Source organism: Luteimonas fraxinea (assembly GCF_021233355.1).
Classification (GTDB): Bacteria; Pseudomonadota; Gammaproteobacteria; order Xanthomonadales; family Xanthomonadaceae; genus Luteimonas; species Luteimonas fraxinea.
Genome location: NZ_CP089507.1, coordinates 629,089 through 686,759, shown reverse-complemented (window position 1 = coordinate 686,759; position 57,671 = coordinate 629,089). Strand labels below are relative to the sequence as shown.

At 66.8% G+C, this 57,671-nt stretch carries 43 protein-coding genes and 2 tRNA genes (2 of these 45 only partly in view); 24 read left to right on the top strand and 21 right to left on the bottom strand.

Features of this window, described 5'->3' with window-relative positions:
- Both LU699_RS02970 and LU699_RS02965 read left to right on the top strand, forming a co-directional pair.
- Positions 1 to 793, top strand: partial view of a glycoside hydrolase family 94 protein gene (locus LU699_RS02970; RefSeq protein ID WP_425491190.1) — the end only. Its footprint begins 7,943 nt before the window's first position; only the last 793 of its 8,736 coding nucleotides appear in the window; its start codon lies off the left edge, out of view; the stop codon is at positions 791 to 793.
- Positions 793 to 1,017 carry a hypothetical protein gene (locus tag LU699_RS02965; protein WP_232134593.1) on the top strand — a complete coding sequence of 75 codons (225 nt, stop codon included), beginning with the start codon at positions 793 to 795 and terminating at the stop codon, positions 1,015 to 1,017. Before LU699_RS02970 ends, LU699_RS02965 begins: the two co-directional genes overlap by 1 nt.
- 53 nt (positions 1,018 to 1,070) lie before the next feature.
- Here LU699_RS02965 and LU699_RS02960 read toward each other — a convergent pair whose 3' ends face one another.
- Positions 1,071 to 3,818, bottom strand: coding sequence for a TonB-dependent receptor (locus tag LU699_RS02960; RefSeq protein WP_232134594.1), 2,748 nt, complete (start codon positions 3,816 to 3,818; stop codon positions 1,071 to 1,073).
- A 307-nt stretch (positions 3,819 to 4,125) separates the two neighbouring features.
- Here LU699_RS02960 and LU699_RS02955 point away from each other — a divergent pair, with 307 nt between their 5' ends.
- A complete protein-coding gene (locus LU699_RS02955; RefSeq protein ID WP_232134595.1) occupies positions 4,126 to 5,058 on the top strand; it encodes an oxygenase MpaB family protein in 933 nt (310 codons plus the stop codon).
- A 144-nt stretch (positions 5,059 to 5,202) separates the two neighbouring features.
- On the opposite strand, the gene LU699_RS02950 is transcribed toward LU699_RS02955, so the two are convergent.
- The gene (locus LU699_RS02950; protein ID WP_232134596.1) at positions 5,203 to 6,819 is read right to left on the bottom strand and encodes an alpha-glucosidase; all 1,617 of its coding nucleotides are present in this window, start codon (positions 6,817 to 6,819) and stop codon (positions 5,203 to 5,205) included.
- A gap of 198 nt (positions 6,820 to 7,017) precedes the next feature.
- Here LU699_RS02950 and LU699_RS02945 point away from each other — a divergent pair, with 198 nt between their 5' ends.
- Together LU699_RS02945 and LU699_RS02940 are read left to right on the top strand one after the other, a co-directional pair.
- Positions 7,018 to 8,505, top strand: a complete 1,488-nt coding sequence (locus LU699_RS02945; protein ID WP_232134597.1) for an MFS transporter — start codon at positions 7,018 to 7,020, stop codon at positions 8,503 to 8,505.
- Positions 8,506 to 8,528: 23 nt separating this feature from the next.
- Entirely contained in the window at positions 8,529 to 10,268 is a 1,740-nt protein-coding gene (locus LU699_RS02940; RefSeq protein ID WP_232134598.1) for an alpha-amylase family glycosyl hydrolase, read from the top strand.
- A 24-nt stretch (positions 10,269 to 10,292) separates the two neighbouring features.
- Here the strand turns inward: LU699_RS02940 and LU699_RS02935 are convergent, their stop codons facing one another.
- Both LU699_RS02935 and LU699_RS18300 read right to left on the bottom strand, forming a co-directional pair.
- Positions 10,293 to 11,324, bottom strand: coding sequence for a LacI family DNA-binding transcriptional regulator (locus LU699_RS02935; RefSeq protein ID WP_232134599.1), 1,032 nt, complete (start codon positions 11,322 to 11,324; stop codon positions 10,293 to 10,295).
- Between the two features lie 373 nt (positions 11,325 to 11,697).
- Complete coding sequence (locus LU699_RS18300; RefSeq protein WP_268738623.1) at positions 11,698 to 11,832, bottom strand: hypothetical protein; 135 nt, start codon at positions 11,830 to 11,832, stop codon at positions 11,698 to 11,700.
- Between LU699_RS18300 and LU699_RS02930 the strand changes: the two genes are divergently transcribed.
- From LU699_RS02930 to LU699_RS02915, 4 genes are all read left to right on the top strand, one after another.
- Positions 11,831 to 18,895: a BapA/Bap/LapF family large adhesin gene (locus LU699_RS02930; RefSeq protein ID WP_232134600.1), complete on the top strand. Its 7,065-nt coding sequence runs from the start codon at positions 11,831 to 11,833 to the stop codon at positions 18,893 to 18,895. The genes LU699_RS18300 and LU699_RS02930 overlap by 2 nt on opposite strands.
- Positions 18,896 to 19,016: 121 nt before the next feature.
- A complete protein-coding gene (locus LU699_RS02925; protein ID WP_232134601.1) occupies positions 19,017 to 20,465 on the top strand; it encodes a TolC family protein in 1,449 nt (482 codons plus the stop codon).
- A complete protein-coding gene (locus LU699_RS02920; protein WP_232134602.1) occupies positions 20,462 to 22,633 on the top strand; it encodes a type I secretion system permease/ATPase in 2,172 nt (723 codons plus the stop codon). Before LU699_RS02925 ends, LU699_RS02920 begins: the two co-directional genes overlap by 4 nt.
- A complete protein-coding gene (locus LU699_RS02915; RefSeq protein WP_232134603.1) occupies positions 22,630 to 23,805 on the top strand; it encodes an HlyD family type I secretion periplasmic adaptor subunit in 1,176 nt (391 codons plus the stop codon). Before LU699_RS02920 ends, LU699_RS02915 begins: the two co-directional genes overlap by 4 nt.
- A gap of 106 nt (positions 23,806 to 23,911) precedes the next feature.
- Here LU699_RS02915 and LU699_RS02910 read toward each other — a convergent pair whose 3' ends face one another.
- Together LU699_RS02910 and LU699_RS02905 are read right to left on the bottom strand one after the other, a co-directional pair.
- Positions 23,912 to 25,198, bottom strand: coding sequence for an MFS transporter (locus tag LU699_RS02910; protein ID WP_232134604.1), 1,287 nt, complete (start codon positions 25,196 to 25,198; stop codon positions 23,912 to 23,914).
- Positions 25,199 to 25,244: 46 nt separating this feature from the next.
- On the bottom strand, positions 25,245 to 27,368 hold the full coding sequence (locus LU699_RS02905) for a TonB-dependent siderophore receptor (protein WP_232580477.1): 2,124 nt from the start codon (positions 27,366 to 27,368) through the stop codon (positions 25,245 to 25,247).
- A gap of 379 nt (positions 27,369 to 27,747) precedes the next feature.
- On the opposite strand from LU699_RS02905, the gene thrS reads away from it, so the two are divergent.
- The 9 genes from thrS (at position 27,748) to LU699_RS02860 (ending at position 35,645) form a co-directional block, all read left to right on the top strand.
- Entirely contained in the window at positions 27,748 to 29,655 is a 1,908-nt protein-coding gene (gene thrS / locus LU699_RS02900; RefSeq protein ID WP_232134606.1) for a threonine--tRNA ligase, read from the top strand.
- Positions 29,656 to 29,720: 65 nt separating this feature from the next.
- The gene (gene infC, locus LU699_RS02895) at positions 29,721 to 30,269 is read left to right on the top strand and encodes a translation initiation factor IF-3 (RefSeq protein ID WP_232134607.1); all 549 of its coding nucleotides are present in this window, start codon (positions 29,721 to 29,723) and stop codon (positions 30,267 to 30,269) included.
- Between the two features lie 381 nt (positions 30,270 to 30,650).
- Positions 30,651 to 30,848 carry a 50S ribosomal protein L35 gene (gene rpmI / locus LU699_RS02890; RefSeq protein WP_232134608.1) on the top strand — a complete coding sequence of 66 codons (198 nt, stop codon included), beginning with the start codon at positions 30,651 to 30,653 and terminating at the stop codon, positions 30,846 to 30,848.
- A 13-nt stretch (positions 30,849 to 30,861) separates the two neighbouring features.
- Positions 30,862 to 31,221: a 50S ribosomal protein L20 gene (gene rplT, locus LU699_RS02885; RefSeq protein ID WP_159678264.1), complete on the top strand. Its 360-nt coding sequence runs from the start codon at positions 30,862 to 30,864 to the stop codon at positions 31,219 to 31,221.
- 146 nt (positions 31,222 to 31,367) lie between these two features.
- Positions 31,368 to 32,363: a phenylalanine--tRNA ligase subunit alpha gene (pheS, locus tag LU699_RS02880; protein WP_232134610.1), complete on the top strand. Its 996-nt coding sequence runs from the start codon at positions 31,368 to 31,370 to the stop codon at positions 32,361 to 32,363.
- 88 nt (positions 32,364 to 32,451) lie between these two features.
- Positions 32,452 to 34,827 carry a phenylalanine--tRNA ligase subunit beta gene (gene pheT / locus LU699_RS02875; protein WP_232134611.1) on the top strand — a complete coding sequence of 792 codons (2,376 nt, stop codon included), beginning with the start codon at positions 32,452 to 32,454 and terminating at the stop codon, positions 34,825 to 34,827.
- Between the two features lie 22 nt (positions 34,828 to 34,849).
- Positions 34,850 to 35,161 (top strand): integration host factor subunit alpha, encoded by a 312-nt coding sequence (locus LU699_RS02870; RefSeq protein WP_232114670.1) that lies wholly within the window; start codon positions 34,850 to 34,852, stop codon positions 35,159 to 35,161.
- A complete protein-coding gene (locus tag LU699_RS02865; protein WP_047136502.1) occupies positions 35,154 to 35,510 on the top strand; it encodes a MerR family transcriptional regulator in 357 nt (118 codons plus the stop codon). The genes LU699_RS02870 and LU699_RS02865 overlap by 8 nt, the downstream gene beginning before the upstream one ends.
- Before the next feature lie 58 nt (positions 35,511 to 35,568).
- Positions 35,569 to 35,645, top strand: a tRNA-Pro gene (locus LU699_RS02860).
- Between the two features lie 71 nt (positions 35,646 to 35,716).
- Here the strand turns inward: LU699_RS02860 and LU699_RS02855 are convergent.
- Positions 35,717 to 35,884, bottom strand: coding sequence for a hypothetical protein (locus LU699_RS02855; protein ID WP_232134686.1), 168 nt, complete (start codon positions 35,882 to 35,884; stop codon positions 35,717 to 35,719).
- Positions 35,885 to 36,076: 192 nt separating this feature from the next.
- Between LU699_RS02855 and LU699_RS02850 the strand changes: the two genes are divergently transcribed.
- Both LU699_RS02850 and LU699_RS02845 read left to right on the top strand, forming a co-directional pair.
- Positions 36,077 to 36,295 (top strand): hypothetical protein, encoded by a 219-nt coding sequence (locus tag LU699_RS02850; protein ID WP_232580476.1) that lies wholly within the window; start codon positions 36,077 to 36,079, stop codon positions 36,293 to 36,295.
- On the top strand, positions 36,296 to 37,189 hold the full coding sequence (locus LU699_RS02845; RefSeq protein WP_269781358.1) for a TraB/GumN family protein: 894 nt from the start codon (positions 36,296 to 36,298) through the stop codon (positions 37,187 to 37,189). It begins immediately after the preceding gene.
- A 32-nt stretch (positions 37,190 to 37,221) separates the two neighbouring features.
- On the opposite strand, the gene dxs is transcribed toward LU699_RS02845, so the two are convergent.
- The 5 genes from dxs to LU699_RS02820 all read right to left on the bottom strand — a co-directional run bounded on the left by dxs (position 37,222) and on the right by LU699_RS02820 (position 43,515).
- The gene (gene dxs / locus LU699_RS02840; protein ID WP_232134688.1) at positions 37,222 to 39,135 is read right to left on the bottom strand and encodes a 1-deoxy-D-xylulose-5-phosphate synthase; all 1,914 of its coding nucleotides are present in this window, start codon (positions 39,133 to 39,135) and stop codon (positions 37,222 to 37,224) included.
- A 71-nt stretch (positions 39,136 to 39,206) separates the two neighbouring features.
- Positions 39,207 to 40,343: a hypothetical protein gene (locus tag LU699_RS02835; protein ID WP_232134689.1), complete on the bottom strand. Its 1,137-nt coding sequence runs from the start codon at positions 40,341 to 40,343 to the stop codon at positions 39,207 to 39,209.
- Positions 40,344 to 40,440: 97 nt separating this feature from the next.
- On the bottom strand, positions 40,441 to 41,103 hold the full coding sequence (locus tag LU699_RS02830; protein ID WP_232134690.1) for an HNH endonuclease: 663 nt from the start codon (positions 41,101 to 41,103) through the stop codon (positions 40,441 to 40,443).
- A 95-nt stretch (positions 41,104 to 41,198) separates the two neighbouring features.
- Positions 41,199 to 42,989, bottom strand: coding sequence for an acyl-CoA dehydrogenase C-terminal domain-containing protein (locus LU699_RS02825; RefSeq protein ID WP_232134691.1), 1,791 nt, complete (start codon positions 42,987 to 42,989; stop codon positions 41,199 to 41,201).
- 52 nt (positions 42,990 to 43,041) lie between these two features.
- On the bottom strand, positions 43,042 to 43,515 hold the full coding sequence (locus LU699_RS02820; protein ID WP_232134692.1) for an LEA/WHy family protein: 474 nt from the start codon (positions 43,513 to 43,515) through the stop codon (positions 43,042 to 43,044).
- A gap of 153 nt (positions 43,516 to 43,668) precedes the next feature.
- On the opposite strand from LU699_RS02820, the gene LU699_RS02815 reads away from it, so the two are divergent.
- Positions 43,669 to 43,744: transfer RNA gene (locus LU699_RS02815), tRNA-Phe, on the top strand.
- A gap of 126 nt (positions 43,745 to 43,870) precedes the next feature.
- Positions 43,871 to 45,136, top strand: a complete 1,266-nt coding sequence (locus tag LU699_RS02810) for a cation:proton antiporter (protein WP_232134693.1) — start codon at positions 43,871 to 43,873, stop codon at positions 45,134 to 45,136.
- A gap of 3 nt (positions 45,137 to 45,139) precedes the next feature.
- Here the strand turns inward: LU699_RS02810 and LU699_RS02805 are convergent, their stop codons facing one another.
- Both LU699_RS02805 and LU699_RS02800 read right to left on the bottom strand, forming a co-directional pair.
- Positions 45,140 to 46,141: a sulfate ABC transporter substrate-binding protein gene (locus LU699_RS02805; protein WP_232134694.1), complete on the bottom strand. Its 1,002-nt coding sequence runs from the start codon at positions 46,139 to 46,141 to the stop codon at positions 45,140 to 45,142.
- A 100-nt stretch (positions 46,142 to 46,241) separates the two neighbouring features.
- Positions 46,242 to 47,762: a M20 family metallopeptidase gene (locus LU699_RS02800; protein ID WP_232134695.1), complete on the bottom strand. Its 1,521-nt coding sequence runs from the start codon at positions 47,760 to 47,762 to the stop codon at positions 46,242 to 46,244.
- 208 nt (positions 47,763 to 47,970) lie between these two features.
- On the opposite strand from LU699_RS02800, the gene LU699_RS02795 reads away from it, so the two are divergent.
- Entirely contained in the window at positions 47,971 to 48,330 is a 360-nt protein-coding gene (locus LU699_RS02795) for a ComEA family DNA-binding protein (RefSeq protein WP_232134696.1), read from the top strand.
- Positions 48,331 to 49,363: 1,033 nt separating this feature from the next.
- Positions 49,364 to 50,008 carry a HutD/Ves family protein gene (locus LU699_RS02790; protein ID WP_232134697.1) on the top strand — a complete coding sequence of 215 codons (645 nt, stop codon included), beginning with the start codon at positions 49,364 to 49,366 and terminating at the stop codon, positions 50,006 to 50,008.
- Between the two features lie 706 nt (positions 50,009 to 50,714).
- Here LU699_RS02790 and LU699_RS02785 read toward each other — a convergent pair.
- The 7 genes from LU699_RS02785 to sufC form a co-directional block, all read right to left on the bottom strand.
- The gene (locus tag LU699_RS02785; RefSeq protein ID WP_232134698.1) at positions 50,715 to 53,117 is read right to left on the bottom strand and encodes a TonB-dependent receptor domain-containing protein; all 2,403 of its coding nucleotides are present in this window, start codon (positions 53,115 to 53,117) and stop codon (positions 50,715 to 50,717) included.
- 151 nt (positions 53,118 to 53,268) lie between these two features.
- Positions 53,269 to 53,682, bottom strand: coding sequence for a hypothetical protein (locus tag LU699_RS02780; protein ID WP_232134699.1), 414 nt, complete (start codon positions 53,680 to 53,682; stop codon positions 53,269 to 53,271).
- 134 nt (positions 53,683 to 53,816) lie between these two features.
- Positions 53,817 to 54,152 (bottom strand): non-heme iron oxygenase ferredoxin subunit, encoded by a 336-nt coding sequence (locus LU699_RS02775; RefSeq protein ID WP_232134700.1) that lies wholly within the window; start codon positions 54,150 to 54,152, stop codon positions 53,817 to 53,819.
- Positions 54,149 to 54,688 (bottom strand): GNAT family N-acetyltransferase, encoded by a 540-nt coding sequence (locus tag LU699_RS02770; protein ID WP_232580474.1) that lies wholly within the window; start codon positions 54,686 to 54,688, stop codon positions 54,149 to 54,151. Before LU699_RS02770 ends, LU699_RS02775 begins: the two co-directional genes overlap by 4 nt.
- An 86-nt stretch (positions 54,689 to 54,774) precedes the next feature.
- Entirely contained in the window at positions 54,775 to 56,058 is a 1,284-nt protein-coding gene (locus tag LU699_RS02765; RefSeq protein WP_232134702.1) for a cysteine desulfurase, read from the bottom strand.
- Positions 56,055 to 57,293: a Fe-S cluster assembly protein SufD gene (sufD, locus tag LU699_RS02760; RefSeq protein ID WP_232134703.1), complete on the bottom strand. Its 1,239-nt coding sequence runs from the start codon at positions 57,291 to 57,293 to the stop codon at positions 56,055 to 56,057. Before sufD ends, LU699_RS02765 begins: the two co-directional genes overlap by 4 nt.
- On the bottom strand, positions 57,293 to 57,671 hold the end of the coding sequence (gene sufC / locus LU699_RS02755; protein WP_232134704.1) for a Fe-S cluster assembly ATPase SufC. 386 nt of this gene lie beyond the right edge of the window; the window shows 379 of its 765 coding nt (coding positions 387-765); its start codon lies beyond the right edge, outside the window; it ends in the stop codon at positions 57,293 to 57,295. Before sufC ends, sufD begins: the two co-directional genes overlap by 1 nt.

The window sequence follows — 57,671 nt, the reverse complement described above, 5'->3', positions numbered from 1 at the left end:
CTGGGACGGCGGCTGGTACCGGCGCGCGTGGTTCGACGACGGCACGCCGATCGGCTCGCAGTCCAGCGACGAGTGCCGGATCGATTCGATCTCGCAGAGCTGGTCGGTGCTGTCGGGCGCTGCCGAACCGGCGCGTGCGCGTCAGGCGATGACCGCGCTCGACACGCATCTGGTCAAGCGCGAGGCCGGGCTGATCCAGCTGCTCGATCCGCCGTTCGACAAGACCGCGCACGATCCGGGTTACATCCGCGGCTACGTGCCCGGTGTGCGCGAGAACGGCGGCCAGTACACGCATGCGGCGGTGTGGACGGCGATGGCGTTCGCCGCGCTCGATGATCGCGAGCGCGCCTGGGAACTCGCGCGCATGATCAATCCGGTCCACCACGCCGAGGACGCTGCCGGCACGGCGGTCTACAAGGTCGAGCCCTACGTCATGGCAGCCGATGTCTACGGTGTCGCGCCGCATGTCGGGCGTGGCGGCTGGACCTGGTACACCGGCTCGGCGGGCTGGATGTATCGCCTGCTCAGCGAATCGCTGCTGGGTCTGCAGCGTCGCGGTGACACGTTGCGGATCGAGCCATGCATTCCTGACGAATGGCCCGGCTACCGGATGCAGTTGCGCCACGGCGCGGCGGTATATCGCATCGAAGTCACGCGCACGGATGCGGAGGCGCCGAAGCTCACGCTCGACGGCCAGGAGCAGGCCGATCTGCAGATCGCGCTGCACACCGACGATGCGGTGCATGCAGTCGTCCTGCACTGGCCGCGTCGACCGGCAGGCGGCGTGGCCTGATGGGACTGCGCATCGAACTCGAAAGTGCACTCGATGCGCTGGCCGGGATGATCCCGGTCTGGCGCGAGAAGCTGCGCGACCCGCATGCGTTCTGGCCGCAGTTCGATGCGCTCTCGGCAAAGATCCTCGCGCGGGCACGCGATGGGGACGAACGGGCCGCGGTGCAGGCGCGTCTGGAGACGATGCTCACCGACGCAGGCTGCGCGCGGCCTGGCCGTCGTTGAACAATAAGGGGCGGCTTGCGGGCCGCCCCTTCTTCAATCCCGATGTCGCGCACTCAGAATTTGTAGTTCACACCCACCAGATACGTGCGACCCCATTCGAGGTTCTCGAGCGGCCGGTCGCGCGTGCCGGCGTAGGTGCGGTAGGCCTCGTTGGTCAGGTTGTTGGCCTGCAGCAGCAGGGTCAGGCCGTCGAACGACGAGCCCTCGCCGAAGCTGTAGCTGATCTGCGCATCGGTGATGTTCTCGCCGACCACGTAGCGCAGCGTGCGCGCACCATCGAAGTTGCCGATCTCGCCGATGAAGTCCGAACGCCGACGCTGGCTCACACGCGCCTCGAACCCGTCGCGCTCGTAGTACGCCGTCAGGTTGTAGACGCGCTTGGACAGGCCCGGCAGGTCGATCGGACCGCTGCCGACGCTGTTGGCGCTTTCCGGATCGAAGATCTGGATGCTGCTGTCGTTGAAGCTGGCGCTGGCAACGATGCCGAAACCGCGCAGCGATTCGGTCCACAGATCGAACGGCAGCGAGGCCGTCAGCTCCAGACCGCGCAACGTGCCGCCTTCGCCGTTCTGCGGCGCGGTGAAGTTGCCGATGGTCTGCACCGGCGGCGAGTTCGGCGGCGGCACGTAGCTGGCGACGAAATCGGAGAAGTCGTAGTCGTCGCGCGTCTGCGTGTAGATGTAAGTGCGCAGGTCCTTGTAGAAGAACGCCGCGGCCACGTAGGCACGGTTGCCGAAGTACTTCTCCCACGACACGTCGAACGCGTAGGCGCGCCACGGATCGAGCAGCGGATTGCCGCCGCTGCCGCCGGGCCGGCCGGTCGCGGTGTCGACACCGAACTCCAGCGAGGAACGCAGCTGGTCGACGCGCGGGCGCGCAACCTGTTCCGCCAGACCCACGCGCAGCGTGTGCTCGCCCGGCAGCTGGAACGCGAGGTTCATGCTCGGCAGAACGTCGGTATATGTCTTGCCCGATTCGAACGGACGCACGTTGCTGCCGGGCGGCTGCGTCGAGTCGAAGAAGCGCGACGCGGACGACTGGTCGACGCGCTGGATCTGCACGCCGACGTTGCCGGTGACCGTGGTCGCGCCCCAGTCGGTGCTGAGGTTGGCGCGGGCGAAGGCGCTGGTGATCTTCTCGCTGACGGTCCAGGCCTTCGGGATCAGGTAATCGAGATCCTCGGTCGGCTCGAACACCATGTAGCGGGCGACCGCGGCCGGCACGTTCCAGGCCGGGATGTAACCGACGCCGGCGAAGCCCAGATCGACGAGTCCGTACTGCAGGTCGCTGGCGATGGCGGTGTCGCCCTGCGGGCCCAGATTGATGTTGCCCTCGGGCTGGCGCTTCGACTTCTCGCGGTCGGTGTGGTTGAGGCCGAAGTCGAAGTCGGCCAGCCACGCGATCGATTCCGGCGCGGGCACGGTCAGGCCGATGCGCGCGGCCTTGAGTTCGTCCTCGACCTGCGGGGTCTTGCCGTACCCCGAGCCGTAGATCGTGTTGGTCAGGAACAGCTGCTCGGGATTCGAGTAGTCGAGGCCCGGCGCGAGCTGGGTGAAATCATCGCGGCGGATGTCGAGCTCGATCGTGTCGAACGATGGATTCGGCAGACGCTGGGCATTGTTCTCTAGGCTGATCTCCGAGCGCTTGGCCTTCGACCAGCTGATGTCGGTGAACAGACGCGCGCGTTCGAAGTTGAACTCGTTGCTCCAGCCCACGGCCGAGATGCGGTCCTCGCGGTGGTTGTAGATGCCGCGCACCAGCGGGTACACGCCGCTCAGCGTGCCGCCGGCGAAGCTGCCGTTCTCGCTGGTGCGCACGTTGCTGTAGACGCATTCCGGATTGCACGGGAACGAGCCGTTGAACTGCGTGTTGACCTCGAACTGGTTCGCGGTGTCTTCCTGTTCGGCGCGCGAGTGGAACATGTCCAGCGTGCTGGTCCACGCGTTCGACGGCCGGAACTGCAGCGTCGCCATCACGCCGTCGCGCTTGGTGTAGCCGGTGCGACGCAGGGCCTTCATGCCGTCGGTGGCCCAGGTGCCGGGGGCCAGGCCGGGCCGTGCATCGGTCTTCCACGGTTCGTACAGACCGACCTGGTTCTCCTGGATCGGCGTATCGCTGTGCGAGTAACCGATCGAGAAGCCGAAGCGACGGTCCGCGGACTGGCCGATCCAGCTGCCGCTGATGCGGTTGCCGTAGGGGTCGGTCTTCGCCGCTTCGCCCAGCGAGTTGCGCTGGTAGCGGCCGTTGAGGGTGATGACCGACTCGTTGAAGTTCAGCGGCCGCACCGTCTGCATGTCCAGCGTGCCCGACAGGCCCTGGCCGAACAGGCCGGCGTCGGGCGTCTTGTACACGGTGACGCCGCTGACGAGTTCCGACGGGTACTGGTCGAACTCCACGCTGCGGTTGTCGCCGGTGCTGACCATTTCGCGGCCGTTGAGCAGCGTGGTCGCGAAGTCGGGCGACAGGCCGCGCACGCTGATCACCTGCGCGCGTCCGGCGACGCGCTGCGCCGACAGGCCGGGCAGGCGCGCGATCGATTCGGCGATGCTGACATCAGGCAGCTTGCCGATGTCCTCGGCGGAGACCGCTTCGACGATCGACGTCGCATCGCGCTTGATCGAGATCGCACTCTCGATGCCGCGACGGATGCCGGTGACCTTGACCGCATCGAGTTCGGTGGCCTCGTCCGCGGCGGCGGTGTTCGAGGAATTCGTAGTGGTCTGTGCGTGCGCGCCAGCGGCGAGCATCAGCAGTGCCGACGACAGCGCAGCACTGAGCAGGTTGCGATCGAGCTTCGACATCTCCCCTCCCAAGGGTGTCCGGCGGACAGCAGTGTTTCTTCGTTTGTGCCGTCGACGACCGCCGTGGGGGCAGGGCGTGGATCGGTTCGCGGCCATGGTAGTCGCGCGTTCGCCGACCGGACGCGCGCTGCATACGTATTCATTGCGTCGTGCCTGCAGTGATGCCATCGCGGGTGTCCGGGCTTGCGTCGCGTGGTGTTTCGGTGTCCACGGAAACCGTTCTCATCGTGCGCCGCTGCCGCGCGATCGAAACCATCGCGCATCGCCGACGACCGGCCCGTCGCGGCGCGTCCGTTAGCATCGCGGCATGTCTTCACCCCTGACCGCGCCACTCGCCGCCGCATTGCGCCGCTGGGTTCTGGGCGTGTTTCCGCGCGGGCAAAGCGGCATCGATTACGACGCGCCAGCGGGCGACCCCGGCTTGTTCGGGCCTGACAGCGGGACCTGGCGGGTGCATGCGGATTTCCCGGGCATGCTCGCCGGTGGCCTGTGCGCGTTGATGCTGCAGGCCTTGCATCCGCAGGTGCTCGCGGGCGTCTGGGACCATTCGGACTTCCGCGATGATCTCGTCGGCCGGCTGCGGCGCACGACCGGCTTCGTCGCCGGCACCTCGTTCGCCGGGACTGCGGAAGCGGAGCGGCTGATCACGCGGGTGCGCACGATCCACACGCACGTGCGTGGGACCACCGCCGACGGCACGCCGTACGCAGCGAACGATCCCGCGCTGCTGTCGTGGGTGCATGCCAGCGAGGCTTACGCATTCCTGCAGGGCTTCCGCACGTACGCCGGCGTCGAGATGCCGGTGTGGGCGCAGGACCGCTATTACGCCGAGGGCCATCGCGTCGCCGCTGCGCTGGGCGCGATCGAAATTCCGGCGAGCCGCGCGGCGATGGCGGCGTACTTCGATGCGGTGCGGCCGGCGCTGCGTTACGACGATCGCGCGCGCGAGGTGCTGCAGGTGCTGTCGCGCATCCGCCTGCCGGTGCCGGGCGCGGCGCTTTCGCGCGGCCTGTTTCTCGGTGCGGGCGCGGCGCTGCTGCCACCGTGGGCGGAGCGGATGCTGGGCATCACCACGCTGCAGCGTGCGCGGCATCGCGCCTGCGCACGTGCCCTGCGCGGCCTGGCGCCGCTGTTCCACATCGCGTTGCCCGATGGTGCGGGGGCGCGCGCCTGCAGGCGAGTGGGGGTGTCGCCGTCGATCCTGCGCACGTGGCCGCCACCCGAACCGACATCCGGCTGACTTCACGAACGAAGGAACCCTGAGCAAGCCCGTCATTCCCGCGAAGGCGGGAATCCACGGACTTCTGCATCGGTGTTCAAGGATTCTTCCTTGCGGGAATGGCGAGCAAGAACAGCTAGTTCAGAGCTCCCCCCAACCGAACGCTCAGTCGGCCGCATCCAATTCCGCGAAGTAGAGGCCGTGCGCAGGCAGCTGCAGCGTGCCGTGGTGCAGTTCGCCCATCGGCAGACCATGGCCGTCCAGCGGATGCGCGGCCTGTGTCGTACGCCATTCGACCGGCGCCGCCGACAAGTTGAACACGACGAGCACGCGCGCCGCGTCCCGCTCGCGTACGAAGGCCAGCACCGGTTCCGGCGTGTCCAGGAACGCGATGCTGCCGGTGCGCAGTGCAGGCTGCGTGCGCCGCCACTGCAGGAATCGGCGCGCATGCGCGAGCACCGAATCGCCGTCGGTGTCCTGAGCGGCCACGTTCTGCGCGCGATGCATTTCAGGAATCGGCAGCCACGGCGTGCCGGTCGAGAAACCCGCATCCGCATCGCCGGTCCACGGCATCGGCGTGCGGCAGCCGTCGCGGCCCTTGAAGTTCGGCCAGAAGGTGATGCCGTAGGGGTCGCGCAGCGCCTCATAGGGCACGTCCGCTTCCGCCAGGCCGAGTTCCTCGCCCTGGTACAGACACACCGAGCCGCGCAGCATGCACACCAGCGCGATCATCTGGATGGCAAACGCCGCGCCCGCGGTGCCGCCGCCCCAGCGCGTGACCGCACGCACCACGTCGTGGTTGGAGATCGCCCAGCACGGCCAGCCGTCCATCGCGGCTTCGAGGCGCTGCACGGTGTCGCGGATGTAGCCGGCACTGAAATCGTCGACCAGCAGCTCGAAGCTGTAGCCCATGTGCAGGCGGCCGGGGCTGGTGTATTCGGCCGTCGTCGCCAGTGAATCCTCCGACGAGATCTCGCCCAGCGCGGCGACGTCGGTGTAGCCGTCCATCAACACGCGCAGGCGTTCGATAAAGCCGATGTTCTCCGGCTGCGTGTTGTTGTACCAGTGGTACTGGAACGCATATGGATTGTCGGGCGAGAAGCCGCGGCCGATGCGTAGCGCCTCGGGCTTGGGCGGGTTGTCGCGCAGCTGCGCGTCGTGGAAACAGAAGTTGATCGAATCCAGACGGAAGCCGTCGACGCCGCGGTCGAGCCAGAAGCGCACGTAGTCGAGCGTCGCCTGCTGCACTTCGGGGTTGTGGAAGTTGAGGTCCGGCTGGCTCGACAGGAAATTGTGCAGGTAGTACTGCCGGCGCCGCGGCTCCCACTTCCACGCCGGGCCACCGAAGATCGACAGCCAGTTGTTCGGCGGCGTGCCATCGGGATTCGCATCGGCCCAGACGTACCAGTCGGCTTTGGGGTTGCCGCGCGACTCGCGACTTTCGCGGAACCACGCGTGCGCGTTCGAGGTGTGGCTGAAGACCTGGTCGATCATGACCTTCAGGCCCAGCGCATGCGCTTTGGCCAGCAGCGCGTCGAAATCGGCCAGGGTGCCGAACATCGGATCGACGTCGCACTGGTCGGCGATGTCGTAACCGAAGTCGTCCATCGGCGAGCGGAAGAACGGCGACACCCAGATCGCATCGACGCCGAGCGAGGCGACGTGATCCAGACGCGCGATGATGCCGGGCAGGTCGCCCACGCCATCGCCATTGCTGTCCATGAAGCTGCGCGGATAGATCTGGTAGATCACCGCACCGCGCCACCAGGGACTCTCGCTCATCGCCGCTCTCGTCTCGCGCCGGCCGGGCGCGCAGCGAAAGTAGTGCATCGCATGGCGCCGGCGAAAGCGCGTGATGCGCCTGCATGCGATGAATACGTATGCAGGTCGCGGCGCGTCGCGACACGCTCGTTACCATGCAGCCATGCACGCACCGGCGTTGGTGCGATGCAGCGGTCCTTGGGAGGGGAGTCGCAGCACATGCGCAACGCGAAACCGCAGCTGTCGTTCTGGCAGATCTGGAACATGTGTTTCGGCTTTCTGGGCATCCAGTTCGGATTCGCCCTGCAGAACGCCAACGTCAGCCGCATCTTCCAGACGCTCGGCGCGGACATGGAACAGGTGCCTGGTCTGTGGATCGCGGCGCCGCTGACCGGCCTGCTGGTGCAACCGGTGATCGGCTACTTCTCAGATCGCACGTGGACACGCCTCGGCCGCCGCCGCCCGTATTTCCTGTGGGGTGCGGTGTTCTCGACCGCGGCGCTGCTGGTGATGCCGAACTCGCCCGAACTGTGGATCGCGGCCGGCACGCTGTGGGTGCTCGACGCCTCGCTCAACGTGTCGATGGAGCCGTTCCGGGCCTTCGTCGGTGACCAGCTCGCGCCGAAGCAGCGGCCGACCGGCTATGCGATGCAAAGCTTCTTCATCGGCGTGGGTTCGGTCGTCGCCAGCGCGTTGCCGTTCGTGCTGGCGAAGTTCGGTGTCGCGAATACCGCGGGCCCCGGCGAAGTGCCCGACACCGTGCGTTACGCGTTCTACTTCGGCGGCGCCGTGCTGATCGGCGCGGTGCTGTGGACGGTGCTGCGCACGCGCGAGTACCCGCCCGAGGCGTTGGCCGCGTTCGACGATGCGCATCCGCCGGGCAGCGTGGCAGGCGCCGATGTGCCGGTGCCCGCGGCGATCGGTGGACTGCCGTGGTTGCTGGTCGGTATCGCCGGCGTGGCGCTGGTCTGGGCGATGGGCTGGGACCGCATGCTCTATGTGCTCGCCGCGCTGCCGCTGGCCTACGGTTTGTTGCGGTTGCTCGCAGTGGCGCTGGGCGGCGGCATGGTCGCCGCGATCGCCGGCGACCTGCATGCGATGCCGACGACGATGCGTCAGCTCGCAGTCGTGCAGTTCTTCTCGTGGTTCGGCCTGTTCGCGATGTGGATCTACACGACCGCCGCGGTCGCGCAGACCCACTACGGCACCACCGATCCGCAGTCCGCCGCCTACAACGAAGGCGCGAACTGGGTCGGCGTACTGTTCGCCGCCTACAACGGCTTCGCCGCGCTCGCGGCCGTCGCGATTCCGTGGATGGCGCGCCGCCTCGGCCTGCGCATGACCCATCTGGTGAACCTGTGGCTGGGCGGCGCGGGTCTGGTGTCGATCGCCTTCATCCGCGATCCGCAGTGGCTGCTGCTGTCGATGGCCGGCGTCGGCTTCGCCTGGGCCTCGATCCTGTCGCTGCCGTACGCGCTGCTGTCCGACAGCCTGCCCGCGCACAAGATGGGCGTGTACATGGGCATCTTCAATTTCTTCATCGTCATCCCGCAGCTGGTCGCGGTGAGCACGCTGGGCTTTCTGCTCGGCCAAGTGTTCGGCGGCGCGCCGATGCGCGTGCTGACGCTCGGCGGCGCGAGTCTGGCGATCGCCGGTCTGTGCGCGCTGCGCGTCTCCCGGCCGCTCTCGGAGCAGGTAGCGCGATGACATCGAAACCGAGGAGTGACCGCATGACCCGAGCGTTGACCGTCGCCATCGCCGCGCTGTTGACTGCGGCCTGCAGCCATGCCGGAGACGTCCGCGCCAGCGACACGCCTGCGGGCGATGCGCTCTACGGCACACGCGAGCCTTTCGCCGCGCACGCGGTCTATTTCGTCGTCACCGACCGCTTCGTCAACGGTGACACGTCGAACGACCAGCGCGAGCAGGGCGGCGCGCATCGCACGTTCGACATCCCGGTGCGATGCCCGGACGGCATCGACGGCAACATCGGCTATCTCGGTGGCGACTTCCGCGGCGTGCTCGACAACGCCGGCTACATCCGCGACATGGGCTTCGGAGCGGTGTGGATCACGCCGATCGTCGACAACCCGGACGAGGCCTTCACCGGTGGCGATCCGGTCGCCTGCGGCAGCTCGCTGACAGACCGCGGCAAGACCGGCTACCACGGGTACTGGGGCACGAATTTCTACGCGCTCGACGAGCATCTGCCGAGCGCCGATCTCGACTTCCGCGGCTTCACCGACGGCATGCGCGCGGCGGGGCTCAAGACCGTGCTCGACATCGTCGGCAATCACGGATCGCCTTCGTGGACGATGCCGACGCAGCAGCCCGGCTTCGGCCAGATCTTCGATGCCGGTGGCAAGCTGATCGCCGACCACCAGAACCTGCCGCCGCAGCAGCTCGATCCCAACGGCAACCCGCTGCACGCGTTCTACAACGCGACCGGCGTGGTCGATGCCAAGGACGGTTCGATCTTCGACGGCAACCTCGCCCAGCTGTCGGACTTCGACGCAGCCAATCCCGCGGTGTTCGAGTATCTCGCCGGCGCCTACGAACAGTGGATCGGGCAGGGCGCCGACGCGTTCCGCATCGACACCATCGCCTGGATGCCGCACGCGTTCTGGAAGCGCTTCGCCGACCGCATCCGCGGCCAGCACCCGGGCTTCTTCATGTTCGGCGAAGCCTTCGACTACAACGCCGACAAGATTGCAGAACACACCTGGACGCAGAATGGCGGCGTCAGCGTGCTCGACTTCCCGATGAAGCAGGCGATGGACGAGGTCTTCGCCGGCGATGCCGGCTTCGAGCGCCTCGCGCCGGCGCTGCACCTCGAACGTGGGCCGTATGCCAATCCCTACGATCTGGCGACCTTCTACGACAACCACGACATGCCACGTATGGCGGCCAGCGACACCGGCTTCATCGACGCGCACAACTGGCTGTTCACCGCGCGCGGCATTCCGGTCGTCTACTACGGCTCGGAAACCGGTTTCATGCGCGGCCGCGCCGAGCACGCCGGCAACCGCGCGTACTACGGACAGGATCGCGTCGACGCCGGCGCGCAGAGCCCGATCCATGCCGCACTGACCCGTATCGCGAATCTGCGCCGAGACACGCCGGCGTTGCAACGCGGCCTGCAGCTGGTGCTCGAGCTCGAGGGCGACCACGCAGCGTTCTATCGCGTGCTCGACGATGGTGATGCGCGCCAGACTGCGCTCGTGCTGCTCAACAAGGGTGAGGTGCCGTGGCAGGCGCGGTTGGAAGCGGCGCAGATCGCCGATGGCGTATGGCGCGATGCGATGGACGCCGGGAATGTGACAGCCGAGCGCGGGGTGTCGCTGGACGTGCCGGCGCACGGCGTCCGGGTGCTGCTGCGCGACGAGATCGCAGTGCCGCCCGCGCTGCGTACGCGACTGCACACGACGATGGACCGGCGCCTGGGCGGGCCCGACGCCGCCACCGACTGACCGGGCGTGCGACCCGGCGGGCGATCACCGCCGCGCCGTCGACTCCCGCACCACCAGCGACGTCGGCATCCGCAGACTCTCCGCCGGCTCGCCGATGACCAGTTTCATCAGGGTGTCGACCAGCAACTCGCCCGCGGTCAGCGTGTCCTGCACCACCGTCGTCAGCGCCGGCGTGGTCATACGCGCGGCAGGGATGTCGTCGAAGCCGGCGATCGCGATATCGTCGGGCATCCGCAATCCATGCTCGGCGAATGCGCGCATCGCGCCGATCGCGATCAGATCACTCGCCGCGAACACCGCATCGAACGGCAGGCCACGCCGCAGCAGCTCGGTCGCCGCTGCATGGCCCGACTCCTCCGCGCTCTCGGCATCGACCTGCAGCGCGCGCTCCATCGGCAGGCCGCGCGTGTGCAGCGCCGACTCGCACCCCAGCCAGCGATCCAGGAACTCGGGATAGCGGCTGGACGCGTCGCCGAGAAACGCGATGCGCCGATGCCCCAGATCGACGAGATGCGCGCCCACCAGCGCACCGCCGCCGGCGTTGTCGCAGCCGATCGAAATGCCGGGCTGCCCCGGCAGCACCGCGCCCCAGCGCACGAACTGCGTCCCCTGTTCGACCAGCGTGCGCAGCTTGCCCTGGTAGGCGAGGTAGTCGCCGTAACCGAGCAGGATCAGCCCGTCGGCCTTGTGGCTGTCGCCGTAATCGGCGTGCCAGTCGTCGGAGAGCTGCTGGAACGAGATCAACAGATCCTGCCCGTGCCGCGCGCACGCGCGGGTGATCGAGCCGAGCATCGGCAGGAAGAACGGATTGATATGCGACTGGTCGCTGGTCGGATCCTCGAACAATAACAGCGCGAGCGTGGCCGACTGCTGCCGGCGCAGGTTGGACGCGTTCTTGTCGACCTTGTAATTCAACTCCCGCGCGATCCCGAGGATGCGCTCACGCGTCTCGCAGTTGACCGACGGATGACCCCGCAATGCGCGCGAGACAGTCGGCTGCGACACGCCGGCGAGGTGCGCGATGTCCAGCGAAGTCGATTTGCCCTTGATGGTCATCGGCCCAGGTGGGACAGAGCGAAGGAGTAGGGGGATGTCGGCATTCACTGCTCCGGAATGGATGCCATGGGCACACAGGTTAACGAATCACCACAGCCGGCAATCGCAAACGGAAACTGAAATTTCAGAATAATCTCAAAGCACTTCTGAAGGGAGTCGTGAGGAGCCATTTCTCACAACGTGCTCGTGAGGCGATTCCGAAAAGTGCAGAGAAAAGCCGGACATTGCATACGGCTATCCGTAGCGTTGATCGACGGCGCCGCGAAAAATCCTTGTCGCGCTGATGCCAATTTGCGTGACGCGCCACATTAATAGGCGCCTCCTTTGAGAATAGTCTCAAAGTACCGGAATCACAGTGTTTTTGTGCGATTGATCATATGACTTTCCAAATCCGCTCGATATAAATGGGGCCGAAAGGGGCGGTGCGGATCGCGCAGGTGATCCGCTCGGATTGTGCTTCACCACTGCCCTCGGCCTGATTCGAACGCGTCAGATAGGGAGTGGACATGGTCAGTACTGCGACGGTGGTGGTGAAAGCAACGGGTGCGACGCGCGAGGTTCCGACCAGCGCGCCCATCGTGCTCGACGCGGCGTCCACGGTGAGGTTGCAGATCGATCCGGACAATGTCCGTACGATCTCCCGCGCCGGTGTGGAAGGCCGGGATCTGGTGATCGTGCTGGACGATGGCACCCAGATCGTCGTGTCCAATTATTTCGTGGCCGATGACGCTGGCACGCTCAGCGAACTCGTGCTCGAAGATGCAACGGGTGCGCAGTGGTGGCTGCGTGACGATCCCGATACCGGCGGGTTCATGCTGGTCGGCAGCGAGACCATTCCCGTGGCGTCCGCGCTCACCGCGTCCGATGGCGCGGCCGTCGTCGCCGCGGGAGAGGGTGGCCCCTCCGCGCTGGCGATCGGTCTCGGTGTGGGCGCCCTGGCGCTCGGTGCCGCGGCTGCCGGTGGCGGCGGAGGCGGCGGTTCGGGCGGGACGACCCCGACACCGCCCGCGCCCCCTCCGCCGGATACCACGCCGCCCGCACGCCCGACCGCGCAGATCAATGCGACCGGCAGTACCGTCAGTGGCACTGCCGAGCCGGCGTCGAATGTCCGTGTCTACGATGCAGGTGGGAATGTCATCGGTTCGGCCCGTGCCGACGGCAGTGGCAACTACACGATCACACTCAATCCGCCCCGCGTTGCAGGCGAGCAGTTGACGGTCACGGCGACCGACGCCGCCGGCAATGAATCTGCGCCGATCGGACTGACCGCGCCCGATCTCACCGACAACGACGCGCCGGATGCACCGACTGCCGTGATCAACGCCGCAGGCGACGCGGTGAGCGGCACCGCAGAGGCGGGCGCCACGGTCAACGTCTATGACGCCGATGGCAACGTCATCGGTACCGGTGTTGCCGGTGCGGACGGCCGCTACACGATCGCGCTCGACCCGCCGCTTGTTGCAGGTGAGGCGCTTACCGTCACCGCGACCGATGCCGCCGGCAACGAGTCCGCGCCGGTCTCACTCAACGCGCCGGATCTCACCGACACCATTCCACCCGACGCCCCCACTGCAGTCATCAACGCTGCCGGCGACACCGTGAGCGGCAGCGCCGAGGTTGGCGCGACGGTCAATGTCTACGACGCGGATGGCAACGTCATCGGCACCGGCATCGTGGGCACGGATGGGCGCTACACGATTGCACTCGACCCGCCGTTGATCGCGGGCGAGGCGCTGACGGTGACCGCGACCGATGCGGCCGGCAATGAATCCGATCCGATCGCGTTGACGGCGCCGGATCTGACCGACGTTGTTCCGCCTGATGCCCCGACCGCCGTGATCAACGGCACCGGCGACGCTGTCAGCGGCACGGCAGAAGTCGGCGCCACGGTCAACGTGTACGACGCGGATGGCAATGTCATCGGCACCGGCGTCGCGGGTACGGACGGTCGCTACACAATCGGGCTCGATCCTGCGCTGACAGCAGGCGAAGCGTTGACGGTGACTGCGACCGACGCGGCCGGCAACGAGTCCGCGCCGATCGCGCTGACAGCGCCGGATCTGACTGACATCATCCCGCCCGACGCACCGACCGCTGTGATCAATGGCGCCGGCGACGCTGTCAGCGGCACCGCGGAGGTCGGCGCCACGGTCAACGTGTATGACGCCGATGGCAACGTCATCGGCACCGGCATCGCGGGCACAGATGGGCGTTACACAATTGCGCTCGACCCTGCGCTGATCGCAGGTGAAGCGCTCACGGTCACGGCGACCGACGCGGCCGGCAACGAGTCCGCGCCGATAGCGCTGACGGCACCGGATCTGACCGACGTTATTCCGCCTGATGCCCCGACCGCCGTGATCAACGGCACCGGCGACGCTGTCAGCGGCACGGCAGAAGTCGGCGCCACGGTCAACGTGTACGACGCGGATGGCAACGTCATTGGTACCGGCGTCGCGGGTACGGACGGTCGCTACTCGATCGGGCTCGATCCTGCGCTGACTGCAGGCGAAGTGTTGACGGTGACTGCGACCGACGCGGCCGGCAACGAGTCCGCGCCGATCGAGCTGACAGCGCCGGATCTGACTGACATCATCCCGCCTGACGCACCGACCGCTGTGATCAATGGCACCGGCGACGCTGTCAGCGGCACCGCGGAGGTCGGCGCGACAGTCAATGTGTACGACGTCGATGGCAACGTCATCGGCACCGGCATCGCGGGCACGGATGGGCGCTACACGATCGCGCTCGCGCCGCCGTTGATCGCAGGCGAAGCGCTCACCGTCACTGCGACTGACGCATCCGGGAACGAGTCGGCACCGATCGCGCTGACTGCCCCCGATCTGACCGACATCACGGCGCCCGAACCGCCGACTGCTGCCATCAGCGCCGCGGGCGATGCGGTGACGGGTACTGCCGAGATCGGCTCGACGGTGAATGTCTACGACGCCGACGGCAACGTCATCGGCACTGGTGTGGCCGGCACGAATGGCCGATACACCATTGCGCTCGATCCGCCGTTGATCGCTGGCGAAGTGCTGACGGTCACCGCGTCCGATGCAGCCGGAAACGAATCCGGTCCGACGTCGGTGACGGCACCGGATCTGTCGGATGTCGATGTTCCAGCGTCGCCGACTGCAGCCGTCAGTGCGGCGGGCGACTCGGTGAGTGGTAACGCCGAGGCAGGCGCGACCGTCACGGTCTATGACGCCGACGGCAATGTGCTGGGCACGATCGATGCGGGTCTGGACGGTGCTTACACGATTCCACTGGATCCGCCTTTGACGGCGGGTGAGCAGCTGTCGGTCACGGCGACCAACGCAGGCGGCGAATCCTACCCAACGACGATCTTCGCGCCTGATCTGACCGACACCGACGCGCCGGACGCACCGACTGCGGTGATCAACGATGGGGGCGACACCGTCAGCGGTCTTGCCGAGGCAGGCGCGACAGTCGAGGTGCGCAATGCCGCCGGCGATCTACTGGGCACCGGCGCTGCCGGCACCGATGGACGCTATTCGATCACGCTCGATCCGCCGCTGACCGCGGGCGAGCAGTTGCTGGTGACTGCGATCGATGGCGCCGGCAATGTATCGGATCCGACCGCGTTGACTGCGCCGGATCTGACGGACGTCGACGCGCCCGCTGCACCGAGTGCGGTGATCAATGACACGGGCGATACGGTCAGTGGTCTTGCCGAGGCAGGTGCAAGAGTCGAGGTGCGGAGTGCGGCCGGTGATCTCCTGGGATCCGGCACTGCCGGTACTGACGGGCGCTACACGATCACACTCGATCCACCGTTGACCGCGGGCGAGCAACTGCTGGTGACTGCAATCGACGGCGCCGGCAATGTGTCGGATCCGACCGCGTTGACGGCGCCGGATCTGACCGATGTCGACGCGCCCGCGGCTCCGAGCGCGGCGATCAACGACACGGGCGATACGGTCACGGGTCTTGCCGAGGCCGGCGCGACCGTCGAAGTGCGCAACGCAGCTGGCGATCTTCTGGGATCCGGTGCTGCAGGCACGGATGGGCGCTACACGATCGCGCTCGATCCACCGTTGACCGCGGGCGAACAGTTGCTGGTGACCGCGATCGACGGCGCCGGCAATATTTCGGATCCGACTGCGCTGACGGCGCCGGATCTGACCGACGTCGAAGCGCCTGCGGCACCGAGCGCGGTGATCAACGACACGGGCGACACCGTCAGTGGTCTCGCCGAGGCAGGTGCGCGAGTCGAGGTGCGGAACACGGCTGGTGATCTCCTGGGGTTTGGCGCTGCCGGTACTGACGGGCGCTACTCGATCACGCTCGATCCGCCGCTGACCGCAGGCGAGCAGTTGCTGGTGACGGCGATCGACGGCGCCGGCAATATTTCGGATCCGACCGCAGTGACAGCGCCGGATCTGACCGACGTCGACGCGCCTGCGGCGCCGAGCGCGGCGATCAACGACACGGGCGATACGGTCAGTGGTCTTGCCGAAGCGGGCGCGACGGTCGAAGTGCGGAATGCGGCTGGTGATCTCCTGGGGTCCGGCGCCGCCGGTACCGATGGTCGCTACACGATCACGCTCGATCCGCCGCTGATCGCGGGCGAGCAGTTGCTGGTGACCGCGATCGACGGTGCAGGCAATGTGTCGGATCCGACCGCATTGACCGCGCCGGATCTGACCGACGTCGATGCGCCGCCCGCTCCGACGGCAGCGATCAACGATGCGGGCGACACCGTCAGCGGACAGGCCGAAGCGGGTTCGACCGTCACGGTGTCTGTGGGCGATGTCGTCGTTGGTACGGCAGTGGCCGGCACCGGCGGCGCCTATACGATTGGTCTCGCCCCACCGCTGACCGCGGGTGAGCAGTTGTCGGTCACTGCGACGGATGCCGCAGGCAATGTCTCCGATCCCACGCTGATCACTGCACCGGTCATCATCGACGAAGAAGCACCGTTGCCGCCGACGGCGACGATCAGTGATGACGGCGCAACGGTCAGTGGAAACGCCGAAGCGCTTTCCACCGTCAGGGTGTACGCCGTGGGTGGCGGGCTTCTGGGCACCGCCACTGCCGATGCGGATGGCGCTTACTCGATCTCGCTCACGCCGCCCCTGATCGCAGGCGAGGCACTGGAAGTCACGGCAACCGACGCGGCGGGTAACGAGTCTGATCCGACGGCGCTGGTGGCGCCCGTCGTTCCCGATACGGAAGCGCCGCCACCGCCGACCGCGAGCATCAGCGGTGACGGCGTCACCGTGAGCGGCACCGCCGAGCCCGATTCCACGGTACGGGTCTATAACGCAGCGGGATCCGAGCTGGGCATGGCGACCGCCACGGCCGCTGGCGCATATTCCATCACGCTCGATCCGCCGCTCACCGCAGGCGAGCAGCTGACGGTGACCGCGACCGACGCGGCCGGCAACGAGTCGGATGAGACCCCGCTGCAGGCGCCGGACCTGTCCGACAACGAGGCACCCCTGCCCCCGACTGCCAGCATCAGTGCAGAAGGTGATGTGGTCAGTGGCACGGCCGAGGAGGGCTCCACCGTCACGGTGCGTGATCTGGACAACAACGTGCTCGGCTCCATCGTGGCCGGTCCTGGCGGTAGCTACAGCATCACGCTCACGCCGCCGCTGACCGGAGGCGAACGACTGTCGGTGACTGCGACCGATCTTGCTGGCAATGTTTCCGATCCGACTCTGCTCAACGCGCCGAACCTGTCGGACGACATCATCGCCTACGACGACATCGTGTCGGCGAACCTGGATCTGCAGCCTGCGACCGAGAATGTTGCGCTTGGTTCGGTGGGGTATCTCGCGCTTGTGTCGCTCAGTGCCCTGAATCTGCAGGCCACGGTGCTCGGCACCGCGAACGTGTCGTTCTCGGTCGAGCAGGGACACTCGCTCGACGCGGTCTTCGATTACAGCGCGCTGCTGAGCCTGGGTGTCCTGGGCAATTACCAGGTCGTTGTGCAGCGCTGGGACGGCACGCAGTGGACGGGCGTCGGCGGAACCGGCCAGGCCACGCTGCTGGAGCTCAATCTGCTGACGGGTGTCGCCCGTGCAGAAGCGCCGGATCTTGGACCCGGTGAGTATCGGGCGTTCATGACCTTCAACGGGATCGGTGTCGGTGTGCTGGGCGCCCTGTCGGTCGGCGGCGTCGAGTCCGACTTCACGGTCATCGCAGACGTGGACGGCACTGCGGTCAGCGGCAATGTCGTCACCGATGGCGCCGGCGATGTGGTGACGCCGACCACGGCCGTGCAGAGCGTCAACGGCCAGGCGGTAGAAGCCACCGCGACGACGGTGGTCGGGGCTTATGGCGTACTGACCATCGATTCAACGGGCGCCTACACCTACGTGCCGAACGAACTGGCCGGGAATATCGGACAGGTCGACCAGTTCACCTACACGCTGTTCGATTCGGTCACCGGCAACACGTCGACTGCGACGTTGTATGTCCGCATCGACAGTGCCGATGTGAATCTGACCTGGGACGACGCAGCCCCGGGTGCGCCCGCGACGTTCGATTTCGCGGCTACGGGCGATAACGGCACCGCTGGGGTCGAGTTCGCCAACGTCACCGGCGACCTGTACGACGCCAGTGCCAATCTTGTGCTCACGTTATTCAATCCGGTCCGGACGTACAGCAGTCAAGCGTTCACTGTGACCGACAACATGGATGTATCTGGCACTGCGAGTGTGAATATGCTCGCGTCGGTGCTGTCAAATGGCTCCCTCGCGCTCCAGCAGCAGACCACGACAGGCGCGTGGGTGAACGTGGCAGTGGTGAACTACAACCTCCTGCTCGCCGTTCTAGGTCCCGTCGCCACGATCGATCTCGCGACGCTGGACCTCGGCGCTGGCACCTACAGGTTCCGCGCATCAGTCGGCGGTCTGGTAGGTGTCAATGCGAACGTCAACATCGACGTCAACGCCACGTACCTCGACCAGTTCGAAGTGGCCAGTGTCGACAACGCCACTGGCAATCTGCTGGCCAACGATGTACCGGGCTCCAGCTTCACCCAGCTGCAGGTCTTCAACAGCGCGACAGGCACCTACGTCGATGTCGACGGAGGCGCGACTGTCACCATCCAGGGCCAGTACGGTTCGCTCACGGTCGATGCCGGCGGAAACTACGTCTACAGCCCGGCGGAAAACGTCGGTCACTTCAACCAGCCGGTGTCGGAAACCTTCGAGTACCGTTTGTTGCATCCCACCGGTCAGTTCTCGGACGGCGAACTCGTGGTCACCGTCGAGCCTGGTGGTGCTGGTGTGCTGGCGTCTGCCGACACGTTCGATCTCGAATCGCTCGCGGCCGAGGATGCGCAGGCCGTATTCGACGCGGAAGCCGGCGACGGGACATCGAGCGATTACGACGTCTCCTCGCTGTTCGAGACCATGGGCAACGAGGCGCCCCTGTTCGTGCGGGGCGCGGGCGACGAGGTCATCGCGCTCGATGCGCCCCGCGTCTCCGAGTTCGCCAGCGCGCCGATGTGGGAGGTCGAATACGGTGTTCCACTGCGGCAGGAAGACGATACCGACACGCTCCTGTTGCAGCACTCGACCAGCGCGCTGTGACCATCCGTTCTGTAAGCGGAATGTGCGTGGACGCAGGGGCGCCGGCCCGGTCGTGCAGACCGGGCCGACGTCTCCGTCGCAGTGGGCGTCGCGATCAGCGGCCGCCCCGGGGGAGAACCGGTTGACGAAGCATGTCCTGCGCCTGTCCGGCGTACTGGCATGGATGCTGGTGGTATCGCCCACGCTGCTCGGGTCCGGAACGGCCGCGGCGCAGTCGTCCGGCGCGGTTGAGGCAACACCTTCGCTGACGCGTGCGAAGGCCGTTGCACTGACTGCGCGACCTCCGGGTTGGCAATCGCCGGAGACATCGTCGCCTGCTGACGACGAGCAACTGGATTGGCGGCAAACCGTGCAGCTCGCCGTTGCGCGCTATCCATCGATCGCAGGCGCACGGTCCGCGATCGACCAGCAGGCGAGCCTGGTGGACGCTGCGCGGTCCGGGTATCTGCCGCGCGTGCAGGCAGAGGTCACCAGCGGACAGCAGGGCGAATTCGGGACCGGGCAGGTCGCGACCGTCGGGCTGTCGCAGATGCTCTACGACTTCGGCAAGACCCGCAGTGCGGTCGCACGCGAGCAGGCAGCCGGGGAGCGTGAGGCGGCCGAGTTGCTGCTTGCGATCGATGCCGTGATCGAACAGACCGGGCAAGCGCTGATCGAGATCCATCGCTACGAAGTGCTGCTCGACACCTTCGCGACACAGATCGAGGCGCTGGGGCGGGTCGAGGAGATCACCCGACTGCGCGCCGAGGCCGGCGCCGCCACGCGCAGCGATCCATTGCAGGCACGCGCGCGCGTCGAAGCGGTGGAAGCGAAGCGCTCGGCGGCTCGCGCGCAGATCGGCCAATGGCGCAGTCGTCTGCAGACCTATGTCGGTGCGGAGGCTGCTGCACGCTCGGTCTCGGCAGGGCCGGGTGCGTTGCTGGACCACACGCAGCGCGATGTCGATATCGATGGACTGCCCGCGTTGCAGGTCGCGCGCGCCCAGCGCGCCGAGGCGGAAGCCCTTCTGCGCAACGCACGCGCGCAGCGCTATCCCACGATCAGTCTCGAAGCGAACGCCAACCATCGGCTCGGCACCGCCGGAGAACGGTACGAAGGCGTCTACGGACGACGCAGCTACAACAACGCGCTCATCTCGGTGCGCAGCGATCTCTACCGGGGCGGCGCGGTCGGTGCCCAGGCGCGCGCGAGTGCCAGTGCGCTGGAGGTCGCCGACGAACAGCTGCGCACGGAGCGGTTGCTGGCCCTTGATGCACTGCGGACCCAGCAGGCGCGGATCGATGGCCTCGAGGAACGCATCGAAGTGCTCGATCGACGGGTGACGAGCATCGTCGAGACCCGCGAACTGTATTGGGACCAGTACCTCTCGCTGGGCACGCGCAATGTGCTGGATCTGCTCAACGCCGAACAGGAGATCGGCCAGTCCACCGAGGATCTGCACAACGCCCGCCACGATCTGTGGCTGGCCCAGCTCGAACATCTCTTGGCAAGCGGCGCAGCACGCGCGGTATTCGGACTCGAAACGGCCGCGGAACGCACCTGGCCCGGTCCCTCTGGAGCACAGCTTTGACCACGAAGAATCCGCGCGACACGTCCGAGCATCTGCCGTGGCTGGATGCGCTGATCGCAGTCTCGCGCCACTACCGGCTCGATGGATCGCAGGAGCGCGTGCGGGTGGAAGCGGAGTGGCGCGCACGCGCCGACAGTCTGGACGAGGTGATCGAACACATGGCGCGCCAGCTGGGGCTCGTCGCCGTTATCGACCGTCTGGTGCCGGGCATGCTCGATCCGTGGCGGCTGCCGATGATCGTCGACCTCGGCGACGGCCAGGTGGGCGTGCTGGAGCAGATCGACAGCGACGGCAACGTCAGCGTGCGCCTGAGTGGTGAGCACGGGCTGGTCACCACGCTCGGCAGGGACGAACTGTTGCAGCGCACGCAGCGCGTGCTGCTGGCCAAGCCCCAGTCGGCCGTGCCCGATGCGCGAGTCGATGAATACATCAAGCCCTGGCAGTCCGACTGGCTGCTGAAAGAGGCGCTGAAGGAATGGCCGCGCTATCTGGACGTGATGCTCGCATCGATGGTGGCGAACGTTCTCACGTTGGCAGCGATGCTGTTCACCATGCAGGTCTATGACCGGGTGGTGCCGGCGCAATCGGTGCCGACCCTGTGGGTGCTGTTCGGCGGCCTGCTGATCGCGTTGACCTTCGCCTTCCTCATGCGTGTCTTGCGCACGCACATCACCGACCTCGTCGGGCGTCGCGCGGATCTGCGGATCTCCGATCGCGTGTTCGGCCATGCGCTGCGGATCCGCAACGATGCCAGACCGCGGTCGACCGGCAGTTTCGTCGCGCAGCTGCGCGAGCTCGAACAGATCCGCGAACTGACCACCTCGACCACGATCGGTGCGCTCGCGGATCTGCCGTTCTTCGTGCTGTTTCTCGGCGTGATCTGGCTGATCGGCGGACATCTGGTGCTGGTGCCGCTGGCCGCACTGCCGCTGCTGCTGATCCCCGGCCTGCTGGCGCAGCGGCCTCTGGCGCGACTGTCGCGGTCGGGCATGCGCGAGTCGTCGATCCGCAGCGCGATGCTCGTCGAGACGGTCCAGAACATGGACGACATCAAGCTGCTGCGGGCCGAGCCGCGATTCCAGAACCAGTGGAACCATCTCAACGAGACCACTGCCGGCATCGGTATGCGGACCCGGCGTCTGACCGGCGCGTTGAATGCCTGGACCCAGGAAGTGCAACAGCTGGTCTACGCCAGCGTAGTGCTGGTGGGCGCGTTTGCGGTGATGGCCGGCGAACTGTCGGTGGGCGTTCTGGTGGCCTGTTCGATGCTGGCCTCGCGCATGATCGCGCCGCTGGGTCAGATGACCGGCGTCATGGTGCGCTGGCAGCAGGCCAAGGTCGCGCGCGAAGGTCTGGACGAGTTGATGAAGCGACCGGTCGACCAGCCCGAACGCAGTCTGCGTGTGCATCGTCCGGTCCTGCGCGGCAGCTACGTCCTCAACGAGATCCGGTTCGCTTACGCGGAGGCCGGCAGGCCCGCGCTCGAGATCAAGCGGCTGGAGATCGCCGCCGGCGAGAAGGTCGCGTTGCTGGGCCGCAACGGTGCGGGAAAATCGACGCTGCTGCAGTTGCTGGCCGGGATGCAGTTCCCGCAATCGGGGCAGGTGCTGCTCGATGAGGTCAAGAGTTCGGTCCTCGATCCGATGGACGTGCGTCGCGATGTCGCACTGCTCAATCAGCACGCGGCGCTCTTCTACGGCACCTTGCGCGACAACCTGACCATGGGCATGCCGCACGCCACCGACGATGATCTGCTGAAGGCCCTCGTGCGCAGCGGCGCCGCCGACGTCGTGCGTTCGTTGCCGGAAGGTCTGGATTACATGGTGCAGGAAGGCGGGCATGGGCTGTCCGGCGGGCAACGCCAGACGCTGTTGCTGGCCCGCACCCTGATGCGCGGGCCGAATGTCCTGCTGCTGGACGAGCCGACGGCCTGGCTCGACGAGGCCAGCGAGCGGCGCTTCATCGACGGGATGGAAGCGTGGCTCGCGCCGAGAACGCTGGTCGTCGCGACACATCGCCCGGCAGTTCTGAAGTGGGTCGACCGCATCGTCGTGCTCGAAGGCGGCCGCGTCGTGCGTGATGGTCCAAAGGACGATGTGCTCGCGCGGCCAGCCGTCGCACGTGCGCCGCGCGGGGCATCCTCGGTCGTCGTCGGGAAGCGCTCATGAGCGACGAACTCCACGGCAGCATGGGACTGGAGCGCGCACGCGCGCCGCTGGCGTCGAAGGTGGTCTGGGCCACTGTCGCCTGCCTGCTGGTATTGCTGGCCTGGGCGGCCGCCTTCGAACTCGATGAAGTGACCACAGGCACCGGACGGGTCGTGCCCACGTCCCGGGAACAGGTGGTGCAATCGCTCGAAGGCGGCATTCTCGCCAGGCTGCATGTGCGCGAAGGCGACGTGGTGGAGCCGGGTCAGGTGCTCGCCCACCTCGACCCCACGCTGGCCGAAGCGACGGTCGAGGAAAGCGCATCACGCATGCGGGCGACGTTGGCCAAGTCGGCGCGATTGCAGGCCGAAGTGGGCGGCGGCGCGCTGGAATTTCCAGACGAAGTACAGAACGACCCGCTTCTGGTACGGGCCGAAACCGCGCTCTACCAGTCGCGGCGCGACAGCCTGCTAGAGACCACCGCCGGACTCGGCCGCGCGCTGTCCCTGATCAATCAGGAAATCAGCCTGACCGCGCCGCTGGTGGAGCGGGGCGCGGCCAGCAATGTCGAACTGCTGCGCCTGCGCCGGCAGGCGAACGAACTGCAGAACAAGCTGACCGACCTGCGCACCCAGTACCTCGTGACCGCACGCGAAGAACTCGCCACCGCCAACGCCCAGGTACTCGAATACCAGTCGGTGACCCGAGGTCGCAGCGATGCGCTCAGGCGCTCGACGATCGTGTCCCCGGTCAAGGGCATCGTGAAGAACGTCGAGGTCACGACGGTGGGGGGCGTCATCCCGCCGAACGGCAAGCTGATGGAGATCGTGCCGCTCGACGACAAGCTGCTGATCGAGACGCGGGTGTCGCCGCGCGACGTCGCGTTCCTGCATCCCGGGCAGCGCGCGATGGTGAAGATCACCGCCTACGACTACCACATCTACGGCGGTCTCGAAGGGCAGGTCGCCCTGATCTCGCCCGACACGATCCAGGACGAAGTGAAGCCGGAGGTCTATTACTACCGCGTGTTCGTCCGGACCGAGCGCGACCATCTGCTCAATTCGGCGGGGCGCCAGTTCCATATCTTCCCGGGCATGGTGGCGACGGCTGACATCCACACCGGCAGCAAGACGATCATGAGTTATCTGATGAAGCCCCTGAACCGGGCGGGGGAGGCACTGCGCGAGCGTTGATCGATGGCTGGCAATGCCAGCGACGGTTGATGTTCGCTCGGAGGCCAACCGTTACATCGGTGACGTCCCGCTCAGCGAATGTCGGCCAGTCAGAACCGAAGCAGGTTCAGCGCGACGGCGCCGGCGGCCGCAGACACCACAACCCGGTGCACACGAGCGTCAGCCCCATCGGCGGCACCGCGGCCAGCGAGATCGCCGACAGCAGATCGTCTGCGAGCACGAACTGCGAGATCCCGCCGGCGAGCACAGGTCCAAGCGCGCAGAACGCGGCGATCAGGAAGCTGTAGCCGGCGAAGGCGCGGGCACGCAGCGCGACGGGTGCGAGGTCCTGCAGCATCGTCGGAAGCAGCGCGTTGGCGACGCAGGTCGTCAGCAGGAAGGCGCCGGTCAATACGAGCGCGGCAGAGGTCGACGGTGCGAACGCGAGCAGGGCGGCGCAGGGCGCCGCGATGGCGGTGGCGGTGCCCATCAATGCAGGACGCGCGCGCAGGCCGAGCCGGCCACGCAGTCCGCGGTCCACCAGCCAGGCGATCGGCAGGCTGATCATCGTGCCGGCCAGCGTCAACATGCCCAGCGTGTGGCCGATGGTGCCGAGGTCGGCGACGAAGCGGCGTTCCAGGGCCATCGCGATCAGCGGCACGACGGCCTGCACGGCGATTGCCACGCCGCCCGCCGCGCCGACGAACAGCAGCACCTGTCGCAAATGGCTGCGCACGAATCCAGCCAGTGAGGCCGAAGTCGCGGACGTGCTCGTGTCCAGCGCATGTCGCGGCGGATCGAGCGTCAGCGTGCCGAGCAGCAACAGCGGCAGGCCGGCCAGCGCGAGCAGCGCCATCGTCCGTCGCCAGGGTGCGAGATCGGCGAGGACGCCGGGTCCATCGATCTCCGCCATGAACTGCAGCAGATCACCGCCCAGGTAGAAGCCCGCGCTCGCGCCGACCGCCATCAGTGCGGCGAACGTGAGATTTGCACCGACGCGCAGGCGTTCGCCGACGAGATCGGGAATCAGCGAGTAGACGATCGGAATCATCGCGAACTCGGTAATGCCGGCAGCCGCGCGCCCGACGAAGAACAGCGCGAAGTTCGGCGCCAGCGCGCCGAGCAGGGTCAGCACTGTCCACGCTGCGATCAGCGCGAGCAGGATGCGTTTGCGCGAATGGCGGTCCGCCAGCCGCGCCAGCGGGATCGCCAGCGCGCTGGCGATCAGGATGCCGGCGATGCCGTGCAGCGCGCCCATCACCGCATCGCCGACGCCGAAGGTCTGACGGATCGCCGGAGACAGGATCGACTGCAGGCCGCGGTCGCTCATCTGCACGCCGGCGGCGAGACCGAGGAACAGCACGGTCGCCACGCCGGCGCGCGACGTCCGTGTCGCAGAACGCGGGTCGGTCATGGCGATCGCGTCCTGCATGCGGGCGTCTGCCTCGTTGCGCCTGCGCCTACCAGGTGTAACGCGCGGTCGCGGTAACCGTGCGGCCGTAGCCGTAGTAGCACCACGCCGCGGAGTTGCAGACCGACACGTATTCGCGGTCGGCCAGATTCTGTGCGTTGAGCTGGATGCGCCAGTTCGAGATGTCGTAGTGCGCCGATGCGTCGAACAGCTTGTACGACGGCGTCTCCCATTCGTTACGCGCATCCCCGAAGTGCTCGCCGGTGAAGCGCACGCCCGCGCCGAAGCCGAGGCCGGCGAGCGCGCCGCCGGTAATCGTGTAGTCGCTGCCGAGCGAAGCGACGTGACGCGGCTGCAGCGCGATCGCCTTGCCCAGCGTCGTCGCGTCGTTGCTCTGCGTGACTTCGGAATCGACGTAGGCGTAGGCGCCGTACACGCTCAGGCCCTGGCCCACGTTCCAGCGGCCTTCGAGTTCCGCACCGCGCACGCGGGTTTCACCCTGCTGCACGGAGAACAGCGTGTGGTCGGGATCGACGGTCAGCGTATTGGTCTGGATGATTTCGTACGCGGCGAGCGTCGCCAGCACACGGCCACCTTCGGGCTGGAACTTCAGGCCGGCTTCGACCTGGCGACCGGTGGTCGGCACGAAGGCATTGCCGGAGAAATCGGTGCCGACCGTCGGCTGGAACGATTGCGACCAGCCCACGTACGGCGCGAAGCCGTTGTCGAACACGTAGTTGATGCCCACGCGTCCGGAGAAGCGCTCGTCGCTCTGGTGATCGCCGTTGGTGTCGGTGCCCACCCAGTCCTGACGGCCGCCCAGCGTGATGACGAACCTGTCGACGCGGATCTGGTCCTGCACGTACAGGCCGATCTGGTCCTGGGTCTGGTCGGTGAAGAAGGTGCCGGGGCCGAAGTCGGGCGCGAGGTTCGGCATCGAGCCGTAGACCGGCGCGAACGCATCGAGACCGGTCGCGGTGAACGCGAAGTTCGACGCGTAATCATTGTGGTAACGGCGATAATCGAGGCCGGCCAGCACGGTGTGCGACACGCGTTCGCCGCCGAAGTGCCAGCTCAGGTTGTTGTCGAGCGACAGCGTGCGCTCCTTCTCGCGCGTCGACCACAGATAGCGCGACAGCGTGCGCTGGTCGGCCAGCAAGCCGAAGGTGCCGACGGTGATCGCCGGATCGATCTCGCTCTCGCCCCAGCGCAGGTTCTGCGCGAACGCGGTACCGCCGCCGAAATCATGGCGGAACTCGTAGCCGATCGACGCCATCGTCTTGACGTAATCGTTGGCGTTCGGCTCGCCGGTGTACAGGCTCGCGCGGATCTTGCCGTTCGGGTTGGGCAACAACGTGCCCTCGACCGGCAGGAAGCCGGCGCCGGCCTTGGTATCGGCCTTCTGGAAACGCGCGAGCACGGTCAGTTCGTTCGCGGTGTCCGGCTTCCAGGTCAGCGCGGGCGCGAAGTAGTAACGGTCGTCGTGGATGAAATCGACCTCGCTGTCACTGTTGCGCGCCAGACCGGTGAGGCGGTAGCTGAGCGTGCCGCTGTCGCCGAGCGGGCCACCGAAATCGGCCGCGAGCTGACGCAGGTCGTGGCTGCCGAGCTGCATTTCGATTTCGCGCAGGGGTTCATCGGTCGGGCGCTTGCTGACGTAGTTCAACAGGCCACCCGGCGGCATCGCGCCGTAGTTGACCGACGCCGGTCCCTTCAGCACTTCAACGCGTTCCAGACCGTAAGGCTCGATGCGGGTGATGCCGGTGCCCGAACCCAGCGGCAGCGCCAGGCCGTCCATGTAGCGGGCGGGCGTGAACCCGCGCACCAGCAGCCAGTCGCTGCGCGTGTCCGGTCCGTAGCCGCCGCCCTGCGCGCCGGCGGTGAACCACACCGCTTCCTCGATGCCGTGGATGCCGCGATCGCGCATCTGCCGGTCGGTGATGACCGAGATCGACTGCGGCACTTCGAGGATCGGCGTGTCGGTCTTGGTCGCCGTGCCGCTGTCGCGCGCGATCGGCGCGGTGACCTGCACTGCATCGAGGGTCGTGGCATCACTGGCGCTCTGTGCGAAGGCGAGCCCGGCTGCGGGCATCAGGCCCAGTGCGAGCGCTGCGCGGATGGCGACACAAACGGGGCGACGGGTGGCCGGAACGGCGCGGGACTTGGCGGACATCGGGTCGAAGGCCTGAGAAAGCGGGACAGGAGGAGGGCATGCGGGCCCCACGGCCATCGCGGCCCGGCCGCCATCTGGCGCGAACCATTCGCGATTGCTCATGGGAATCATTGTCATTCTGTGCCTGTCCTGTCCGCCGCGCAATCCCGCCCGAAGCGCGCCACGGCCGCTTTCTGCGTTACCATCGGCGTCCGTTCTCCCGCATACAGGTGGCCCGCGGCAACGCCGGCCGAGCGTGCGACATGCGCACTACCACCGCCCAGCGCTGACCGCCCCGAGGCCTCCTGCACAAGGCGCCCTCCGGCGCTTTTTTTGTGGCCGCCACGCGGCCCGCGGACCGACACCGGCCCGCTCCCGACACTTCCAGATCCCGGTTCCCATGATCACGATCACGCTCCCCGACGGCAGCCGCCGCGAATTCGAACAGCCCGTTTCCGTCCTCGAGGTCGCCCAGTCGATCGGCCCGGGCCTGGCCAAGGCCACCGTCGCCGGCAAGGTCGATGGCCGCCAGGTCGATGCGTCCGACGTCATCGATCACGACGCGACGCTGCAGATCCTGACCCCGAAGGATGCCGAGGGCGTGGAGATCATCCGCCACTCCTGCGCGCATCTCGTCGGCCACGCGGTCAAGCAGCTCTACCCGGACGCGAAGATGGTCATCGGCCCGGTGATCGACGACGGCTTCTACTACGACATCTACAGCGAGCGCCCGTTCACGCCCGAAGACATGGCGGCGATCGAGAAGCGCATGGTCGAGCTGATCGACACCGAGTACGACGTCATCAAGAAGATGACGCCGCGCGCCGAGGTCATCGAAACGTTCAAGGCCCGCGGCGAGGATTACAAGCTGCGCCTGATCGACGACATGTCCGCCGACATCACGCAGATGGGGCTCTACCACCATCAGGAATACGTCGACATGTGCCGCGGCCCGCACGTGCCGAACACGCGTTTCCTCAAGGCGTTCAAGCTCACGCGCATCTCCGGCGCGTACTGGCGCGGCGATTCCAAGAACGAACAGCTGCAGCGCATCTACGGCACCGCATGGGCGGATTCCAAGCAGCTCAAGGCCTACATCCAGCGCATCGAGGAAGCCGAGAAGCGCGACCACCGCCGCATCGGCAAGCAGCAGGAACTCTTCCATCTGCAGGAAGAAGCGCCGGGCCTGGTGTTCTGGCATCCGAAGGGGTGGGCGCTGTGGCAGGTCGTCGAGCAGCACATGCGCGGCGTCTACCGCGACAGCGGCTACGGCGAAGTGCGCTGCCCGCAGATCCTCGACGTGTCGCTGTGGCAGAAGTCCGGTCACTGGGACAACTACAAGGACAACATGTTCTTCACCGAGTCGGAGAAGCGGACGTACGCGGTGAAGCCGATGAACTGCCCGGGCCACGTGCAGATCTTCAACCAGGGCCTGCACAGCTACCGCGACCTGCCGATCCGTTACGGCGAATTCGGCAGCTGTCATCGCAACGAGCCCTCGGGCGCGCTGCACGGCATCCTGCGCGTGCGCGGTTTCACCCAGGACGACGGCCACGTGTTCTGCACCGAATCGCAGATCGAATCGGAAGTCACCGCGTTCCACCAGCAGGCGCTGGCGGTCTACACGCACTTCGGTTTCGACGACATCCAGATCAAGATCGCGCTGCGTCCCGAATCGCGCCTCGGCGATGACGCCACGTGGGACAAGGCCGAAGCCGCGCTGCGCAATGCGCTGTCGGCCTGCGGTGTCGCGTGGGAAGAACTGCCGGGCGAGGGCGCGTTCTATGGCCCGAAGATCGAGTACCACTTGAAAGACGCGATCGGCCGCACCTGGCAGCTCGGCACGATGCAGGTCGATTTCATGATGCCCGGCCGCCTCGGCGCCGAGTACGTCGACGAGCACAGCCAGAAGCAGGTGCCGGTGATGCTGCACCGCGCGATCGTCGGTTCGATGGAGCGTTTCATCGGCATCCTGATCGAACACCACGCCGGCGCATTCCCGGCCTGGCTGTCGCCGGTGCAGGCGGTGGTGATGAACATCACCGACGCCCAGGCCGATTTCGTGGAGACGGTTCGGAAATCCCTTGCAAATCAAGGGGTCCGCATCGAGGCCGATTTGCGGAACGAAAAGATCGGCTATAAGATTCGCGAGCACACGCTGCAACGGGTACCGTATCTGCTCGTGATCGGGGATCGCGAGAAAGAAACCGGTACCATCGCCGTTCGGACGCGTTCCGGTGAAGATCTGGGCTCGATGCCGATCGACGACTTCGTTGCCCGCCTTCGCGCGGCGCCCGTTCCAGCATGAGTCCTTCACCGGCGCCGGTCCAACATGGACGCGCCGGTCGCCCCGTTGGTTGACGAGCCGGCGGTATGTTCCATTTCGGAGATCGCAGTATTAGCACCCCTGACAACAAGCAGAATCGGCGCAACCAGGACATCCGCGTACCGCGGGTGCGTGTCATTGGTTCCGACGGCGAGATGATCGGCGTCCTCACGCGCGAAGAAGCGCTGAAGGCTGCCGAGGAGGAAGGTCTCGACCTCGTCGAGATCCAGCCGAACGCGGATCCGCCGGTCTGCAAGATCATGGACTTCGGCAAGTTCAAGTTCGACCTCCAGAAGAAGGCGAACGAGGCCAAGAAGAAGACCAAGCAGCAGGAAATCAAGGAACTCAAGTTCCGGCCGGTCACCGATGAAGGCGACTACCAGATCAAGCTGCGCAAGATGCGCGGGTTCCTCGAGGACGGCGACAAGATCAAGGTCAACATCCGCTTCCGTGGCCGCGAGATGAGCCACCAGGAACTGGGTCGCGAGATGGCGTCGCGCATCGAGACCGACCTGGGCGAGGACATCGTCATCGAATCGCGTCCGCGCCTCGAAGGCCGGCAGATGGTCATGATGATCGCGCCCAAGAAGAAATAATCACGCGTTTACGCGTGGGCATACCGTTCCCCTCTCCCTCTGGGAGAGGGCAAAGGGTGAGGGGGCGCCGCGAGGCGCCTCTTCCAGTTTCAGATCGAGGCTCAGCCGTATCAGCGTTCCAGCGTTTCGATTCTGCTCGACGCCACCTTGCAGCGACCTGGTGGTGGCGGGCATCGAGCCTTCCGCCAACCCGATGATTTGCAAGCCGAATCCGCGCACGGCATAATGCGCGGCTCCCCGGTCCGCCGGGGTGGCAGATTCATCCAGGACCCGCCTGGATTCCCTCGTGGGATCAAAGGCTTAACACCGGCATGGGCAGGACGGAAAGCGTGGCACCAGCCACCGCCCAGTCAGTACTCGTATCCCACAAGGACTTTCGCAATGCCCAAGATCAAGACGCACCGGGGCGCCGCCAAGCGGTTCCGGAAGACGGCGTCCGGCAAGTTCAAGGCCGGCCACGCAAACCGTAGCCACATCCTCACGAAGAAGACGACCAAGCGGAAGCGCGGTCTTCGTCAGACGAACATCATTCCGGCGTGTGATAGCGGTCGTATCGCCCGCATGCTGCCGTATCTCTGAGGAGGACTGAACCATGGCTCGAGTCAAGCGGGGCGTCCAGGCACGCCGTCGTCACAAGAAGGTTCTCGGCCGCGCGAAGGGCTATTACAACGCCCGTCGCAAGGTCTTCCGCGTCGCCAAGCAGGCCGTCATCAAGGCTGGCCAGTACGCGTACATCGGTCGCAAGCTCAAGAAGCGTGATTTCCGTTCGTTGTGGATCACGCGTATCAACGCGGCCGCACGTCTGAACGGCATCAGCTACAGCCGCTTCATGAACGGTCTGCTCAAGGCTGGCATCACCCTGGATCGCAAGATCCTGGCTGACCTCGCGGTCAACGATGCAACCGGCTTTGCTGCGCTCGCCGAGAAGGCGAAGGGCGCGCTGGCGGCCTGAGGCCGTCGTCTCCACCGTAAAGCGGTACTGCCGCCGGATCCGTCCGGCGGTCACGTGGGGAAGGGCGCAAGTCCTTCCCCATTGTTGTTTGTGGCGCCGGATTTTCCGGGCGTGACATCCCCCATCAGCGACGGGCCAGCAGTGCGATGAGCGAAATCGACTCCCTTTCGAACCAGGCGCTTGCCGATATCGAGGCGGCCGCGACGCCCGAGGCGCTCGAAGCGCTGCGCGTCGGGCTGCTCGGCAAGAGCGGCAGCATCACATCGCAGCTCAAGGCGCTCGGTGCGTTGCCGGGCGACCAGCGCAAGGCCGCAGGCGAGGCGATCAACCGCGCGCGAGATGTCATCGGCGCTGCGCTGTCGACGCGCAAGACCGCACTCGACGACATCGCCCTCGATGCGAAGCTGTCCTCGCAGACCATCGACGTGACCCTGCCGGGGCGCGACGGTGCGCGCGGCGGCGTGCATCCGATCAGCCGCACGCTCGAGCGCATCGCCGACATCTTCGGGCGTCTGGGCTACGAGCTCGCCGACGGTCCCGAGATCGAGGACGACTGGCACAACTTCGAGGCCTTGAACTTCCCGCCGCACCATCCCGCGCGCGCGATGCACGACACGTTCTATTTCGGCGACGGCCGCCTGCTGCGCACGCACACCTCGGGCGTGCAGGTGCGTTACATGGGCGAGCACGCGCCGCCGCTGCGGATGATCGCGGCCGGCAAGGTCTACCGCTCCGACAGCGACCAGACGCATTCGCCGATGTTCCACCAGGTCGAAGGCCTGCTGGTCGACGAACACGCGACGTTCGCTGATCTCAAGGGCACGCTGAGCGAATTCGTGCGCGCGTTCTTCGAGCGCGATTTCGAGATGCGTTTCCGTCCGAGCTATTTCCCGTTCGTCGAACCTGGCGCCGAAGTCGACATCGCCTGGCAGCAGGCCGACGGCAGCACGCGCTGGCTTGAAGTGCTGGGCTGCGGCATGGTCCATCCGAACGTACTGAAAGCCGTCGGCATCGATCCCGAGCGCTACACCGGCTTCGCCTTCGGCCTCGGCGTCGAGCGCTTCGCGATGCTGCGCTATGGCGTCGACGATCTGCGTGCGTTCTTCGACAACGATGTGCGCTTCCTGCGCCAGTTCGCGTAAGTCCAGGCGCGTCGCGCCTGCATCTTCTCCGCGTCATCCGTAGCGAACAGGTCCCGCAGTGCCGGGACGACGATTCCAAGAGATCGCCATGAAATTTTCCGAGAACTGGCTGCGCCAGCACGTCAAGACCGATGCCACCCGTGACCAGCTGGCGGCGACGCTGACCGCGATCGGCCTGGAAGTCGAAGAGATCACGCCGCTGGGCGAGGCGCTCGACGGCGTCGTCGTCGCGCGCATCGTCTCGGCCGAAAAGCATCCCGAAGCCGACCGGCTGCAGGTCTGTCAGGTCGATGCCGGTGGCCAGACGCTGCAGATCGTCTGCGGTGCGCCGAACGCGCGTCCGGGCCTGGTCGCGCCGCTGGCACTGATCGGCACGACCGTCGGCACGTTGACGATCAAAGCTGCGCAGCTGCGCGGCGTCGATTCCAACGGCATGCTGTGCTCGGCCAAGGAGCTCGGCATCGACGCCGACGCATCCGGCCTGCTGGAACTGCCCGACGATGCGCCGATCGGCGCGCCGCTGTCCGATTACCTCGGACTGCCCGACGCGAGCATCGAGCTCAAGCTCACGCCGAACCGCACCGACTGCTTCGGCATCCGCGGCATCGCGTTCGACGTGGCCGCCGCCTGCGGCAGCGAAGTCGCGCCGCTCGACGCACCGGCCGTGTCGGTTGCCTCGGATGCATTGCTGCAGGTCGTGCTCGACGCGGGCGCCGATGCGCCGCGCTATCTCGGCCGGGTGATCGAAGGCATCGACGCGACGCGTCCGACGCCGTCGTGGATGGCCGAGCGCCTGCGTCGCAGTGGCGTGCGTCCGGTCAGCTTCCTCGTCGACGTCACCCAGTACGTGATGCTCGAACTCGGCCAGCCGATGCATGCCTTCGACCGTGACCTTCTCAAAGGCCCGGTCGGCGTGCGGCGCGCGCGCAAGGGCGAGACGCTCAAGCTGCTCGACGGTCGCGACGTGACGCTGGACGAACAGTTCCTCGCAGTCACCGACGCCGACCGCGTCGTCGCGCTGGCCGGTGTCATGGGCGGTTTCGACACGCGCGTGACCGACGGCACCCGCAACGTGTTCCTCGAATCCGCGCACTTCGCGCCGGACGCGATCATCGGCCGCAGCCGCCGTCTGGGCCTGCATACCGATGCTGCGCACCGCTTCGAGCGCGGTGTGGATCCCGAGCTGCCGCGGACCGCGATCGAATACGCGACGCGCCTGATTCTCGATGTCGCCGGCGGCAGCGCCGGTCCGGTGACCGCCGCCGAACTCGAGGCGCACCTCGCGCAGCCGCGCACGATCGCGCTGCGTCGCGCGCGCCTGACGCGCGTACTCGGCCTGACCGTCGACGACGTGGAGATCGGACGCATCCTGCGCGCGCTGGGGCTCACTGTCGTCGCGAACAGCGAAGGCTGGCAGGTCACCGCGCCGACGCGTCGCTTCGATCTGGCGATCGAGGAAGACCTGATCGAAGAGGTCGTGCGCATCCACGGCTACGACCGCGTGCCGACCACGCTGCCCGGCGGCGCCACGCGCATCGCGGCGCCCAGCGAGACCCACATCGCCGAGGCCGAACTGCGTCGTCAGATGGTCGCGCGCGATTGCCTGGAGACGGTCAACTTCGCCTTCGTCGATGCGTCGCTGCTCGCGACCTGGCAGGCGGATGCCGGCAGCGTGCCGCTGGCCAATCCGCTGAGCGCCGAACTCGGCGTCATGCGCACCGCATTGCTGCCGGGCCTGGTGTCCACGCTCGCGCGCAACCTCGCGCGCCAGCAGGAGCGCGTGCGCCTTTTCGAAATCGGCAAGGTCTTCGCGCAGGCGAACTCTGCCGGAGCCGCACCCGTCGAGACCTTGCGCGTGGCCGCCGCGGTTGCCGGCGATGCCGGCGTTGAGCAGTGGGGCGATGCCACGCGTCCGGTCGATTACTTCGATCTCAAGGGCGATCTCGAAGCGCTGGCCGCAGTCGCGGGCGCGACGCTCATCTTCGCGCGTTCGACCACGGCGCACGGCCATCCCGGTCGCTCGGCCGACGTGCTGCGCGACGGCGCGCGTGTGGGCTGGATCGGCGAGCTGCACCCGCGCCTGCTGCGCGCGCTCGACATCGACGTGCCTGTGGTGGCGTTCGAACTCGACGCGTCCGCGCTGCAGGTACGTCCGCTGCCACGGGTGACCGGGCTGTCGAAGTTCCCGTCGGTGCGTCGCGATCTGGCGATCGTCGCGCCGGAATCGGTCGACTGGTCGGCTCTTGAAACCACCGTGCGTGCGAGCGCCGGACCGCTGCTGGCCGACGTGCGCCTGTTCGACCGTTATGCCGGGCAGGGGGTCGAAACGGGGTTCAGGAGTCTCGCCATGGGCTTGATTCTGCAGGAAAGTTCACGCACTCTGACCGATCGCGATGTCGATGCTGTCGTTGCGGACGTGGTGGCCGCGCTCGCGCGCGAACACGACGCGAAGATCCGGGGCTGAGGCCTCACAGGGGGATTGCTGCGTGGCACTGACGAAGGCGGACATGGCCGAGAAACTCTACGAGGAAGTCGGCTTGAACAAGCGCGAGGCGAAGGAATTCGTCGACGCCTTCTTCGACGTGCTGCGCGATGCGCTGCAGCAGGGCCGTCAGGTCAAGCTGTCGGGCTTCGGCAATTTCGACCTGCGCCGCAAGAACGAGCGTCCGGGTCGCAATCCCAAGACCGGTGAGGAGATTCCGATCTCCGCGCGCACCGTTGTGACCTTCCGTCCGGGCCAGAAGCTCAAGGAACGTGTCGAGGCCTATACCGGCTCGGTGGGCGCCGCACATGCTTGATCCGGGCAGCAACCGCGAACTGCCGCCGATCCCGGCGAAGCGCTATTTCACGATCGGTGAGGTCAGCGAGCTGTGCGACGTCAAGCCGCACGTGCTGCGTTACTGGGAGACGGAATTTCCGAGCCTGAGCCCGGTCAAGCGCCGCGGCAACCGCCGGTACTACCAGCGGCACGACGTGCTGATGGTGCGCCAGATCCGCGGCCTGCTGTACGAACAGGGCTATACGATCGGCGGTGCACGCCTGCGTCTGGAGGGCGAGGGAGCCAAGCAGGAGTCCGCGCTGAGCAGCCAGATCGTGCGCCAGGTGCGCATGGAGCTCGAGGACGTGCTGCAGTTGCTGAAGCGCTGAGCACGCCGCGTCACATGGATGGGCGAAACGCCCGCCAGACGGTATAATTTCCAGATTCCGGGGTATAGCGCAGCCTGGTAGCGCACTTGTCTGGGGGACAAGTGGTCGTCGGTTCAAATCCGGCTACCCCGACCAAAACATGCGACATCCGAACGGCCCATGCGCAAGCGCGGGCCGTTCTGTTTGTGGGCGTATCGATGGTCGCGTCAGGCCGGATCCAGCAGCGCGCGCCCTTCTTTCGTGAGATCGATGTCACCGTCTTCGGCAAGCACGGCATAGCCCGCATTGACGGCCCAGTCGGTCTCCGATTCGCTGATGGGCGTTGTCGCATCGATGTCGCGCAGGATGCGGCGCTGGTCGTTGTCGATCGTCATGATGATCTTCCGTTACGGGGGATGTCGCACCGTAACGATGCCGGTGTGGGCGAGGTGTGCGCGCTTTGCGGGCCTGACGGTCTTCGCACGCCGCGACGCTGAACAGAACGCCGACGCTGTGCCGAATGTCATGCGCGTTCGGGAAGGCGGCTTCGTATGCTCAGCCTTCATCTTCTTGAACGAGTCTGGCTGATGGACAAGCGATTCGGTGTTGGGTTGCTCGCGTTCGCAATGGCATCGGCATCGATGGCCCCCACCACGCAGGCACAGGAGGCTCCGGCTGCATCGCCTGCGCCCGCCGCGCAGTCCGATACACCCGACGTCCGCGACATGGACACCGTCGTCGTGACCGGTGTGCAGCCCGGCCCGGGCCTGTGGCGGGTGCGGCGCGATGACGGACACACGCTCTAAATTCTCGGCACACAGTCGCCGCTGCCCGCGGGCATCACGTGGCGCGCGGACGAGGTGCGTGAAGTGCTCGCCGAGGCGGGCGTCGCGCTCGGGCCGCCGGGGGCGCAGTGGGGCGCGGACATCGGATTCTTCAACAAGCTGACGCTCGCGCCGTCCGCATTCCGGGCGATGCGCAATCCTGATGGCGCCACACTGGACGAGCTGCTGCCGCCGGATCTCTATGCGCGCTGGGTGGCGCTGAAGGAACGCTACATCGGGCGCGATCGTGGCATCGAGCGCAAGCGGCCTTTCATCGCGGTCTACCAGTTGTATCGCGCGGCGCTGGAGCGCAACGGCCTTCGCGAGGGTGGGATCATCGGTCCCGTGATCGAGGACGCGCTCAAGGCGCGTGGCATGGAACTCACGCCGACGATCCTGCAGTTGAAGATCGACGATCCGCGCGGTGCATTGGCGACGTTCCGTCGCGAGACGCTCAAGCCCGAGGACATCGCGTGTGTGCGCGGCACGCTGGACATCATCGAGAACGATCTGCCGCGCATCGCCGCACGCGCGAACGCGTGGGCGGTTGGCGATCTCGATACCTTGCGCGGCATGCCCGACGCGCGGGCACAGGTCATGACCTGCCTGTCCGCATGGACCGCGAGCGAGACCGCGCGCGAGCTGGGCATGGCGGATATCCAGTCGAAGGTCAGCGCCGCCTGGCTGTCGAAGGTCGACGCCGCGATGGCCGAACACCCGGTCGTCTTCGCGACGGTGCCGATCGATTCCTTGCTGCGCGCCGATGGACAACTCGACGCGTTGCGCGCGCGCGGCTACACCGTGCTCGCGCCGGACGAATCAGACGTTTTCGAAGACGTGGACGGCGATGCGTCAAAAGAAGCCGTGACGCCCTGACAAGAAGGGCTCGCAGTCGCGGGCCCGTTCGCTCAGCCCGCGGCAGCGGCCTGCAATGCCGCGCCGCCGCTGCGCAGTTCCGGCCAGCGGCGCAGGACCGCGTCGCGGATGCCGTCGACATCGAGTCCTGCTTCGGCGAGCAGATCCTCACGACTGGCGTGATGCTGGAACGCATCCGGCAGGCCGAGGTGCAGCACCGGCATCGTGACGCCTTCGGCATTGAGCAACTCGGCGACACCCGAACCGGCGCCGCCGGCAACGACGTTGTCTTCTAACGTCACGAAGCCATCGTGGGTCTTCGCCAGTTCCAGCAGCAGGGCGCGGTCGAGCGGACGCACGAAACGCATGTTGACGACGGTCAGACCGAGCGCCTCGCCAACCTGTTCGGCGGCCGGCACGATCGCGCCGAACGCCAGCAGCGCAATGCGCGAACCGCGGCGTCGCAGGTCGGCCTTGCCGATCGGCAGGGTGTCGAGCGTCGTGTCGATCGCAACGCCGGGACCGGTGCCGCGCGGATAACGCACCGCGGCCGGGCCTTCGTGGCGAAAGCCGGTCGTCAGCATCGCGCGGCATTCGTTTTCGTCGGCCGGCGCCATGATCACCATGTGCGGCACGCAGCGCAGGAAGCTCAGGTCGAGGTTGCCGGCATGCGTGGCGCCGTCCGGACCGACGACGCCACCGCGGTCGATCGCGAACAGCACATCGAGCTTCTGCACCGCGACGTCGTGGACCAACTGGTCGTAGGCGCGCTGCAGGAAGGTCGAATAGATCGCGACCACCGGTTTGGCACCCTCGCAGGCCATGCCCGCGGCCAGCGTCACCGCATGCTGTTCGGCGATGGCGGTGTCGAAGTAGCGCGCCGGGTATGCCTTGCTGAAACGCACCAGGCCCGAGCCCTCGCGCATCGCCGGCGTGATACCGAGGAGCAGCGGATCGGCGGCAGCCATGTCGCAGATCCAGTCGCCGAATACGTCGGTATAGGTCGGCTTCTTGGCACCACTCTTGGCAACCAGGCCCTTGTCCGGGTCGAACGGGGAGACGGCGTGATAGCCGATCTGGTCGCCTTCGGCGAGTCCGTAGCCCTTGCCCTTCGTCGTGATGACGTGCAGCAGCTGCGGACCCTTCAGGCCCTTGAGCGTCTTCATCGTCTCGACCAGTGCCTTGACGTCGTGGCCGTCGATCGGGCCGGTGTAGTGGAAGCCCATTTCCTCGAACAGCGTGGACGGCACGAACATGCCCTTCCAGTGTTCTTCCCAGCGACGCACGAACTTCGCGGTCGGATTGTTCTTGTCGCCGAGCAGCTTCTTGCCGCCTTCGCGCAGCGCATTGAGCGTGCGGTTGCCGGTCGCGCGCCCCAGCATCTTGGTCAGCCCGCCGACGGCTTCGCTGATCGACATGCGGTTGTCGTTGAGCACCACCAGCACGTCGGGCTCGGGCTCCATGCCGCCGGCGTGGTTGAGCGCCTCGTAGACCATGCCGGCGGTCATCGCGCCGTCGCCGATCACCGCGACCACGCGGCGGTCGTTGCCGGCCTGCGCATTGGCGATCGCCATGCCCAGCGCGGCCGAGATCGAGGTCGACGAATGGCCGACACCAAAGGTGTCGTACTCGGACTCTTCGCGCTTCGGGAACGGCGCCACGCCGTCCTTCTGCTTGACCGTGTGGATGCGGTCGCGGCGGCCGGTCAGGATCTTGTGCGGATAGGTCTGATGGCCGACGTCCCAGACGACGCGGTCGTGCGGCGTGTCGTACATGTAATGCAGGACCGTCGTCAGTTCGATCACGCCGAGGCCGGCGCCGAAATGGCCGCCGCTCTTGCCGACGGATTCGATGAGATAGGCGCGCAGTTCGTCGGCGATCGCGGGCAGTTCGGTTTCGTCGAACTGGCGGAGGTCGGACGGCGCGTCGATGCGCGCAAGGCGCGGATAGCGCGTGGAGTCGATCATCCGCTAATTGTACGCCGCGGCCCCGCGGCTGGCGTCACCGGCCTGTCATGGAAACCGGGCGTTCAGGGCCTTCAGCGACGCCGCAGGCGGGAGAAGAAACCGCCCGGGCGCGCGGGTTCGTCGACCGCCTCGGTCGCTTCGACCAGCGGTTCGGCATAGCCCGTGGCGAGGTTGGCGTTCACGAACCGGACCACTTCGTCCGACGGCAGGCCGCTGGCCTTGATGATCTCGTCGAGCGTGGCCGGGCCTTTCATCATCGCGGTGGCGATGCGGAAATGACGTGGGTACTCGCGCTCGGTCTGCGGCCACTTGTTCAGCTGGTATCGCGCATCCGGGTCGTGTTCCGGCGCGAGCGTGCCGTTGCCGGCCAGCAGGCCGCCCAGCCAGACCAGACGCAGCAGCGGCTGCGGTGCGCCGGAGGCCTGCGCTTCGCGCGACCAGGTCACATCGTCGACGGGCTCGATCGCATCGCGCTCGATCGGGCCGTCGAAGTACTGGCTCAACGGCTTGAGCGTGGTCGGCCCGTGGTACTGCTGCGCGTCGAAATCGAGCCAGAGCGTCGGGCCGGTTTCGCGGCGATAGCGACGGCGGCCGCGCAGCACGCCTGCATCGATCCAGGTCGCGAAGGGCAGGGCGCGTTCCGGTTCGGGCTCCGGCTCCGGCGCGACCGCGGCGTCTTCGGGTGCTGCTGGCGGCTCTGGTTCCGCAGCGGGTGCTGTTTCCAGCACGTCTTCAGGCTCGGGAATCGTGACCTCGGTCTCGACGGTCGCAACCACTGAAGCTATCTCGGGCACGGCCTGCGGAATCTCTGCTTCGCGTGCAACGGCGACTGGCGTCACGGCCGTCGCAGCTGCAGGCACGTCAGGCGCCGGCGTCGGGATCTGAGTGCCCAGCACGATGTCCCGCATGGCCGCGATCTCGCGCAGCAGTGCGGCCATCGCGTTGTCGTCGAACGGACGCCCGAGACGGAAATGGGTCTGCACGCGTGGCGCCGAGGTCAGGCCGACGATCTGCTTGCCCGCCGCATGCAGGCGCAGCCAGCTCATCGGGCCGTACATGCTGTCCATGTCGACGATGACGTGTTCGGCATCGGGCTCGGCGACGAGCAGGAACGGTTCGCCGAGCTGGGCATTGGCACCGGCGAAGGCCGCGCGCAATGCGGTTTCGGTGGCGGTGTCCATTCCGCTCAGGGCGATGGTCAGGGTCATGCAGGAGATACCGGGCGGCGCGGCGCGAGGCGCGCTATCCATGAAGTGTATCCAGTGCCACGCATGCTGTGCAGCGCACGCGACACGTGGCGCGCGGTCATCCGCCGCGATCGCGTTTTGGCAGATGGGTGCTGAGGAACGCCATCTGGTCGGCGAGGATGTTGCGGTTGCTGAGGATCAGATGCTCGATCCAGCTCGGCCGGAACGGTACCGCCAGCAGCGGCATCGAAGCCTCCTGCGGCGTGCGCGCGCCCTTGCGAGAATTGCATTGGAAGCACGCGGTGACCACGTTCTCCCAGATGTCGAGACCGCCGCGCGACAGCGGTTCGACGTGATCGCGAGTCAGCGTCTGCCGGCCGGCACGCCGACCGCAGTACAGACACAAATGGTAGTCGCGAGCGAACAGGGCGGTGTTGGTCAGCGCGGGCGTCGGATCGATCGCACTCGGGCGCACGTGGCTGCGGCCGGCGATGATCGGATGCAGATCCATGCGGCTCTGCTGCCCGGTCGCGCGGCACATGCCGCCGTGCACGGTCATGCAGGGATCGCCCAGCGTCCAGGCAACGGCGCCGCGCGCGTACAGACACGCCGCGTCCTGCCAGCTGATCCAGTTGAGCGCACGGCCGTGCGCGTCGAGGGCGAGCAGGCGGACTGCATCGCGACGCGGGGCGTGATCAGAAAGTGCGGAGGAGACTCCGGAATCCAGCGCGTTTGCAGCGCCGGCGGGGATCAGGCGTGTGATCGCGCTGTCTGCCTCCATTGCGACCGAGCATATACCCGATCGATGACACTTTGTGCAATGGATCACGTGCACGTCGCGACGCCAGCTGGCAGTCGCGACGTGCGCGCAGGACCTCAGCTGTCGAGGGCCTCGTCGGCGATCGACAGCAGCGAAGCCGGGCCACTCGCGATCGCCGCCGCATGGCTCAGCGTGCGCGGCAGGATGCGGGTGAAGTAGAAGCGGGCAGTCTCGCGCTTGCCGGCCTTGAAGGTCTCCGGACGCGACGACGCGTCGGCCACCGCGACGCTGCGCGCCCACCAGTAGGCCAGCGTCACGTAGCCGGAGTAGAACAGGTAGTCGTAGGCGGCCGCGCCGATTTCCTCGGGATCGGCCGCGGCGCGCTCGGCGATCGAACGCGTCAGCGCCTGCCACTCGCCGGCCTTCGCCCGCAGCGGCTCGATGAACTCGGCCAGCGCCGCATCGTTCGCGTGCTCGACGCAGAAGCGTTCGATCATGCCGAGGAACACGCGCAAACCCGCGCCCTGCAGCTGCAGGGTCTTGCGGCCCATCAGGTCCAGCGCCTGGATGCCGGTCGTGCCCTCGTAGAGCGTGGTGATGCGCGCGTCGCGGGCCAGCTGCTCGATGCCGTGCTCGGCGATGTAACCGTGGCCGCCGAAGCATTGCAGTGCGTGGTAGGTGCACTCGTTGCCCCACTCGGTCAGGCAGCCCTTGACGATCGGCGTCAGGAAGCCGAGCAGATCGTCGGCCTCCTTGCGCGCGGCATCGTCGCCGGCGAGTTCGGCGCTGTCGACCAGCGAACCGGCGTGGTACGCCAGCAGGCGGCCGCCTTCGGTCAGCGACTTGCAGGTCAGCAGCATGCGGCGTACGTCGGGCTGGACGAGGATCGGATCGGCCGGCTTCGACGGCAGCTTCGGACCCGACAGCGCACGCGACTGCAGACGCTCGCGCGCGTAGCGCAGCGCGTTCTCGTAGGCGCGCGTCGCGAGGCCCAGACCCTGCACACCGACGCCGAGGCGCGCGGTGTTCATCATCGTAAACATCGCCATCAGGCCCTTGTGCGGCTGGCCGATGAGATAGCCCTGCGCGCCGTCGAAATTCATCACGCAGGTCGCGGAGCCGTGTATGCCCATCTTGTGTTCGACCGCGCCGCAGCGCACGGCATTGCGCTCGCCCACGGTGCCGTCGCGTGCGACCTGGATCTTCGGCACTATGAAAAGCGAGATGCCCTTGCTGCCCGCGGGTGCATCCGGCAGACGCGCGAGCACCAGATGGATGATGTTGTCGGTGAGGTCGTGCTCGCCGGCGGTGATGAAGATCTTGGTGCCGGTGATCGCGTACGTGCCGTCTTCGGCCGGCTCGGCGCGCGTCTTCAGCAGGCCGAGATCGGTGCCGCATTGCGGCTCGGTCAGACACATGGTGCCGGTCCAAGTGCCGGCGATCAGCGGTTTGAGGAAGACTTCCTTCTGCCAGTCCTCGCCGTGGTGGCGCAGCGCATTGACGGCGCCGTGCGACAGCAGCGGGAAGTTGCTCCACGCGAGGTTGGCGGCGTCGATCATTTCCTCGAGGCAGATGCCGATCGCGTGCGGCATGTTCATGCCACCGAACTCGGTCGGCGCGCTCATGCCGGTCCAGCCGCCCTCGGCGAACTGGTCGTAGGCGGCCTTGAAGCCGTCGGGCGTGGTGACTGCGCCGGTGGCCTTGTCGAAACGCACGCCCTGTTCGTCGCCGATGCGGTTCAGCGGCGCGAGCACGGTCTCGCACATGCGCGCGCACTCGTCGAGCACGGCATCGACGGTCTCGCGGTTGGCGTCGTCGAAGCCGAGTGTGGAGAACAGGGACTCGACCTGCAGCACGTCGTGCAGCGCGAAGCGGATGTCGGTCAACGGGGCGTGGTAGGTGCTCATGCGTCAGTCTGGCTCGTGTGCGTGTTCGTATCGGTGGAAGGAGGCGGCGGCGTCAGCGCATCACGCCGGGCAGGCCCGGGACGGGGTTCAGGGTGCTGTCGCGGCGCACCGTGTAGTCCCGTGCGCTGCCACGATCGTCGGGCGCGGCGCGGATGCTGCCGTCGATCCGGTAGTTCAGCGAGCGACCCGCGGCGAGTGCGTCGGCCGCATGCAACCGGCCCTCCGCGGACGGCGCGATGCGCAGGCTCAGGATGTCGGCCGACTCGGGGCCGATCGTCAGCGTCGTGGCGTCTTCCAGCGTGCCCGCAGAGACCCCGTCGACCGAGACCGCGAAGCGGATCGATTCGAAGCGCATCGGAATGCTGCTGTAGTTCTGCAGGCGCAAATCGACCGACCAGTTGCCGTCGGCGCCGACGGTCAGCTGCTGGATGCTCGCGGTAGGTTCCGACACGCGACGCTGCCCGGTCACGCAGGCGGCGAGGGCGCCGGCCAGCAGCAGGATCGTCAGCAGTTTCCACGGTTTCATGCGCGGCACTCCGGTTGCGGGTGGAGGCCGATGTTAACGCGTCGCCAGTCATTGGCCGCTGAGTGGGATGGCCTCGAATGCGGCGCTCGACACGAGTTTTCGAAAAACGGTTGCCGTCTGCGAGCCTGCCCCGTATCATGCGCCTCCCGCAGTGGCCGGGTAGCTCAGTTGGTAGAGCAGGGGATTGAAAATCCCCGTGTCGGGGGTTCGATTCCCTCCCCGGCCACCATTGCAGGAACGTCGAAGGCCCGCCCAGTGCGGGTCTTCTGCGTTGTAGGCCTGCGGAAATCCATTTACCCGCGGCCCGCAGCAGCGCATCATCGCCGCGCGCCGCTGTGGCGTTGGAGCTCTTTCGATGCCGACCGCCCAGTTGTCCGTGTTCTTCTTCCTGCAGGCCGCGGTGATCCTGCTGGTCTGTCGTCTGGTCGGCCGCCTGGCGCAGCGCCTCGGTCAGCCGCAGGTGGTCGGCGAGATGATCGCCGGCGTCACGCTCGGGCCGTCGCTGCTCGGCTGGATGCTGCCCGAGCTGCAGGCAGCGCTGTTTCCTGCGCAAACGCTCGACACGCTGTATGTGTTCGCGCAGTTCGGCGTGGGCCTCTACATGTTCCTGGTCGGCACCGAATTCCGGAGCGACCATTTCCGGTCGCGCTTCCGCGGCGCATTCGCGGTCTCGATCGCCGGCATCGTGGTGCCGTTCGCACTGGCGTTCCTGATCGCGCCGTGGCTGCTGGGCATTCCGAATCTGTTCGCCGAGAACGTGCGCGTGTCCGATGCATCGCTGTTCCTCGGCGCGGCGATCGCGATCACGGCGTTCCCGATGCTCGCGCGGATCATCCACGAGCGCGGCCTCGCCGGTAGTCCTCTGGGCACGCTCGCGCTGACCGCGGGCGCAGTCGACGATGCGGCAGCGTGGTGCATTCTCGCGATCGTGCTCGCCAGCTTCGGCGGCAGCTGGGACAGCGCGTGGTGGGCGATCGGTGGCGGCATCGCCTATGCAGTCTTCATGCTGCTCGTCGGGCGCAAACTGCTGCGCAAGCTCGCCGATGCCGTACGCCCCGATGCGCCGCTCAGCGCGACGATGCTCGCGGTCATGCTGATCCTGTTCTGCCTCAGCGCGTGGCTGATGGATGCGATCGGCATCCATGCGGTGTTCGGCGGTTTCCTGCTCGGCGCCTGCATGCCCAAGGGCGCGCTGGTGGAGAAGGTCCGCGACACGCTGCAGCCCTTTGTCGTCGTGTTCTTCCTGCCGATGTTCTTCACCTTCTCGGGCCTGAAGACGGATCTGGGCATGGTGCTGGAACCGCAGCTGCTGCTCGCGGCGGGCGCGATCCTGCTCGTCTCGTTCGCCGGCAAGGGGCTGGCCTGCTGGGCAGCAGCGCGTATGGCCGGTGAGAGCCCGCGCGATGCGCAGGCGATCGGCGCGCTGATGAACGCCCGCGGCCTGATGGAGCTGATCCTGATCAACATCGGCCTGCAGGCCGGTGTGATCAAACAGGGCCTGTTCTCGATCCTGGTGCTGATGGCGATCGTCACCACGCTGATGGCGACGCCGCTGTTCAACTGGATCATGCGTCGCCGCGGTGGCGAACTGCCGGCCACCCCGGCGCAGGACGCGCGCTGACGTTCAGCGCGTCGGCGCGGCGCGGATGCGGTCGTACAGGCCGCCATCGGCGAAGTGCGTGGCCTGCGCCTTCGACCAGCCGCCGAACGCCTCGTCGACGGTGACCATGGGCAGCGATCGGAAACGCGCGAGCTGCGAAGGCGGCACGCCGTCGCGCAGAATCGGGCGGAAATGGTGCTGCGCGACCAGCCGTTGCGCCGCCGGTGTGTACAGCGTTTCGACATACGCCTCGGCCACCGCGCGCACGCCGTGCGCATCGGCGTTGCGGTCGACCACCGCGACCACCGGCTCGGCGCGGATGCTGATGCTCGGATAGACGATCTCGAACGCCTGGCTGGTCTGCGGATCGGCCAGCACGCGCAGCGCTTCGTTTTCCCACGCCAGCAGCACATCGCCGATGTCGCGCTCGACGAAGGTGTCGCGGGCGCCCCGCGCGCCGCGGTCGAGCACCGGCACCTTGGCGTAGAGCCCGCGCATGTAGTCCAGCACGCGTTCGCCATCACGATACGTCCGCGCGGCCCAGGTCCACGCTGCGAGATAGCTCCAGCGCGCGACACCGGACGTCTTCGGATCCGCGGTCACCACTTGGACATCCCCGACCAGATCGTTCCAGTCGGCGATGTGCTTCGGGTTGCCCTTGCGCACGAGGAAGACCACGGTCGAGGTATAGGGCACGCTGCCGTGGAGTATCTGCCTGCGCCAGTCCGCATCCAGCAGTCCCGCAGACGCGATCCGGTCCACATCTGCCGCGAGCGCGAGTGTCACGACATCCGCCGGCTCGCCCGCGATCACCGCATCAGCCTGCGCCCCGGAGCCGCCATGCGTCTGCAGCACCTCGACATCGCCACCACCGCCTTGCCGCCAATGGGCAGCGAACATGCGGTTGTAGTCGACATAGAATTCGCGCGTCGGATCGTAGGACGCGTTGCGGAGGACGAGGTCTTCGGCCGACACAAATGTCGGCAGCACAAGGCACAGCAGCAGGGCAATCGAACGCATCGTCATCGCCAGACTCCGTGGGGGCGGCGTCAGCGCCACCTTACCCGGTCGTCGTGCCACACGCAGCAGGCGTTTGGGCCGGCGAATACGCCGGCCCTCGCTTACCTCAGCAGCAACCGTGATCGCCGTGTCGCGTACCGCTGTCTGCGACCACCGCAGCGCCTGTGGTCTCGCCGCGCTGGCCTGCGTGGTGATGCTCGACGAGCACGCGGGCGACGCAGCTGGTCACGCGCTTGCCCATCTCGATGTGCAGGAATTCGTTGGGGCCGTGCGCGTTGGAATGCGGGCCCAGCACGCCGGTGATCATGAACTGCGCGCCGGGGAACTTCTCGCCGAGCATGCCCATGAACGGGATCGAGCCACCTTCGCCCATGTACATCGCCGGCTTGTCGAAGAACGCCTGGCTGGCGTCGTCGATCGCCTTCGTGAGCCACGGCGACATCGCCGGTGCATTCCAGCCGGTCGCGGCCTTCTCCAGGGCGAGCGTCACGGTCGCACCGTTCGGCGGATCGGCCAGCAGTACTTCCTGCAGCAGTTCGCCGGCACGCTTGCCGTCGACGGTCGGCGGCAGGCGCAGCGACAGCTTTACCGCGGTGTGCGGGCGCAGCACGTTGCCGGCCGACTGCAGCGACGGAATGCCGTCGACGCCGGTCACCGACAACGCCGGGCGCCAGGTGCGGTTGAGCACCAGCTTCGACAGATCTTCCGACACTTGGCCATCCGCACCCTTCGGGAACATCGGCTGGAGCGCGCCGGTGAGCGGGAACTTGTCGTAGATCGCGGTATCGAGCACTTCGGCGGCGCGGCGGGCCTGTTCCAGGCGTTCGGCCGGAATGTCGGCATGCAGGCCGTCGACCAGGATGCGGCCGGTCACTTCGTCCTCGATGCGCGACAGCAGCTGTCGCAGCAGACGGAAGCTCGACGGCACGACGCCGGACGCATCGCCCGAATGCACGCCTTCGTCGAGCACCTTGACCATCAGGTTGCCGCCGGCGAGGCCGCGCAGCGAGGTCGTGCACCACAGCTGGTCGTAGTTGCCGCAGCCCGAGTCCAGGCACACCACCAGCGACGGCTTGCCGATGCGATCGGCGAGATGGTCGACATAGGCAGGCAGGTCGTAGCTGCCCGATTCCTCGCAGGCTTCGATCAGCACCACGCAGCGCGCGTGCGGGAGGCCCTGCTCGTGCAGCGCCAGGATTGCGGTCAGCGAGCCATAGATCGCGTAACCGTCATCGGCGCCACCGCGGCCGTACAGCTTGCCGTCGCGCAGCACTGGCTTCCACGGGCCGAGGTCTTTGTCCCAGCCGGTCATTTCCGGCTGCTTGTCGAGATGGCCGTAAAGCAGCACGCAGTCGTCGTCGCTGCCGCCGTTCGCCGCCGGAATTTCGATGAAGATCAGCGGCGTGCGGCCTTCGAGGCGGACCACGTCCAGCACCATGCCGGGGATCGCCTGGGCCTGGGCCCAGCCCGACATCAGTTCGACCGCGCGTTCCATATGGCCGTTGGCGACCCAGTCCGCGTCGAACATCGGCGACTTGTTGGGGATCCGGATGTATTCGACGAGCTGGGGGACGATCTCGTCGTCCCACTTGGCGCCGACGAAACGGTCGGTCTGGCTGCTGTCCATTCGGGTTTCCAGTGTGCGTAAACCCCAATTCTATCGCGGACCCGTGTGTAGGAATTTTCCTACAACGGCTCGGGCGTTCGGCTGGCTACGGCCCAGCAGTGCCGCGGATATTCTGTCTGCGTGGTGTTGGGAAGACTGGCTGTACCGGCAAGGACGAATGAATCGCCAGTCGGGAATGGAATCCACCCAATACCAAGGAGTTCAGGACATGAAGTCGATCCGAGCCGTGCTTGCGTCGCTGTGCCTTTCACTGCTGTTGGCAGGTACCGCACTCGCAAACGAAACCGTGCAAAAGGTCAACATCAACACCGCGGATGCAGCCACGCTGGCACGCGTGCTGCACAACGTGGGACAGGCCAAGGCAGAAGCCATCGTGGCCTACAGGGATGAAAACGGGCCGTTCCGAAGCGCCGAGCAACTGGCGCAGGTGAAAGGCATCGGGTTGCGGACCGTCGAGCACAACGTCGATCGTATCGAGGTCGGTGCCGCCGGATCGCAGGCTGGCGTGACGCGGGCACCCAGCCCGCCCGCCGCAGCCGGGAACAAGGGGGCAGCGCAACTGCGCTGACTTTGACCCATCGCTGACGTTGGCACAGGGAGTGCCGGCGTCAGGCGAGGAGCAGGACGCTCCACGGGACCGGCAGGATGCCGCTACAGGGACGTAACCGTCGCCCGCCTCGCATTGGATGCGAAGCGGGCGACCCTGTTTTGGGCGTCTGCAGTCGGAATGCGCTCAAGTGCAGTCCCACCTTGCGCGATCTGATTGGCGCGAACCGGCCCAAGGATGCCCGGCTGGGCAACCGTTTTGTGAGCGGGTCCCGTCGACAGCGCAGCGGAGGCGGAAACGCAGCGCATGCGGAAATGCGGTGCAGGTGCAAGTGCAAGTGCAAGTGTAAGTGCAGCGAAGCCTGGGTTATTTCGAAGCGCAGGCTGTACTGCTGATCGAGCAAGAGTGCCGACCGGGTACGTGAGGCTGCGGCCGGTGACTTTGAGTCGGAAGTCGATCGCGCGCCCTTCGACGGCAATAGATGGCCTCACTTGGTTGTACACCACGCTCCGCGTCGTCGCCGGTTGACTGGATTGCGCAGCAGTGTCCAACGCGCGCCTCGAAAACCATCGGGGTTTGTACTCGCGGCATTGTCCGGAGCTGGTGCTTACTGCTGATGTGCGTCGCATGGCCGCGTCGTCATTCGAGGCTGGGTCGTGCGCGAGCCGTCGCTTAGTGTGTCCGAGGGTGGATGCGTGGGCGGCGTGCCGATCTCCGAGGCAAAGCGCCGGGCTCTGCTGGCAAACATTTTTTCCCACGCCACCTCGCTCAAGCGTTCGAGGTTCTACGTCTTATGGCTCGGGGCTAGGGCTCACGCTTCCGCCTGGCTCTTGGCTGTTGGCTCTTGGCCTTTGGCTCTTGGCTTCTGGCGCCTTGTGTCCCATGCCTCACTTCTAGGAAGAGAGCAAAGCACGAAGTGCTCTTGTAGAACGCGCAACGCCTGTCGAACGAAGAGCGCCCTGACCAGAGCGTTGCCCGCTTTATGTAAGGTTGAATGTGAGTGCGGTTCCAGATGACTGCGGAGTTCGCGGGTTCGAAGTTCTAGACTGCTCGCATGAGTGAGACGTCTTCAAGCGAGCTGTCTTCTGTCCAGCGGATCGATGCGCAGAATGCGCAGCGCGTGCGTTGGCGCAATGGTCTGGGGTGGACCAAGGAGATCCACGTCGAGTCAGGCGTCGGTAATGAGGCGTGGATCTGGCGGTTGTCGATCGCGGAGATCGAACAGGCTGCGGCGTTTTCCAAGTTCGAAGGTGTCGAACGGGAGCTGATGTTGCGGACCGGTGATGGACTGACACTGCGCTTCGATGACGGGCAGGTGTCGGATCTGCAGCCGCCACACGCGCGGCTGCGTTTCTCCGGCGAGCGGGCGCTTCAGGGCGAGCCTGCCGGTCCCGGCGTCAGCGCGCTGAATCTGATGTGGCGTCCGGACCGGGTCGAGGCGTCGACCTGGCATCGGCCGTTGGTCGGGACGATGGTCGTGTTCGTGGATCCCGGCGACTGCTGGCTGGTCCACGTGCTCGCGGGTCATGCGCGACTCGTTGCGGGCGATACGCGGGCGCTCGAACGTGGCGACACGCTCGTGCTGCGCGCGCCGGACGGACGGTTCCGCTACGTGCTGGACGGTGGTGGGGAAGTGGTGTTGACCCGGTTCCAGCCTGTCGCGCTTTCGCCGATTCGATCTCCGGATTTGCAGGTGTAGGGTCACTGCCCAGCTGCGCACTGATTGGGCGGCCGTTGTGGATATCCACATGCATCCGATCTGCAGCTTTGTCGAACTTACGGCTGCTGCAGATCTGCGATCTTCGGCCCTCACCCCAACCCCTCTCCGGGAGGGAGAGGGGCTCTGAATTCTTGTATCGACTGCTGCCGCGACGAAAGCCCCGGACGTTCCAGGGAAGGTCCGGTAGCTGCGGAAAGTCAGGTAACTGCGCCTTGAGTCCTTTGAGCTGTAATCGGATATCCGCGGGGGTCACAGCGTAGCCGTCGCGAAGAAGACGCTTATCGATAACGCGATCGCTCGCAGTGCCGGAGCGAAGAAGACTTCCATCGGCGACGCAGGCGCTCGCAGTGCGCGAAGCGAAGAAGACGCATACCGGCAACGCGCGCGCTCGCAGTGGTTCTCCACGACGCGATCGCTGCTCGGCTCGCGGGATGCGTTTTGCTCGGAACCAATCCGAGCGACGTTGTGCAGGGGAACGACTGTTGCGGTCCGAGAGGGCGGGCGTCTGCTCCGGTCATTGAACCGAACTGCCCGTAGTCGCCTTGACTTCCCGTAGTAGCTCCACTGCGTGCGAGACGAAAACGCCCGCCCCGGATCGACGGAGCGGGCGCGTGTTGTTCGATGCAACAAGCCCGGCGGTGCAACAAACCCGACGCCCGTGCAGGGCGCCGTGGCCTGGGATCACTCAGAAGCGGACGTTGACGCTCAGCCAGAGGCCGCGTGCCTTGTCCTTGTTGTTGTAGTGGTCGTAGTAGAGGATTTCGTTGGTGCCGTCGAAGCCCGGGGTGCCGTCGAGGTCGCGGAACTCGGTGTCGTAGGTCGTGAAGTCGCGATCGAGCAGGTTGTTGATGCGTCCGTTGAGCGTGATCGATTCGCTGAGCTTGAACGACGCGCCGAGGTGCAGCACTTCGTAGTCCTTGTACGTCAGCACTTCGCCGGTGATGACGTGCAGGCCCCGATACCGTTCCGAGCGGGCTTCCGCGGTCAGGAACAGGTTGAAGCGCTCGCTCGCCTGCCAGTCCAGCGTTGCGTTGGCCATGTGGCGCGCGCTGTTGCCGAGCGGGAGACCCGCTTCGCTGCCACTCTTCTGCTCGCTGTCGGTGAAGGTGTAGTTCGCGCGGAAGCCGAACGCGTCGCTGATCTGCCAGCGACCGGCGACTTCGGCGCCTTGGATCACCACCTTGTCGATGTTCACCGTCTTGCTGCTCGACGCGTAGCCGATGTCGGCGTACTCGCCGGCGCTGGTGCAGGTGAGCGTCGTGCCGGGACCGCAGGACTGGGATGCGATCTTGTCCTCGAACTCGTTGTGGAACAGCGTCAGGTTGAAGTTGTGGCCGTCCGGGCTCTGCCAGTAGACCGCCAGTTCGCTGCTGGTGCTGGTCTCGGGCTGCAGGTCCGGGTTGCCGAACATCGGCGAAGTGCCCTGTGCGCCGAAGCCGGTCACGCCGTCATAGAGCTGGGTGGTCTTGGGCGTCTTGAAGCCGGTGCTGACGCCGCCCTTGACCGTCCACTGCGGGCTCACGGTGTAGACGCCGTACAGACGCGGGCTGAGGTGGTTGCCGAAGACCTCGTGGTCGTCCCAGCGCAGACCGGCGGTGAGCGCGAAAGGCTCGGTGATGGTCCAGGTGTCCTCGGCGAACAGCGAGTACATGTTGTGTTCCTGCTTCAGGCCCGGCGTGCCGCTTTCGATGCCGAAGATGCCGTCGGTCAGCTCACCCTGGATCACCTGCGCGCCGAGCACGGCGATGTGTTCGCCGGCGAGCTGGAACGGGATGTCGAGCTTGGCGTCGAGCGTGTACTGCGCGCTCTCGAGCGTGCGCTTGGGACGCGGCAGGAACGTCGATTCGGCGAGCGCGCGACGCTCGGCCAGCGGCAGGCCGGCGTAAGGGCCGGTGCCGTCGATCATCCGCAGCAGCTCGGCGCGCTCGTCGACGGTGAACGGCATGGTGCGGCCGTCATTGTTGGTCGCCACGTGCGACAGCGAGACGAAGCTGTTGCCGAAGCCCCAGCGACCTTCGTGGGTCAACGACCACGCATCGCGGGTGAACTCCTGCACCGCGCCGTAGCCGACGCGCGGGTTGGCACGACGTGCCCATGTGCCGCCGTTCGCGCGACAGGCGTTCGCGTTCGCGCCAGCGGCGCCGAGGCAGAAGTTGCCGGCGGTGAAGATGCTGTTGATGTTGTCGACCGTGCCGACCGGATATTCCTCGAGGCCCTGGTCGTTGATCTTGATCGCGTTGTCGTACTCCTGGCGCGAGGTGTCGTAGTCCAGCGTCAGGCTCTGGTTCTCGGTCGGCATCCAGGCCAGCGTGATGCCGCCGGCCTTGTTGGTGTTGTCGACGGTCTTGCCGCCGCCGCCGAAACCGAGCCCGCGCGTACGCTCGTTGCCATCGGGATCGACGATCGGCGCATAGACCGGGTTGGACGCGTCGCGGTCGTACCAGCTGGCGCGCGCGCTAAGGTTCAGCACGCCGGGAATCAGCGGGCCGGTCACGAAGGCATCGACCGTGGTGTCGTCACCGAACTCGCTGTCCTCGAACGAACGGCTGACCGTCGCCGAGCCGTGCCACGCGTCGAGCACCTTCTTGGTGATGATGTTGATGACGCCGCCCATCGCGTCGGCGCCGTACAGCGTGGACGCGGGTCCGCGGATGACTTCGATGCGCTCGATCGCATCCAGCGGCGGGATGTGGTTGAACTGGTTGCCGCCGAAGTTGTTCGGGTAGATGTCGCCGTGGTTGTTCTGGCGCTTGCCGTCCACGAGGATCAGCGTGTAGTCCGAGCCCATGCCGCGCATCGAGATCGAACCCTGTCCGGTCTTGTCGCGCGTCTCGCCGACGTCGATGCCTTCGATGTCGCGCACCGCGTCCAGCAGCGTCATGTACGGACGCTTGGTCAGGTCTTCCTGGGTGATGACGCTGATGCTCGCCGGCGCATCGGTGAGCTTCTGCTCGAATCCGGCGGCGGTGACGACGATGGTGTCGAAGTCGGTGGCCGGATTGGCAGTCGCGTTATCGGCGAAGACGGGCGCGGACAGCAGGCCCAGCAGGGCGATGGCGAGCGGATGACGGATCGGAAAACGGGTCATGGAGGTCTCGTTGGACGGTATCGAAACGCGGCGTGGCGTCGGCTGGCCGGAGTGGGGTGCGCGTGCGGACATGCGACAGGCCGCAGCGCGTCACGCCCGGTAGCGGGCATGCGCGATGCGGGGCGCCGGCACAGGCCGGCGGAATCCGGAATCAGCGGGGCGGCGCGCGGCCGCGGTGCTGGCGGCGAGGCGGACTGTGGTGGGGCGGGGCAACCGCCGGTCGCAGACGACGCGCGAGCCGTCGGCGTCGCGATGCAGGCAGGCCCGGCATCGCGGTGGCAGCGAATGCGGAGTCGGCAGCAGGCAGGTGCAGACGCGGTGTCGTCCGGCTAGACGACAACGACGGCGTCGTGTCCGGCGTGGGCGGCGTCTCGCCGCCATGTTCGATAGAGACGCTCTGCGCGGACACGCCGCTGGACAGGGTCACTGCCATCGCGGCCGGCCCCAAGGTGGCCGCCCAGAGCAGCAGAAACAGGAGACCGAGCGCCACGGCGCGCACGGCGTCGGCACCCGGGCGCACATGTGCGCCGAACTGTTCCGTCAGTGATCGGATGCCCTGCGGCACGCCTGCTTCCCCTGCGGGCACCCTCGCCCAATCACTGGATCTTAACCGAGAATGATTCTCGACATCAAAGGGTAACGATTCTGGTTAGCGCAGGGTGATGCGGACGAATCGTTCGCTTTGGTGCCCAGCGCGCCTCAATCGCGGTCGTCGCGGGTCCACACGCCGCCGTGCTCGACCCTGGTCGGAAACTTCGCCACCGGCTCGTACGCAGGCGCGCACAGGGCGCGACCATCGCGCACGTCGAACTTCGCGCCGTGCAGCACGCATTCGATGGTGCCCAGGGACGCATCGAACTCGCCGCCGCTCGACAGGCCGAAATCCTCGTGGCTGCACTGGTCTTCGAGCGCGTAGAGATCGCCGTCGAGATTGAAGACGATGATCGGCACGCTGGTGATCTCGTCGAAGGTGGTGCGCATCTCGCCAGGCAGCAGCTCGCCGGTGGCGCAGACGAAGGTCCAGGTTTCGCTCATGGGGTGACTCCGAAGGTCTTCTCCAGCACTTCGAAGCGCAGGTCATCGCGGCGCGGACTGCCGAAGCGGGTGTCGCCGTACGGAAACGGCTTGTGCACGCCGGTGCGGCGATAGCCGCGGCGCACGTAGAACGCGATCAGCGCATCGCGCACGTCGATGACGGTCATGCGCATGGCGGGCAGGCGCCATTCGTCGCGGGCGATGCGTTCGCACTCGCGCAACAGCGCGTCGCCGGTGCCGCGGCCCTGCAGCGTGGGATCGACCGCGAACATGCCGAAGTAGCCGACGCCGTCCTCGATCGCAACATGCGCGCAGGCGAGCGGGCGTCCGTTGTCGCCATCGATCACGACGACGCGGCTGTCGGCGCGGACGATGTCGTGCGCCAGCACGTCGGGATCGATACGTGCGCCATCGAGCAGGTCGGCCTCGGTGGTCCAGCCGCTGCGGCTGGATTCGCCGCGATACGCGGACGTCACCAGGGTGACGAGGGCAGGAACGTCGATCGGCGTGGCGGTGCGGAACACGGGAGCGGACATGGCGGCGGCTGAAGTCGTGACGCTGCCATTATCCCGCGATGACTGCGCGCTTGCGCGCGTGGCTGCAGGGTGATGCAGGCGCAGCCTCAAACGAGCAGCGTGCGCACCTTGCGCAGGGCGGCGACGAAGGCGTCGACTTCTTCGTGCGTGTTGTAGAACGCGGGCGATGCGCGGCACGTGGCGGCGACGCCGTAGAACTGCAGCAGCGGGTGCGCGCAGTGCTGGCCGGAGCGGATCGCGACGCCTTCGAGATCCAGCAGCGTGGCGAGATCGTGCGCGTGCGCGCCTTCGATCAGGAACGCCACGACCGCGGCCTTGTCCGACGCGGTGCCGAAGATGCGCAGGCCATCGATCTCCTGCAGCGATTCGGTGAGATGCGCCAGCAGTTCGGCCTCGCGGCGTTCGACGTGATCCATGCCGAGCCGCTCAAGATAGTCGACCGCGGCGCCGAGCCCGACGAAGCCGGCGATGTTCGGTGTGCCGGCTTCGAAGCGGTGCGGCGGGTCGTTGTAGACCGTCTTCCCGAAGCTGACTTCCTTGATCATCTCGCCGCCACCGAGGAACGGCGGCATGGCCTGCAGATGCTCGCGGCGCGCCCACAGTGCGCCGGTGCCGGTCGGCCCGCACATCTTGTGGCCGGTGAACGCATAGAAGTCGCAGCCGAGCGCGGCGACATCGACGCGGCGGTGCGGCACGGCCTGCGAGCCGTCGATGACGGTGACGATGCCGCGCTTGCGGGCGTCGCGGCAAATCTCGCGGACCGGATTCACCGTGCCGAGCACGTTGGAAACCTGGGTCAGCGCCAGCAGCTTGACGTCGGGCGTCATCGCGCGGCGCAGCGCGTCGAGGTCGAGTGTGCCGTCTTCGAGGATTTCGGCCACGCGCACGGTCGCACCCGTGCGCTCGGCGACGAGCTGCCACGGCACGATGTTGGCGTGATGCTCCATGCGCGAGACGAGGATCGTGTCGCCGGCCTTGAGCCGCGGCAGCGCCCACGACCAGGCAACCAGATTGATCGCGAACGTCGTTCCGCTGCACAGCACGAGTTCGTCACTGCGCACGTTGAGGAACCGCGCGAGCTTGGTGCGCGTGCCCTCGTAGGCCTCGGTCGCCTCGGTGCCGAGCTGGTGCACCGCGCGGCTGACGTTGGCGTTCTGCCGCCGGTAGAAACCGTCTACCGCGTCGATCACCGACGCCGGCTTCTGGCCGGTATTCGCGTTGTCGAAGTAGATCAGCGGCTTGCCGTGGACTTCGCGCAGCAGCAGCGGAAAATCCGCGCGCACTGCGGCCCAGTCGACGCTGCCGTCATGCGCGACCGGTGCGCTGGGCGCATCGAACGGCGGCGTCAGCGGCGGCAGCGTGGTGCTCATACGAGGGCGAGTCCGGACAGCACGCGATCCAGACCGGCTTCGGCGTGTGCACGCAGGACGGGATCGGTGATCGTCGACAGCGGCTCGCGCACGAACGCGGCGGTCAGCAGACGCTGGGCATCCGATGCCGGCAGACCGCGCGAACGCAGATAGAACAACGCGCCCGGGTCGAGCTGGCCGACCGTCGCGCCATGCGCGGCCTGCACTTCGTCGGCATGGATCACCAGCACCGGCTGGGTGTCGATCTCAGCCGTGGGCGACAGCAGCAGGTTCTTGTTCGACAGGCGCGCGTCGGTGCCATCGGCGCCGGCATCGATGGTGATACCGCCATGGAACACGACGCGACCACGCTGGTCGCCGATGCCGCGCCACTTGAGTTCGCAGGCGGTGTTCTTCGCGATGTGGCGGATGCCCAGGCGCGTGTCGACATGCGCACGACCGCCGGCCAGCAGCACACCGTTCGCGGTCAGGCGCGCGTCGTCGCCGAGCAGGCGCACATCGAGCTCGTGGCGCGACAGCGCGCCGCCGGCCTCGACATCGACGCGGGTGTAGACCGATGCGGCCTGCAGCTCGGCGTCGGTGCGCAGGAAGCTGGTCGCGCCGATGCCGCGGTGCTGCAGGCGCACGTGGTGCAGTTCGGCACGGTCGGCGACGCGTAGCGAGATGATGGTGTTGTCGAGATGGCGGTGCGCGCCGGTGTCGAGATGATGTTCGACGAGCGCCAGCGTCGCACCTTCGCCGAGCACGACGTGGTGGCGCAGATGCCAGGCGAGATCGCCCTCGGCAGGCGCGCCGACGAACACCAGATGCACGGGGGCCTCGATGCGGGCGCTGGCCTCGACGGAGATCGAAGCACCGTCGCGTGCAAGTGCGCCGTTGAGACGGGCGAAGACGGCATCGTCGCGATTGTCGATGTCCGGCAGCGTGCCGGCATCGGCGAGCGTGCCGATCGACAGGCCGGGAGTGGCGACGCCTGCATCGGACAGGGTGGCAGACAGACGGCCGTTGACGAACACCAGACGCGGCGCAGGAATCGCGGCCAGCAGATCCGCATCGACGGTGGCATCGGCCTGCGGCGCGACGAAGCTGCGACGTTCCAGCGCGCGCAGCGAGGTGTACTTCCAGGCTTCGCTGCGCGGGCCGGGCAGGCCGGTCGCGAGCGTCGCGTCGAGGGCCGCGCGACGTGCGGCGTCGCCATCGAAACCGGCGGCGAGAGAGTCGAGCAGGGCACTCATCAGGCAGCGGTCTCCGGCGCGACGCGGTCCTTGATCCAGGTGTAGCCCTTCTCTTCGAGCTGCAGCGCGAGTTCCGGACCCCCGGTCTGCACGATGCGGCCGTCAGCCAGCACGTGCACGACGTCGGGCTTGATGTAGTCGAGCAGGCGCTGGTAGTGCGTGATCACGATAAAGGCGCGGTCGGGCGAACGCAGTGCATTGACGCCGTCGGCGACGTTCTTCAGCGCGTCGATGTCGAGACCCGAGTCGGTCTCGTCGAGGATCGCCAGCTTCGGCTCGAGCACGGCCAGCTGGAAGATCTCGTTGCGCTTCTTCTCGCCGCCCGAGAAGCCTTCGTTGACGCCGCGGTGCAGCAGGCGGTCGTCGAGGTGCAGCACA

Bases quoted from the DNA above. Each gene is read 5' to 3' on its own strand.
- LU699_RS02800 (WP_232134695.1), bottom strand. From the start codon at position 47,762: ATGGACAGCAGCCAGACCGACCGTTTCGTCGGCGCCAAGTGGGACGAC.
- LU699_RS02935 (WP_232134599.1), bottom strand. From the start codon at position 11,324: ATGACCATCAAGGGCAAATCGACTTCGCTGGACATCGCGCACCTCGCC.
- LU699_RS02905 (WP_232580477.1), bottom strand. From the start codon at position 27,368: ATGTCCGCCAAGTCCCGCGCCGTTCCGGCCACCCGTCGCCCCGTTTGT.
- LU699_RS02865 (WP_047136502.1), top strand. From the start codon at position 35,154: ATGCTTGATCCGGGCAGCAACCGCGAACTGCCGCCGATCCCGGCGAAG.
- LU699_RS02965 (WP_232134593.1), top strand. From the start codon at position 793: ATGGGACTGCGCATCGAACTCGAAAGTGCACTCGATGCGCTGGCCGGG.
- LU699_RS02810 (WP_232134693.1), top strand. From the start codon at position 43,871: ATGCCGACCGCCCAGTTGTCCGTGTTCTTCTTCCTGCAGGCCGCGGTG.
- LU699_RS18300 (WP_268738623.1), bottom strand. From the start codon at position 11,832: ATGTCCACTCCCTATCTGACGCGTTCGAATCAGGCCGAGGGCAGTGGT.
- LU699_RS02820 (WP_232134692.1), bottom strand. From the start codon at position 43,515: ATGAAACCGTGGAAACTGCTGACGATCCTGCTGCTGGCCGGCGCCCTC.
- LU699_RS02955 (WP_232134595.1), top strand. From the start codon at position 4,126: ATGTCTTCACCCCTGACCGCGCCACTCGCCGCCGCATTGCGCCGCTGG.
- LU699_RS02940 (WP_232134598.1), top strand. From the start codon at position 8,529: ATGACCCGAGCGTTGACCGTCGCCATCGCCGCGCTGTTGACTGCGGCC.
- LU699_RS02850 (WP_232580476.1), top strand. From the start codon at position 36,077: ATGGACAAGCGATTCGGTGTTGGGTTGCTCGCGTTCGCAATGGCATCG.
- pheT (WP_232134611.1), top strand. From the start codon at position 32,452: ATGAAATTTTCCGAGAACTGGCTGCGCCAGCACGTCAAGACCGATGCC.
- LU699_RS02765 (WP_232134702.1), bottom strand. From the start codon at position 56,058: ATGAGCACCACGCTGCCGCCGCTGACGCCGCCGTTCGATGCGCCCAGC.
- LU699_RS02795 (WP_232134696.1), top strand. From the start codon at position 47,971: ATGAAGTCGATCCGAGCCGTGCTTGCGTCGCTGTGCCTTTCACTGCTG.
- thrS (WP_232134606.1), top strand. From the start codon at position 27,748: ATGATCACGATCACGCTCCCCGACGGCAGCCGCCGCGAATTCGAACAG.
- LU699_RS02785 (WP_232134698.1), bottom strand. From the start codon at position 53,117: ATGACCCGTTTTCCGATCCGTCATCCGCTCGCCATCGCCCTGCTGGGC.
- LU699_RS02825 (WP_232134691.1), bottom strand. From the start codon at position 42,989: ATGAGCACCTACCACGCCCCGTTGACCGACATCCGCTTCGCGCTGCAC.
- LU699_RS02910 (WP_232134604.1), bottom strand. From the start codon at position 25,198: ATGACCGACCCGCGTTCTGCGACACGGACGTCGCGCGCCGGCGTGGCG.
- LU699_RS02945 (WP_232134597.1), top strand. From the start codon at position 7,018: ATGCGCAACGCGAAACCGCAGCTGTCGTTCTGGCAGATCTGGAACATG.
- sufD (WP_232134703.1), bottom strand. From the start codon at position 57,293: ATGAGTGCCCTGCTCGACTCTCTCGCCGCCGGTTTCGATGGCGACGCC.
- LU699_RS02790 (WP_232134697.1), top strand. From the start codon at position 49,364: ATGAGTGAGACGTCTTCAAGCGAGCTGTCTTCTGTCCAGCGGATCGAT.
- infC (WP_232134607.1), top strand. From the start codon at position 29,721: ATGTTCCATTTCGGAGATCGCAGTATTAGCACCCCTGACAACAAGCAG.
- LU699_RS02775 (WP_232134700.1), bottom strand. From the start codon at position 54,152: ATGAGCGAAACCTGGACCTTCGTCTGCGCCACCGGCGAGCTGCTGCCT.
- dxs (WP_232134688.1), bottom strand. From the start codon at position 39,135: ATGATCGACTCCACGCGCTATCCGCGCCTTGCGCGCATCGACGCGCCG.
- rplT (WP_159678264.1), top strand. From the start codon at position 30,862: ATGGCTCGAGTCAAGCGGGGCGTCCAGGCACGCCGTCGTCACAAGAAG.
- rpmI (WP_232134608.1), top strand. From the start codon at position 30,651: ATGCCCAAGATCAAGACGCACCGGGGCGCCGCCAAGCGGTTCCGGAAG.
- LU699_RS02770 (WP_232580474.1), bottom strand. From the start codon at position 54,688: ATGTCCGCTCCCGTGTTCCGCACCGCCACGCCGATCGACGTTCCTGCC.
- pheS (WP_232134610.1), top strand. From the start codon at position 31,368: ATGAGCGAAATCGACTCCCTTTCGAACCAGGCGCTTGCCGATATCGAG.
- LU699_RS02960 (WP_232134594.1), bottom strand. From the start codon at position 3,818: ATGTCGAAGCTCGATCGCAACCTGCTCAGTGCTGCGCTGTCGTCGGCA.
- LU699_RS02835 (WP_232134689.1), bottom strand. From the start codon at position 40,343: ATGACCCTGACCATCGCCCTGAGCGGAATGGACACCGCCACCGAAACC.
- LU699_RS02950 (WP_232134596.1), bottom strand. From the start codon at position 6,819: ATGAGCGAGAGTCCCTGGTGGCGCGGTGCGGTGATCTACCAGATCTAT.
- LU699_RS02830 (WP_232134690.1), bottom strand. From the start codon at position 41,103: ATGGAGGCAGACAGCGCGATCACACGCCTGATCCCCGCCGGCGCTGCA.
- LU699_RS02855 (WP_232134686.1), bottom strand. From the start codon at position 35,884: ATGACGATCGACAACGACCAGCGCCGCATCCTGCGCGACATCGATGCG.
- LU699_RS02915 (WP_232134603.1), top strand. From the start codon at position 22,630: ATGAGCGACGAACTCCACGGCAGCATGGGACTGGAGCGCGCACGCGCG.
- LU699_RS02805 (WP_232134694.1), bottom strand. From the start codon at position 46,141: ATGACGATGCGTTCGATTGCCCTGCTGCTGTGCCTTGTGCTGCCGACA.
- LU699_RS02930 (WP_232134600.1), top strand. From the start codon at position 11,831: ATGGTCAGTACTGCGACGGTGGTGGTGAAAGCAACGGGTGCGACGCGC.